Origin of the sequence: Pseudomonas farris (genome assembly GCF_019145235.1) — a bacterium.
In the GTDB taxonomy this organism is placed as follows: Bacteria; Pseudomonadota; Gammaproteobacteria; order Pseudomonadales; family Pseudomonadaceae; genus Aquipseudomonas; species Aquipseudomonas farris.
In genome coordinates this window covers 1-57,671 of record NZ_JAHSTV010000014.1, presented here as the reverse complement: position 1 = coordinate 57,671, position 57,671 = coordinate 1, and the positions used below count along the sequence as shown (strand labels likewise).

The following is a 57,671-nucleotide window of genomic DNA, read 5'->3' as shown; positions in this document are numbered from 1 at the left end:
GGATGTCTTACAGAGGCCACATCGCCGTGCCGAACGGAACAACCGCGTCGGCTTGCATCATTTCGACGGCGGCATCATGGGTCGGTGCTTCAAACCAATCGTCCAGTTGCAGCTCAGTGTCCAAGTCTTTGTCCAGTGCTTGCATGGTGAATCTCCTAGATGACTTCTTCGGTAAGAACAGCGGCGTGCTTTTCACTCGTTGAAGAGCACATCAACATGCCGGTCGATGCGGCTCGGCAAGTCGCTGAAAACCTAGTTCACAGGGTTTTAGAATGCAAAAAAATAATTAAACAATTTTCATTTGAACTATTTATTCCATTTTTCGAAAGCCAATTTTCTTAATAAAAAACAGAAAACTAAACAGGACATTTACTTAGGAAGCTTCCTATCGTCAATTTACAGTCAGTGGGCTTCTGGATCTGATTTGGAAAATTTACGTTACGCCTTGTCAATAAAACCTTACGAAAAGCCCTCTTAAACCCCGTGGAATGCCGCGAGTGTAAGGTCTGTAAGGAAAACCTTCCGCCAACCGCCGGGTTTGTAGTCTTCAAGGGCTCTGGCACGCTTGTTTCGGCAGCGTATGAAGGGTGAGATGCGCCCCATGCCTGTCGTGCAGGTGCATAACAAGAAGGAGGCGCAATGTACGCCGTGACTCATCTCCATCTCTCCCCGAAGGGCGATTTTTCCGCTGCCCTTATCGATGACCTGCAAAGGTCTGACTCAATTTTTGCAGTCGCCCGAGACCCTCGAGGCGGACACAGGCAATCCCGGCAACCGACGCGCTGATCCAGCGGTGTCTGGCAGCAGGGGGTTACAGGTGTACAATGCGCCGCGTTTTAACTGTGACCCTCTGCGCAACAGCGCAAACCTCAAGGCTATCCGCCTTGTTCACTCCGCCGCGTCACGAGCGTGTCGGGTTCGATTTCGTCACAGATAAAAATAAACAGGTGACGCATGACTGTCGTAAAAACGCTGAACTCCTGGTGCCTGCGCTGGGGTTTGATCGGCGCTGCTTGAAATCGCAACCGAGCAGCAACGTCTACTGAACATCATCAAACCTTGCGTGAGACCCTTTTCATGAGTGGACAAAACTCGCATTCAGGCGAGCTGAAACGCGGCCTGAAAAATCGCCATATTCAACTGATCGCCCTCGGTGGCGCGATCGGTACCGGGTTGTTCCTCGGCTCGGCCGGCGTGCTCAAATCCGCCGGCCCGTCGATGATTCTCGGCTACGCCATTTGCGGCTTCATCGCTTTCATGATCATGCGCCAGCTGGGCGAAATGATCGTTGAAGAGCCGGTCGCCGGTTCCTTCAGTCACTTCGCCCACAAATACTGGGGCGGTTTCGCCGGCTTCCTGTCGGGCTGGAACTGCTGGATTCTGTACATCCTGGTGGGCATGTCCGAGCTGACTGCGGTCGGCAAATACATCCATTACTGGGCGCCGGACATCCCGACCTGGGTATCGGCAGCCGGATTCTTCGTATTGATCAACCTGATCAACCTGGCCAACGTCAAAGTCTTTGGCGAGGCCGAGTTCTGGTTCGCGATCATCAAGGTTGTGGCGATTGTCGGCATGATTGCCTTGGGCAGCTACTTGCTGGTCAGCGGCAACGGCGGCCCGCAAGCTTCTGTGACCAACCTGTGGGAACACGGCGGCTTCTTCCCGAACGGCGTCAGCGGCCTGGTGATGGCCATGGCGATTATCATGTTCTCCTTCGGTGGCCTGGAAATGCTCGGTTTCACCGCTGCTGAAGCCGACAAGCCGAAAACCGTGATCCCGAAAGCCATCAATCAGGTGATCTACCGGATTTTGATTTTCTACATCGGTGCGCTGGTTATCCTGCTTTCGCTGACGCCATGGGACAGCCTGTTGGCGACCCTGAACGCGTCGGGTGACTCCTACAGCGGCAGCCCGTTCGTGCAAGTGTTCTCGATGCTTGGCAGTGACACCGCCGCGCACATCCTCAACTTCGTGGTCCTGACCGCGGCGCTGTCGGTGTACAACAGCGGCACTTACTGCAACAGCCGCATGCTGCTGGGCATGGCCGAGCAGGGCGATGCGCCGAAGGCCTTGTCGAAGATCGACAAGCGTGGCGTGCCGGTGCGTTCGATCCTGGCGTCGGCTGCCGTGACCCTGGTCGCGGTGCTGCTGAACTACCTGGTTCCGCAACATGCACTGGAACTGTTGATGTCGTTGGTGGTGGCCACTCTGGTGATCAACTGGGCGATGATCAGCTTCTCGCACTTCAAGTTCCGTCAGCACATGAACAAGACCAAACAGACGCCGTTGTTCAAGGCTCTGTGGTACCCGTACGGCAACTATGTTTGCCTGGCGTTCGTGGTGTTCATCCTCGGCGTGATGCTGCTGATCCCGGGCATCCAGATCTCGGTGTACGCGATTCCGGTGTGGGTCGCGTTCATGTGGGTCTGCTACGGCATCAAGAACAAGCGTCGTGAGCGGCATGCTTTGCAGGCTGCAGGTTCCGCTGCCAAGTAAGTGCAAAACGCATAAACAACAAACCCGGCCCTGTGCCGGGTTTGTTGTTTATGGGTTCCATACACGCTCCCACAGGGGCCGCATTTCTTCTGTCTAATCGCGGTATTCTTGTTGTTCTGAATACGGACTTTTTTCCATGCTGGTGATTTCCAACAACGTGCATCTGCCGGATGCCGAGATCGAATTGACGGCCATTCGCGCCCAGGGCGCCGGTGGGCAGAACGTCAACAAGGTCTCCAGCGCCGTGCACCTGCGCTTCGACATTCCGGCCTCGTCCTTGCCCGAGTTCTACAAGGAACGGCTGCTGGCGCTGCGCGACAGCCGCATCACCAGCGACGGCGTGTTGATCATCAAGGCCCAGCAATACCGTACGCAGGAAGCCAATCGCGCTGATGCGCTGGAGCGGTTGACCGAGTTGATCCTCAGCGCCACCAAAGTGGAAAAGAAACGCCGCCCGACCAAGCCGACCCTCGGTTCGAAGAAGCGTCGGCTCGAATCCAAGACCAAACGCGGCAGCATCAAGGCTGGACGCGGCAAGGTGGATTTCTAGCGGGTGTTGCGTTCCTCCCTGTACTTTGGCGCCTGCCGGTACAAGTAAACGCTCAGTGCCAGGCCACTCAGAGCAGCCAATGCGGCAAACAGGAAGATTGAGGCAAACCCGAATCCAGCCGCAATCGCACCGGCTAGTGGCCCGGTAATCCCCAGCGACAAATCGATAAACAGCGAGTACGCCCCAACCGCCGCGCCACGGCTGGAGGCGGGTACCAGGTTGACCGCTTCCACGCCCAGCGCCGGGAACACCAACGAAAAGCCGAAACCGCTCAGCGCCGCACCGGCCAGTGCCCAGTGTGCATCGGGTGCCAGCCACAGCAGCAACAACCCAAGGGTTTCCACTGACAGGCAGGCAATCGCCACGCGAAAGCCGCCGAGGCGGTTGATCAGGTTACCGAACAGCAATCGCGCACCGATAAAACTGGCGCCGAACAGGCTCAGGCACAGCACCGCGTTGGACCAGTGCTGAGTGGCGTAATACAGGGTGATGAATGTGGCGATGGTGCCAAAGCCGATGGAGCCCAAGGCCAGACCACAACCGTGAGGAAACACCCGCCCCAGCACGTGCATGAACGGCAGGCGTTCGCCTACAACGATTGGTGCAGCGGTTTTTGGCCAGGCCAGCGCCAGGCCCAGAACGGCCAGCAGCACGATGCTCACGCCCATGCTCCATAAACCCAACTGACTCACCAGCAGCACCCCCAGCGGCGCGCCGACCGCCAGCGCGCCGTAACTGGCGATGCCGTTCCAGGAGATGACTTTGGCGGTATTCGCCGCGCCGACCCGGCCGATGCCCCAGCCGATCGACCCGGAACCGACCAGGCTTTCTGCGCTGCCGAGCACCAGTCGGCCGATCAACAGGCTGATCAGGCTCAACATCGGCAGGCTTTGCGTCCAGGCCGAAATCAACATGAACACACCGCTCAAACCACAGCCGGCGAGGCCGTACATCACCGCCAGCTTGCTGCCCTTGTTATCGATGATGCGCCCGGCGTAAGGGCGGCTGAGCAGGGTGGCCAGGTATTGCACGCTGATCACCAGCCCTGCGATCACGGCGCCGAAACCGAGGTCGCTGTGGACATAGCCCGGCAATACGGCCAGGGGAATGCCGATATTCAGGTAACCGATGAACGTGAACAGGACGATGGAAACGACTTGCAGCGTGACCGCCATGGGGCGCTGGGTTTCTGGCATGGGTAAAGATCCACGGGGCAGCAGGATAGATAGGCTGCTTATGATAGCGGCGCGGACGGTCGCGGGTCGTGAAAAAGTAAAACTATTTGCCGGATGGGGATAATCAGGATTTTGCGGGGGCAACCAATTGCGTCGTGACCAAGGCGGCCAAGGCGTTTTCTTCGCTGCCGAAGCGGGCCAGCAGAGCGGCTTGTTTCTCGGGGGAAAGGCGGTTCCAGATCTCGATCATCTTCTCGGCGGTGCCGATCAGGACGCTGGCCTGAGCTTCGTTGAAGGTGACGCTGGATTCATCGGTCATGGGAAAGCTCAAGGTTCAGGCGGTGTGGAAAGCGCATATTAGCGCTTTCCACACGGTCTGGTCGTGCGGGTGTATCAGTCTTCGCTGTCGGCCTGGCGGCGTTCAGGTGCTTCTTTCGTCTCGGGCTGTTGGGCACCGGCTTGTTGCGTGGTTGTCTGCTCAGTTTCGTGCAGGCTTGGGAAGGGGAGATTAGGGATCTCGTGCATGTCGCGCTCCTCGCTAAGTCTGTTGATAGATCTGGTAGATCCGCGCTTTTAAAAAAGCCTGCGCAGGATACAGCAGGAGAAATGACAAATAGACTTTTATATCCAATTGTTGCGACGGATGGGATTGTCTAGACAGGTCAGCAAGAGGGGGCGACACCGTGCAAATGTGGGAGCGGGCTTGCTCGCGAAAGCGGAGTGTCAGGCAACGATGATGTCGACTGACCCTCCGCCTTCGCGAGCAAGCCCGCTCCCACAAAGTGACTTGCAGTGCTTGATGGTTACTTGCAGACGTCAGCGATAGCTTCGGCCAGCAAGTCCAGGCGCGTTGCATCAATCCCCGCCACGTTAGCCCGGCCCGAGCTCACCATGTACACGCTGTGATGCTCGCGCAGCTGTTTGACCTGTTCCGGCGACAAACCGGTGTAGGAAAACATCCCGCGTTGCACACCAATGTGCGCAAATTGCTCGCGCAAACCATGGGGTTCAAGTGCTTCGACCAGACCGCTGCGCAACTGCGCGATACGCAAACGCATGGCTTCCACTTCGTCGGCCCAGCGGCTTTTCAGCTCTGGATCGCCGAGGATGGTCGCGACCACGGCGGCGCCATGATCCGGTGGCGTCGACCACAGGTTACGGGCGATGTTGGCCAGTTGGCTGCGGATATCCACCAGTTTGTCGGCGGTTTTCGCGCAGACAATCAATGCGCCGGTGCGGTCGCGGTACAGGCCGAAGTTCTTCGAGCAGGAACTGGTGATCAGCACTTCCGGCAACTCGGCGGCGAACAGCCGGGTCGACCAGGCATCTTGCTCCAGGCCGTCGCCAAAGCCCTGATAGGCGAAGTCGATCAGTGGCAGCAAATCGCGACTGCGCACCACGTCCAGCACCCGACGCCAATCGTCATGGGACAGGTCGAAACCGGTCGGGTTGTGGCAGCAGGCATGCAGCAGCACCACATCGCCCTTGGGGGCTTCATTGAGCACCGCCAGCATCGCTTCCACATCGAGACGATTGTCGCTGCCCACGTATGGGTAATGACTGACCCTGACCCCGGCCGCCGCGAAAATGGTTTCGTGGATCGGCCAGGTCGGGTTACTCAACCACACGCCACGGCCCGGCAGGCATTGGGCGATGAAGTCAGCGCTCAAGCGCAATGCACCAGTGCCGCCCGGCGTTTGAGTGGCGCCGGCCCGTTGTTCGGTGATCAGCGCCGAATCAGCGCCAAGCACCAACTCATTGATGACCTTGCCGAACGCTACATTGCCGTGACCGCCGATGTAGGTCTTGGTGGATTGACGCTCCACCAGGTGCTGCTCGGCGAGCTTCACCGCTTCGAGGATTGGCGTCAGGCCCTGGGCGTCTTTATAGACACCCACGCCGAGGTCGAATTTGCGCGGGTTAGGGTCCAGCGCATAGGCCTCCATCAGGCCGAGAATCGGGTCGCCAGGTACTCGACCGATGGCGTCGAAATGCATTATTTGCGGCCCTCGGCGTTCTTGGCCACTTCGTCAGTGCGCGCGGCCATGATGAAGTCGTTGCGGTGCAGGCCTTTGATGGAGTGGCTCCACCAGGTCACGGTGACTTTGCCCCACTCGGTCAACAGGCCTGGGTGATGACCTTCGGCCTCGGAGATTTCACCGACGGCGTTGGTGAACGCCAGCGCGTGTTTGAAGTTCTTGAACAGGAAAACTTTTTCCAGCTGCATCACGCTGTCGCGGACTTCGATGTTCCAGTCAGGGATTTGCTTGATCAGGATCGGCAATTCTTCGTCGCTGACTTGAGGGGCGTCGGCGCGGCAGGCTTCACAATGGGCTTGGTTTAATGTGGACATGATGGGTTCCTGAAATCGAATTATTGGAAATCGGCCGTCAGTGTCACCACGCTAAACCAAAGCGGTGGTTCCTGACAGACTCACTTGATTCTAAAAGCTGCGGATCACGCAGCCTTTGGCGGAAATTTCGGTGCGCGCAACCCCAACTGCATACCTTGCTTGACCATACCCATGATGTCTTCGTGGGCCAGATCGAACAGGCGCTTGAGGTTGGGCAGGACAAAGTACAGCGGTTGCAGAATGTCGATGCGGTACGGCGTGCGCATACATTCCAGCGGGTCGAACGCCTGATGCTCAGGCTCGTTTGACAGGCAATAAACGGTTTCTTTCGGCGAGGACAAAATACCGCCACCGTAGATGCGCAGGCCTTGTGGGGTGTCGACCAGACCGAACTCGATAGTCATCCAGTACAGGCGCGCCAGATACACGCGTTCTTCCTTGGAAGCCTGTAGGCCAAGTTTGCCGTAGGTGTGGGTGAATTCGGCGAACCAGGGGTTGGTCAGCAGCGGACAGTGGCCAAAGATCTCGTGGAAAATGTCCGGCTCTTGCAGGTAATCCAGCTCTTCGCGGGTACGAATAAAGGTCGCCACCGGGAACTGCTTGTTTGCCAGCAATTCGAAAAAGGTCTGAAAGGGAATCAGCGCGGGGACTCGGGCAACCTGCCAACCGGTGGTTTCACCGAGGACCTTGTTGATTTCACCGAGTTGCGGAATGCGGTCGTGGGGCAGACCGAGTTTTTCGATACCGTCCAGGTATTCCTGGCACGCACGGCCCTCGACCACTTTCAATTGGCGAGTGATCAGCGTGTTCCACACCGCGTGTTCTTCGGCGGGGTAGTCGATAAAACCTTGCGCATCGGGCTCGCGAGCCACGTATTGCGTCTGCTTCATGCTGCTCTCCTGCTAGGGGATTCGTTCTTGTTGTGTGTACAGCTATAGACCTAGAAATACCCCAAGGGGTGCGGTGTTGCAGCAGGTGACCCGCGGTGAGAGTAGGAAAAATCTCGGCTTTTCGTAAAGTATTCGTTACGGATTGATCGCTAAGGCGCAAGTATTGATATTTGCGGGTTTGAAATGGCTCACAGGTGTCACATAATCTTGACGACTAACTTGGTGCCCACGCAGAAAATTTCTTGCGCCGGGCCTCGATCACCGCTGTTACGGGCCTTTATATGCGTATCAAAGTCCACTGCCAGAACCGCATCGGTATCCTGCGCGATATTCTCAACCTGCTGGTCGAGTACGGGATCAACGTTGCTCGCGGCGAAGTGGGTGGTGAGCACGGCAATGCGATCTATCTGCACTGCCCGAACCTGATCAACATTCAGTTCCAGGCGTTGCGTCCGAAGTTTGAGGCGATTGGCGGGGTATTCGGCGTCAAGCGCGTAGGGCTGATGCCCAGCGAGCGTCGGCACATGGAGCTCAATGCCTTGCTCGGGGCCCTGGAGTTTCCGGTGCTGTCGATCGACATGGGCGGCTCCATCGTCGCGGCCAACCGTGCAGCAGCGCAGTTGCTCGGGGTGCGGGTGGACGAGGTGCCGGGGATTCCGCTGTCGCGGTACGCCGAGGATTTCGATTTGCCGGAGTTGGTGCGCGCCAACAAGTCGCGGATCAACGGCTTGCGGGTCAAGGTCAAGGGTGACGTGTTTCTCGCCGACATCGCGCCGCTGCAATCGGAGCATGACGAAAGCGAGGCCATGGCCGGTGCGGTGTTGACGTTGCACCGGGCGGATCGGGTGGGCGAGCGCATCTATAACGTGCGCAAGCAGGAATTGCGCGGCTTCGACAGCATTTTCCAGAGTTCGAAAGTGATGGCGGCGGTGGTGCGCGAAGCGCGGCGCATGGCACCGCTGGATGCGCCGCTATTGATAGAAGGCGAAACCGGCACCGGCAAAGAGTTGTTGGCGCGGGCCTGTCACCTGGCGAGCCCGCGTGGGCAATCACCGCTGATGGCGCTCAACTGCGCCGGTCTGCCGGAGTCCATGGCCGAGACCGAACTGTTCGGCTACGGCCCCGGTGCCTTCGAAGGGGCGCGGGCCGAAGGCAAGCTCGGGCTGTTGGAGCTGACAGCGGGCGGCACGTTGTTCCTCGACGGCGTCGGCGAAATGAGCCCGCGCTTACAGGTGAAATTGCTGCGCTTTCTGCAGGACGGTTGCTTCCGTCGTGTCGGCAGTGATGAAGAGGTCTATCTGGATGTGCGGGTGATCTGCGCAACGCAAGTGGACTTGTCCGAGCTGTGTGCTCGCGGTGAATTTCGCCAGGATTTGTACCACCGCTTGAACGTGCTCTCGCTACACATCCCGCCGCTGCGAGAATGCCTCGACGGCTTGGCGCCGCTGGTGGAGCACTTCCTCGATCAGGCCAGTCGGCAGATCGGTTGTCCGTTGCCGAAACTGGCGCCGGCGGCGATGGAACGGCTCAGCCATTATCATTGGCCGGGCAACGTGCGGCAATTGGAAAACGTACTGTTCCAGGCGGTTTCCCTGTGCGACGGCGGGACCGTCAAAGCCGAGCACATTCGTCTGCCTGACTACGGCGTGCGTCAGCCGCTTGGCGATTTTTCCCTTGAGGGCGGCTTGGACGAGATTGTCGGGCGCTTTGAAAAGGCGGTGCTGGAACGTTTGTATTCCGAGCATCCGAGCAGTCGGCAACTGGGCAAGCGGTTGGGGGTTTCGCATACGACCATTGCCAATAAGTTGCGTGAGTATGAGGTCGGTAAAGAGCCGGGCTAGACAGCTTTTGTGGCGAGGGGGCCGTGTTGGCTGCCAAGGTCGACGCTTGCCGCAAGCGGCATAACACCGCCGGTTTTTCGTCTTCGACACATTCCCCCAATCCCCTCTGAATCCCTCAAGTCCTTTGTTTGCCGGGCCCGGCGCCGCCAGAAAAAAGTTGGTCTGCAAATTGCTTATGGCTCAGCAGTACAGCGGTGGGCGGCAAACGTCCGGCATGCAGAGGAAAGAGTGTGGACAAGTACCTTTATGTGGCAATGACCGGCGCCAGCCAGAATGCACTGGCGCAGAAGGCTCATGCGAACAACCTGGCGAACATCTCTACCAACGGTTTTCAGAAGGACCTGGAACAGGCCCGTTCGATGCCGGTGTTTGGTGACAGCTTTCCGGCGCGTGCGTTTGCCATGAGCGAGCGTCCGGCCACCGACTTCTCCCCGGGTGCGCTGGTGCAAACCGGTCGCGACCTCGATGTCGCGGTGCAGGGCAATGGCTGGATCGCCGTGCAGAACCCCGATGGCGGTGAAAGCTACGTGCGCACCGGCAGCCTGAACGTTGACGCGCTGGGCGTGCTGCGCGCCGGCAACGGTATGCCAGTGGTAGGCAATGGCGGGCCGATTGCCGTGCCGCCCGAGCAACAAATCGAAGTCGGCGAAGACGGCACCATCAGCATCCGTGCGATGGGCGAAGGCCCTCGCGTGATGGCCGAAGTCGACCGTATCAAACTGGTCAACCCAGACTTCAAGAACATGACCAAAGGCCTGGACGGTTCGATCCACACCAAGGATGGCAAGCCGGCGCAGGCCGATGCCAACGTCAAGCTGGTGTCCGGGTTCCTTGAGTCGAGCAACGTCAATGCCGTGGAAGAAATGACCTCGGTGCTGGCGCTGGCCAAGCAGTTCGAGCTGCACATCAAGATGATGAACACCGCCAAAGACGATGACCAGGCCATGGCTCGGGTCTTGCAGATCAGCTAATTATCAGAACGTCGCGCCGTAAAACAGGCGCACGAGGAGAATCGAATGCTTCCGGCTCTATGGGTTGCCAAAACAGGTCTGTCCGCCCAGGACACCAACCTCACCACCATTTCCAACAACCTGGCGAACGTATCGACCACGGGTTTCAAACGTGACCGCGCCGAGTTCCAGGACTTGCTGTATCAGATCAAACGCCAGCCAGGCGCCCAGTCGACCCAGGACAGCGAACTGCCGTCGGGTCTGCAAGTGGGTACTGGTGTGCGCATCGTCGGCACCCAGAAAAACTTCACTGCCGGTAGCCTGCAAACCACTGAGCAGCCGTTGGACATGGCCATCGACGGTCGCGGTTTCTTCCAGATTCTGCAGCCGGACGGCACCACGTCCTACACCCGTGACGGTACGTTCCACCTGGATTCCAACGGCCAGATCGTCAACGCCAGCGGCTTCGCCCTGGAGCCGGCCATTGTTATTCCGAACGATGCTCAGACCTTCACTGTCGGCCGTGACGGCACCGTGTCCATCACCGTTGCCGGCAACCCGGCCTCCCAAGTGATCGGCAACCTGCAAACCGCCGACTTCATCAACCCGGCCGGTCTGCAAGCGGTGGGTAACAACCTGTTCCTGGAAACCGCTGCCAGTGGCGCGCCGCAAGTCGGCACCCCGGGCCTCGCCGGTTTCGGTACCACGCTGCAGAACACCCTGGAAACGTCCAACGTCAGCACCGTTGAAGAGATGGTCAACATGATCACCACTCAGCGCGCCTACGAGATGAACTCCAAAGTGATCTCCACTGCCGATCAGATGCTCTCGTTCGTAACGCAGAATCTGTAATCAAGTCTATGAGGCGGCCATGAGGTCGCCTGCAACACCGTGAGGTAGGGTCATGAATCGCTTTGTATCTGTTCTGGCACTGAGTGGGGTCGTCGTGCTCGCGGGCTGCGTCGCTCCGCCGCCCAAGCCCAATGACCCTTACTACGCCCCGGTGTTGCCGCGCACGCCGCTGCCGGCTGCCGCCAATAACGGCTCGATCTACCAGGCCGGTTTCGAGCAGAACCTGTACAGCGACCGCAAGGCGTTCCGGGTCGGTGACATCATCACCATCACCCTGAACGAGCGCACCCAGGCGAGCAAGAACGCCAACTCGCAGATCGACAAGAACAGCGACACCAGTGTCGGACTGACCTCGTTGTTCGGCTCCAGCCTGACCACCAACAACCCTATCGGTGGCAATGACCTGAGTCTGAACGCCGGCTATAGCGCCGACCGCGCGACCAAGGGCGACAGTAAGTCCGGCCAGAGCAACAGCCTGACCGGTTCGATTACCGTGACCGTCGCCGACGTGTTGCCCAACGGCATCATCGCCGTGCGCGGCGAGAAGTGGCTGACCCTCAACACTGGCGATGAGCTGGTGCGCATTGCCGGCCTCGTTCGCGCCGATGACATCGCCACCGACAACACCGTGTCGTCGACCCGCGTCGCCGATGCACGCATCACCTATTCGGGCACCGGTGCGTTTGCCGATGCGAGTCAGCCAGGCTGGTTCGACCGTTTCTTCCTCAGCCCGCTGTTCCCTTTCTAGGTGGCTATGTTGAATCTTAAACACCTGATGGTGGGCGCTCTGTTGCTGACCGCAGCCTTCGATGCTCAAGCCGAGCGGCTGAAGGACATCGCCAGTATTTCCGGCGTGCGTTCCAACCAATTGATCGGCTACGGCCTGGTGGTCGGGCTTAACGGCACCGGCGACCAGACGACCCAGACCCCGTTCACCCTGCAGACGTTCAACAACATGCTTTCGCAGTTCGGCATCAAGGTGCCGGCAGGTTCGGGCAACGTGCAGTTGAAGAACGTTGCAGCGGTATCGATCAGTGCCGACTTGCCAGCGTTCGCCAAGCCGGGTCAGCAGGTGGATATCACCGTTGCGTCCATCGGTAACTCCAAGAGCCTGCGCGGCGGCACCTTGCTGCTGACGCCGCTCAAAGGTATCGATGGCAACGTCTACGCCGTCGCTCAGGGCAACCTGGTGGTTGGCGGTTTCGATGCCGAAGGTCGTGACGGTTCGAAAATCACTGTCAACGTTCCGTCGGCCGGTCGCATCCCTGGCGGTGCATCGGTCGAGCGTGCGGTGCCAAGCGGTTTCAATCAGGGCAACAGCCTGACCTTGAACCTCAACCGTTCGGACTTCACCACCGCCAAACGCATCGTCGACAAGATCAACAACATGCTTGGCCCTGGCGTCGCTCAGGCCATCGACGGTGGTTCGATCCGCGTGACTGCGCCACTCGATCCGAGCCAGCGGGTCGACTATTTGTCGATCCTCGAAAACCTCGAAGTCGACCCGGGTCAGGCGGTGGCGAAAGTCATCATCAACTCGCGGACCGGCACCATCGTGATCGGCCAGAACGTCAAGGTTTCCCCGGCCGCCGTGACTCACGGCAGCCTGACCGTAACCATCACCGAAGACCCGATCGTCAGCCAGCCTGGCCCTCTGTCCAACGGGCAGACGGCGGTGGTGCCGCGCTCGCGGGTCAACGCCCAGCAAGAAGCCAAGCCGATGTTCAAGTTCGGCCCGGGCACCACCCTCGACGAAATCGTCCGGGCGGTGAACCAGGTCGGCGCGGCACCGGGTGACTTGATGGCGATCCTCGAAGCGCTGAAGCAGGCCGGCGCGTTGCAAGCCGACCTGATCGTGATCTGAGGACGGCGGCCATGGATATGCGTAAAAGCGGTCTGGTCAGCAGCAGCGACTCGGGTTCCTACTCGGACCTGAATCGCCTGAACCAGCTCAAGGTCGGCGACAAGAACAGCGATGCGAACATGCGCAAAGTGGCGCAGGAATTCGAATCGCTGTTCCTTGGTGAAATGCTCAAGTCGATGCGCTCGGCTACCGAAGCGCTGGGCCAGGACAACCCGCTCAACACACCTGCAGCCAAGCAATACCAGGAAATGTACGACCAGCAGTTGGCTGTTTCCATGTCCCGCGAAGGCGGCGGTATTGGCCTGGCAGACGTACTGATGCGCCAGATGTCGAAGAACAAACCGATGGCGCCGGGGGAGGCCGCAGCGGCGTCCGCCGCCAAACAGGCTGCCGCGAAAGCCGCCGTGGAAACACCGATTGCCGCCGGTACGGTCGCCACCAACGGGCCGCTGTCGCGTCTCAATGGTGAGCGCCCGTTGTGGGCTTCGCGTTCGGTGAAGACGCCGACAAGCGCGGGGGAGGGCGCTCATCGCAATGACATGGCGCTGATCAATCAGCGGCGTCTGGCGTTGCCGCCGAAACTGGCTGATCGTTTGCTCGCCGGGCTGGTGCCGTCGGCATCGACGGCTGCAACAACCGCCACAACACCGCAGAACAACATCCAGGTGCCGCAAAGCACCAAGGCAGGTTCCGGCCCTCTGTACAACGGCGATTGGCTGGCTTCGCAAACGGATACGACATCCAGCGGGCGCCTGCAGATTTATGGCCGTGCCATGGCTCAAATACCCTTGGCACCGCCGAAGAAAGCCTTCAGTTCCGCCGACGAATTCGTCAACACCATGTTGCCGATGGCCAAAGAAGCTGCCGACCGTATCGGTGTCGATCCGCGTTATCTGGTGGCTCAGGCTGCCCTGGAAACCGGTTGGGGCAAATCGGTCATGCGCGCCCAGGATGGCAGCAGCAGCCACAACCTGTTTGGCATCAAGGCCAGCAGTAACTGGAAGGGCGATTCGGCGCGCGCGATCACCAGCGAATTCAGAAATGGCGAGAGGGTCAAGGAGACGGCCGAGTTCCGTTCCTACGGCTCTTACAAAGACAGCTTCCATGACCTCGTGACGCTGCTGCAAAGCAATAATCGCTATCAAGATGTGCTGAAGTCGGCCGATAACCCAGAACAGTTTGTACGCGAGTTGCAAAAAGCCGGGTATGCAACCGACCCGGATTACGCAAGCAAGATTTCGCAGATAGCCAAGCAGATGACGAGTTACCAAAACTACGCTGCGGCGGGCGCTTCCACCACGCCTTTATAGGCATAAGGTATAAGGTTTGAACCATGAGTTTGCTCAATATCGGGATGTCGGGTTTATCCGCTAGCCAAACCGCGCTGATGACTACCGGCAATAACATTGCCAACGCCGACACCTCCGGGTACTCACGCCAGCAAACCGTGCAGGGCACCAAGGCCTCGAATCAGTTCGGCAATGTCTACATCGGCACCGGTACGACCCTTGCCGATGTGCGTCGGGTGTATAACAGCTACCTCGATGCGCAGCTGCAGACCACCACTTCGCTCAACAGCGACTCGGCGGCCTACGCCGGGCAGATCAGCCCGCTCGATGCGTTGCTGTCGGACAGCGGCACCGGTCTCAATGGCGCCCTGACCAAATTCTTCGCCTCGGTACAGAACGTCAACGCCAAACCGGGCGACGATGCTTCCCGCCAACTGCTGCTCAGCGATGCGCAAGCCCTGAGCAACCGATTCAACTCGATCTCCAGCCAGTTGACGCAGCAGAACGCCAACGTCAATGGCAACCTGGCGGACATGGCCGATCAGGTCAATAAACTGGCCGCTACCGTGGCTCAGTTGAACCAGAAAATTTCCGAAGTTTCCAACGCAGGCGGCATGCCCAACGACCTGCTCGACGCGCGCAACGAGACCGTACGCCAGTTGTCCACCTTCACCGGTGCGCAAGTGATCGAGCGTGATGGCAACCTTGATGTTTACCTGGGCAGCGGTCAGCCGCTGGTCATGGGCAGCACCGTCAGCAAGCTGGAAGTGGTGCCGAGCAAAGCCGACCCGTCGCGTTCGGCCATTCAGCTCAATCGCGGTTCGAGCACCATCGATGTCACCTCGGTGATGACCGGTGGCGAGATGGGCGGTTTGCTGCGCTATCGCAGCACCGTGCTGGACCCGGCCATGAACGAGCTGGGGCGTGTGGCGCTGGTCGTTGCCGATCAGATGAATACCATTCAGGCCCAAGGCATCGACAAGAACGGTGACTTCGGCTCGAATCTGTTCAACAGCATCAACAGTGCCGCGCAAATGGCCCAGCGCAGTATTGCCACAGTCGGCAACAGTGCGGGCTCGGGCAATTTCGATGTGACCATCGAGGACAGCGGCAAGCTGACCATCAACGATTACAAGGTCACGTTCACCAGTGCCACCGACTACACCTTGCAGCGCCTGCCTGAAGGCACCGCCATGGGCGCGTTCAGCACGCTGACCACGCCGCCGCCAGTGATCGATGGTTTCTCCATGAAACTCACCGGTGGTACTGCAGCCGCCGGCGACACCTTCAAGATCACCCCGACCCGCAACGCGGCGACCAACATCAAGACCGAGATGACCGACTCCAAGCGTCTGGCCATCGCGGCACCGTTGGGTGCGGCAATTGCTGCTGGCGGCAGCGGCACATTGACGATTCCGGCCAGCGGTCAACCGACCCTGACTACGCAGTTCGATATTTATGACTCGGCCACCACTACAGCGATCCAGAACGGCCTGAAGACTTCGACGCCGGTCAAGATCGTGTTTGGTGCGGCCGGTGGTACGACTCAGACTTACCAAATGCTCGATGCCCAAGGTAACCCACTCAGCAGCGGCACCATTGTGCCGGGCCAGAACAATACGCTGAGCCTGACCATTCCACTGGTCGACGCCAGCGGTGCCGCGATCAATGATCCGGGACCGCCAGTCGTGCAGCGTACTGCATCATTCGACATGACCATCGCGGGCTCGCCGGGTACCTCGACGGCGATCAACGTGTCGCTCAGTCAGCCAGGTTCTCTGGACAACCGTAACGGCACCGTACTGGCCGGTCTTCAGACCAAGCAGACTGTGGACACCGGTTCGGCCAGCAACGGTATTTCCCTGAACGATGCCTACGGCAAACTGGTCTCGGGTGTTGGTGCCAAGGCGGCCCAGGGAAAACTCGATAGCGCTGCCACCGAAGCGATTCTGGCCAATGCCAAAGGCGCTCGCGATTCGCTATCGGGTGTCGACCTCGATGAGGAAACCGGCAATCTGGTCAAGTATCAGCAGTACTACACCGCGTCTTCGCAGATCATCAAGGCTGCGCAGGAAATCTTCAGCACACTGATCAACAGTCTTTAAGGAGTCGTAGCCCATGCGCATTTCTACCGCCCAGTTTTACGAGTCCTCTGCTGCCAACTATCAGAAGAATTTCTCCAACGTGGTCAAGAGCAGCGAAGAGGCCAGCAGCCTCGTTCGCGTCAACACCGCGGCCGATGATCCGGTCGGCGCTGCGCGCTTGCTGCAATTGGGCCAACAGGCTTCGATGCTCGACCAATTCTCAGCCAACATGACCACCATCAAGGGCACGCTCGGGCAGACCGAAGCGGTGATGACCAGTATCGGCAACGTGCTACAACGCGCCAAGGAGCTGGCGTTGGGCGCTGGCAACGCCGGCTATACCGATGCCGACCGCCAGGCGAACGCTTCCGAATTGGGTCAGATTGAAGAGCAATTGCTCAGCCTGATGAACACCAAGGATGAAAACGGCAAGTACATCTTTGCCGGATCCAAGGGCGATGTCGTGCCGTTCAGCCGCAACACCGATGGCAGCTACACCTACAACGGTGATCAGGTCACACTGGATCTGCCAATTGGCGATACCCAGTCGATGGCCACCAACAGCACGGGTTGGGAGGTGTTCCAGCAGGCGATCAACACCACCCGGACGCAGACCACGCTCACCGCGCCTGCGGTCGATGATGGTCGTGTGGTGTTGTCCAACGGTCAGGTGGGCTCCGATGTCACTTACAACGCCAAGTTCCGCAGCGGCGAGCCTTACACCGTGTCGTTCCTGAGCAGCACACAGTTACAAATCACCGATGCGCTGGGTAATGACGTAACGGCAGAAGCCAGTCAGGGCGGTGTGTTCTCTTCCAGTAACGCAGCCACTCAAACCGTGAGTTTTCGTGGTCTTGACCTGAAACTCAATATCAACCTCAAGTCGGGTGATACCACCCCAGACACGGTCATCGCCGGGCACAGCTTCACGCTGGCAGCCAAGCCGGACAGCTTCAACACATCGCGCAGTCCGGGCAATCCGTCGACTGCATTGGTGACTGACGCTTCTGTAACCAACAGCACCGACTACCATGCCAGCTTCCCGGGCGGCGGGGCGATTCTCAAGTTCACCAGTGCGACGAACTTCGAACTTTATGCCGCGCCAGTGACCGCCAACAGTAAGCCGGTGTCCACCGGTACCATGGCCGGTACGACCGCGACAGCATCGGGTGTCTCGTTCACCTTGGCCGGTACGCCGGGGGCAGGTGATCAGTTCTCGGTGGCGGTCAATACGCATCAGACCCAGAACATTCTGGATACCGTCAGCCAACTGAAAACAGCGCTGTCGACGCCAACCAACAATGATCCGATTATCACTCAGAAAATGAACGCTGCAGTCACTGCCGGTATCGGCAACCTGTCCAGCGGCATGGATCAACTTGCTTCGAGTATCAGTTCTGTAGGTGGTCGCGGTGCGTCATTGGTGACTCAGACCGATATCAACCAGAGCCTGGCACTCGCCAACACCCAGACCCAATCGGCCATTCGCGATTCCGATCCGGCTGAAGTGATGACCCGCCTGACTCTGCAGCAGACCATGCTGCAAGCTTCGCAACTGGCGTTCAGCAAGATCGCTCAGTTGGGGCTGTTCAACAAAGTCTGAGTCAAGGCCTTCGCGATGATCTCGCGAAGGCTTGCGACTGCCGAGTGCAAACCGTCTTTATTCAGCGGTTCGGGGAGTTTCACTTCGTTGAAGTAAGCTCCCGCCGCTCGCGAGTTCTCCCGCCGTGAAACCAGCACCTCTTGTCACCATTGCCATTCCCGCCTTCAACCCGCAGTTCTTCCAGACAGCGCTGCAAAGTGCGCTGAGTCAGACCTACGCCAATCTTGAAGTGATCGTCTGCGATGACAGTGGAGGTGACGAGATCCGCGAGATTGTCGATGCCTGTGAGGTGCCTGTCTCGATTCGCCTGCGCTATGTGCGCAATCCGCAGTGCTTGGGTTTTCAGGCCAACCTCATGGCCTGTACGCAAGAGGCCAGCGGTGACTATCTGAAGTTGCTGTGCGACGACGACCAACTGCTCCCTGAATGCATCACTCAGCAGATCATCGGCTTCATCGACCACGAAGACGTCAACCTGGTGATCGGCCAGCGGCAGTTTTACGACGGTGATTACATCCTGCTTTCCGACCGTGTGGAAAACTGCTGCTTTTCCACAGGTGTCACCTTGTTCAAGGGCGAGGATCTGCTGGGCATTCTGGAAAGCACCCCGATCAACTTTCTCAGTGGTCTTAGTGGGGCATTGTTGCGAACCCGGCATGCGCTGGAATATTTGCCGGCCCTGACCCAGATTGGCGAAGGTTTTGTCGCCCGTCTGGACTTCGCCTTGTTCGCCTGTCTGCTACGGCGTGGCAATCTGGTGGTGGTGAGTCAGGTATTGAGTCTTGAGCGCTTGCATCCGGCGCGGCTGAGCAATCAGGCGCCAATCAAGGCTGCGGTAATGACAGAGCTCGATTGGCTCAAGCAAATGCTTGCCTTGCGCAGTGGCGAGCCGGCGCCTGCACCGGGCTGGGTGCGTTATCTGGCACTGGCCGATGCGATTGAGGGTCAAGCGTATGCCTGGGAAGAAACCAGTCTTGGCCGGCAACTGGGCTTCATTCAAACGGTGGTGCGCACTCGGGTAGGTGACGACTGCGACAGCTTTACCGATATGTATGGGCAATGGCTGTCCTGCCGTCATTTGAACCCGGCTCAGCAACGTTTGCTCGAGGCTCGTTTGCAGAGTTGGAGCTGGCGTCCGCGCATCGTGCCGATTGTTCTCGACAGCGAAGGCGATGTTCCGGCGCTCGAGGAGACGCTCAAGAGCATTCGTCAGCAAACCTATGCCGCCGAGCAAGTGGTGGTGCTGTCCGATTCGCAGCGCGCCTCGTGCGACGGCGTGCGTCATGTGCGTCTGGAAGATGATTCGGTTGCCCAGTTCAATCGCCTGCTGGCCCAGTTGGACAACGCAGACTGGATCTATCTGGTTCGCGCGGGCGATCGCTTGAATGAACTGGCTTTACTGTTACTGGCAGAGCGCATAGTTGAAACGCCTGACGTGCGCTGCCTTTACAGTGACGAAGGCGGATTGCGCGATGAGGTATCGATCGAGCCGGTGTTTAAGCCGGATTTCAACCTGGATCTGATGCGCAGCTACCCCTATGTCGGCCGGGTGCTGGCCCTGCAGCGGCAACGGGTTATCGAGCTGGGCGGCATGGCAGACGGTTTTGGCGAGCTGGGTGTGCATGATCTGGTCTGGCGTGTGGTGGAGAGTAACGGGCCGCACGCTATCGGTCATATTGCCGAAGTCCTTGTGGAGTCCACCTTGCGTCTGTCCCAGTGGCTGGCGCAACCGCAGGTCATCCAACAGAACCCGTGTGTGCTGGCTGCGCATCTGGAGCGGCTCGGCGCACCCCACCGCATCCGCTCCGGCAGCCAGCCTATGATCAACCGTGTGGATTATCTGCACGATCAGCCGGCCATGGTTTCGATCATCATTGCGACCCGCAATGAGCTCGGCTCTCTGGAGCGTTGTGTCGAAAGTCTGTTGGATAAAACCGCTTGCACGCGATATGAGATTCTCATTGTCGACAACGCCAGCACGGCTGTGGATGCCTGCAATTGGCTGTCGGCGATGGAGCAGGTGGGCAGTGACAAACTTCGGGTGTTGCGCTGCGATCATGGCGACAATCTGGCGGCAGTGCAGAACTTCGCTGCCGGCCACGCCCGCGGCGACTATCTGCTGTTTCTCAGCCCCTACAGTGTCGTTGTCAACCCGGATTGGCTCGACGAGTTGCTCAATCACGCTCAGCGTCCGGAAGTCGGCGTGGTCGGTGGTCGGCTGCTGAGCCCGCAAGGACGTATCGAGGGGACGGCCCTGGTGCTGGGATTGCGGGGTGCCGTGGGTGTTCCCAATCGTGGTGAGCCGCTCAACACGTCGGGTTACATGCAGCGCCAGCAGACAGTGCAGAATTTCAGTGCCGTGGGCATCGATTGCCTGCTTGTGCGCAAGAAGGTTTTTGATGATCTTCATGGCCTGGACGAGAAAAATCTGGCGCAAGCACTCAATGGCGCTGACTTCTGTCTGCGTGTGAAGCAAAGCGGATACCTGGTGGTGTGGACGCCCTACGCCGAGTTGATGCGAGTGGTTCCGTCCTCTGCCTTCAATCCCGCTCCCAAGGTGTTGCAGGCCGAGCAAAAAAGTTTTTACCAGCGATGGTTGCCAGTGGTGGCCAGGGATCCGGCCTACAACCCCAATCTGAGTCTGGGCACCAGTAATTTCAGTTTGGAGCCGGGACTCAAGGATGGCTGGAACCCGTTCTCGCGTCAGCTTTTGCCCAATGTTCTGGCGATTCCAATCAATACGACTGCCGTGGGTCATTACCGGGTCACTCAGCCGTTCCTTGAGTTGGAGGCGGCCGGGCGTGTGGTGGGGCACCTGACTTATCAGGCGCCGACGGATATTGAGCTCGAGCGGCGTTCTCCCGACGTGATCGTGTTGCAGGGGCGCTATAGCCAGGGCGCGGTCAATGAGGTCGAACGAATCAAAAACTGCTCTCGCGCTTTCCGGATCTACGAACTTGACGATTATGTGATTGATGTTCCGAAAAAGAACGCACACCTGCGCAAGGCCGAGGTCGGGGTCGATAAAATAGTGCGTCGTGGCGTAGGGTTGTGTGATCGCGTCGTGGTCTCGACCCAGCCTTTGGCTGATGCATTGCGTGACATGCATCACGATATCCGGGTCGTCCCGAACATGCTCGCGCCGCACCTCTGGGTCGGGCTCACCAGTCAGCGCCGCACTTCTCGCAAACCTCGCGTGGGTTGGGGTGGCGGGACGAGCCATGATGGAGATCTGGCCATCATTGCGGACGTGGTGCGTCTGCTGGCCAACGAAGTCGAATGGGTGTTCTTCGGCATGTGTCCGCCGGCTTTGCGTCCTTTTGTCCATGAGTTTCATCCCAGCGTCGGCCTGGAAGCCTATCCGGCCAAACTGGCCAGCCTGAACCTCGACCTGGCGCTGGCTCCCCTGGAGTTCCACATCTTCAACGACTGCAAGAGCAACCTGCGCTTGTTGGAGTACGGCGCCTGCGGTTATCCGGTGATCTGCACCGACACCGAAGCCTATCGCGGCTATCTACCCTGCACCAAGGTTGTGAGCAACAGTACCGAAGAATGGCTTGAGGCAATCCGCATGCACCTGTCCGACCCTGATGCGAGCTATCGCATGGGTGATGCACTGAGAGAAGAGGTGCTGCGCGATTACATGCTCAAGGGCAACAACCTCAATTACTGGGCCGAGGGCTGGTTGCCAAACTGATCCAGTATTAAAGGCCATACGCTTGGGGACGCACCCGGTCTACATGATCCGGGTTCGTCCCTTTTTTGTGCCTTCTATTTGGATTTATGAGCTGGCGCGTTTCCTGCAAGTCCCCCTCATATCGCCATAAAACGAGCGCTGCGGCCGGTACGCCAGCGCCTGACCACGGCAGAGCGTTTTAGCCAGACAGCCCGCAAAAGCCTGAAATAGCTTGGCCGAGCTCTGTGAAGAACAAGAGGGGAGACGATGAAGGCAGTAATTCTGGCGGGTGGCCTGGGCACGCGCATCAGCGAAGAGTCGCACCTCAAGCCCAAGCCGATGATCGAGATCGGCGGCAAGCCAATTCTTTGGCACATCATGAAACAGTACTCCGCCCACGGGATTCATGACTTCGTGATTTGCCTTGGCTACAAGGGCTATGCGATCAAGGATTTCTTCGCCAACTACTTCCTGCACACCTCCGACGTCACCTTCGACATGCGCAACAACCGCATGGACGTGCACCAGAACTACAGCGAGCCGTGGAGCGTCACCCTCATCGACACTGGCGAGGAAACCATGACCGGTGGCCGCTTGCTCCGCGCCGGCCGCTACCTCAAGGATGAAGAGGCCTTCTGCTTTACCTACGGCGACGGCGTCTCCGATATCAATATCCGTCAACTGGTGGACTACCACACCGCCCACGGTCGTCTGGCGACCGTCACTGCCGTACAACCGCCGGGCCGTTACGGTGCCCTGGAGCGTCACGGCGATCAGGTGCTCGGTTTCACCGAGAAGCCCCGTGGTGACGGCGGCTGGATTAATGGCGGTTTCTTTGTGCTTTCGCCCAAAGTGCTGCCGTACATCGGCGGTGATGACACCACTTGGGAAGCCGAGCCTTTGGCCCGTCTGGCCCAGGATGAACAGTTGAAGGCCTTCGAGCACGAAGGCTTCTGGCATCCGATGGACACCTTGCGTGACAAGAACCACCTCGAAGCGTTGTGGCAGAGCGGGGAGGCCCCATGGAAGCAATGGGCCTGAGTCCGGAATTCTGGCGCGGTAAAAGGGTTCTGCTGACCGGCCACACCGGTTTCAAGGGCAGCTGGCTGACGTTGTGGCTGCAAAGCCTCGGTGCCGAGGTCAGCGGGTTTTCGCTCGATCCGTCCACCGAACCGAGCCTGTTCGAACTGGTCCGGGTGCATGAGGGCATCAACGATCAGCGCGGCGACCTGCGTGACCTCGGCGCCTTGCTGGAGCTGATCGCCGAAGTGCAGCCGGAAATCGTCCTGCACCTGGCGGCCCAGCCGCTGGTGCGCGAAGGCTATCGCGATCCGCTCGGCACCTATTCCAGCAACGTGATGGGAACCCTCAATCTGCTCGAAGCGATCCGCCAGGTCGGTGGCGTGCGCGCCTGCGTGCTGGTGACCACCGACAAGGTCTACGCCAACAAGGAATGGCTGTGGCCTTACCGCGAAGACGAAGCCCTCGGCGGTCACGATCCTTACAGCAGCAGCAAGGCTTGCTGTGAATTGTTGGCGCAGTCTTACGCCGCGTCGTTCTTCCCGGCTGACAAGTACGCGGAACACGGTCTGGCGTTGGCCACCGCGCGCGCCGGTAATGTACTGGGCGGCGGGGACTTCGCGCCTGAGCGCCTGATTCCCGACGTGCTCAAGGCTTGGTCGGCGAATGAGCCCGTGACCCTGCGCTACCCGCAGGCCGTGCGCCCGTGGCAGCACGCCCTGGAACCGTTGGCCGGTTATCTGCAATTGGCCGCCGGCCTCTACGAGCAAGGCCCGGCGTTTGCCGGCGCGTGGAACTTTGGCCCGAGCGAAGCGGACATGTGCAGCGTCGGCGAAGTGGTCGAGCTGCTCGCCAGCCGCTGGCCGCAAGCGCGCGGCTTGCGCATCGAACCGAGTGATTTGCATGAGGCCGGCCTGTTGCGCCTGGACAGCAGCCGTGCCCGTCAACTGTTGGCCTGGCAACCGCGCTGGTCGTTGCAGCAGTGCCTGACCCAGACCCTCGATTGGCACTTGGCGTGGCAGAACGGCGATGACATGCGTGAAGTCACCCTGGGCCAGTTGAACCTGTACCGAGGCGCACTATGAGTGAATTTCTGTTGAAAGCCTTGCCGCTGGCCGGTTTGTTCAGCGTGCAGCACAAACGTTTTGAAGATGACCGCGGGCAATTTGCCCGGCTGTTCTGCGAAGGCAGCTTGAGCGCCTTCGGCGAGCCGTTTCATATCCGCCAGATCAACCATTCCTGCACACGTTTACGAGGCAGTGTACGGGGGCTTCATTATCAAAATTCCAATGCGCCGGAAGCCAAGCTGGTCACTTGCCTGCGGGGCGAAGTCTGGGATGTGGCGGTGGACTTGCGTCCCGACTCAGAAACCTTTCTGCATTGGCACGCCGAGCACCTGAAGGCGGGTGACGGCCGCAGCCTGTTGATCCCGGCCGGGTTTGCCCACGGTTTCCAGACCCTGACCGATGATGCCGAATTGCTCTATCTGCACAGCGCCGATTACGCACCGGAGCACGAGGGCGGTTTGTCGGTGAACGATCCACGGCTGGCCATCGCTTGGCCGTTGCCTGTCAATAATCTGGCGGTCCGGGACGCCAGCCATTCCTTGCTCGATGAACACTTCTCTGGAGTGCGTCTATGAACAACTGCCGTGGTTGCGGTACTTCTTTGGTCTTGCCACTGATCGATCTCGGCACATCGCCGCCGTCCAATGCCTACCTGCGCGCCGATCAACTGGAGCAGGCCGAGCAATGGATGCCGCTGAAGGCTGCGGTGTGTCAGCACTGCTGGTTGGTGCAAATCGAGGATTACTTCCGCGCCGATAGCCTGTTCGACGCCGAGTATGCGTATTTCAGTTCGTTCTCCAGCACCTGGCTGGCCCATGCCGAGCGCTATGTGGCCGAGATGGTCGAGCGCTTCGGCTTGAGCGCCGACAGCCGCGTGGTGGAAATCGCCGCCAATGACGGTTACCTGTTGCAGTATGTGGCGGGGCGCGGCATTCCCTGTCTGGGCGTCGAACCGACCCGCGGCACCGCGCAAGCGGCGCGGGAAAAAGGTCTGCAGATTCGCGAACTGTTCTTCGGTCGCGACACCGCTGCGCAACTGAACAGCGAAGGCTGGGCCGCCGACCTGATGGTCGCCAACAACGTGTTGGCCCACGTCCCGGACATCAATGATTTCCTCGGTGGTTTTGCCTGCTTGCTCAAGCCGACCGGTGTGGCGACGTTCGAGTTTCCGCAACTGCTGACGCTGATGGCCGGCCAGCAGTTCGACACGCTCTATCACGAGCACTATTCCTACCTGTCCCTGACTGCCGTGCAGACCTTGTGCGAGCGCAATGGCCTGAAGGTGTTCGACGTCAGTCAGCTGTCGACCCACGGCGGGTCGTTGCGGGTGTTCGTCCAGCGTGCCGACGGTGTTCGCCGAGAGGTGCAGACAAGTGTTCAGCAGCAGCTGCAGGCCGAATGTGCAGCGGGGGTGAAAAACCCCGAATACTACGCAACCCTGGCGCCAGCGGCCGAGGGCATCAAGCACGAACTGCTACGGTTCCTGTTGCAAGCCAAGGCCGACGGCAAGCGTGTAGCCGGTTATGGTGCCGCGGCCAAGGGCAACACGTTGCTCAACTACGCCGGGGTCAAAACGGACCTGTTGGCTTGGGTGGCCGATGTCAATCCGCACAAGCAGGGCAAGTACATGCCGGGTAGTCGTATTCCGATCGTTTCGCCGGCGCAGATCGATCTGGAAAAGCCGGATTACATCCTGGTGTTGCCGTGGAACCTGTTGCGCGAGGTAAGTCAACAGTTGGCTCAGGTGCGGCAGTGGGACGGCCGATTCGTGATCGCCGTGCCTGAGTTGACCGTGCTGTGAAAGTGCTCGTGACCGGAGCCACCGGGTTCGTCGGCCGTCATTTGGTCGAATCCTTGCTCGCCCGTGGCTGCGAAGTCCGGGCCGTGGCACGTAACGCCGAGACCGCTGCGCAGTTGCCGTGGATCAACGCCGTGGAGTTCGTGGCGGCGGATATTCATACCGCCGACCTGGACCTCGGCGCACTGACCGATGGCGTCGATGCCTTGGCGCATCTCGCCTGGCCAGGGTTGCCGAACTATCAGGCGCTATTTCACTTCGAGCACAACCTGATGGCCGATTACTGCTTTATCAAAAGCGTGGTGGCAGCGGGCGTGAAGCAAATTCTCGTGACCGGTACCTGCTTCGAGTACGGCATGCAGAGCGGGCCACTCAGCGAACAGACCGAGGCGCGGCCGAGTAACCCTTACGGGCTGGCCAAGAACACTTTGCGTCTGTTCCTCGAAAACCTGCAGCGTCAACAGCCGTTCACCCTGCAATGGGCGCGGTTGTTTTACCTGCACGGGGAAGGGCAGAACCCCAACAGTTTGCTGGCGGCACTGGATCGGGCAATCGAGGCCGGGGACGACAGTTTCAATATGTCGGCCGGCGAGCAGTTGCGTGATTACCTGGCGATCAACACGGTCGCCGGTTACCTCGCCGCGATCCTGCAACAGCGCGAATTTGACGGCGTGATCAATTGTTCCAGCGGCCAGCCGATATCGGTCAGAGCGCTGGTCGAACAACGGTTGCGTGAGCGCGGCGCATCGATCGATTTGAGTCTGGGTCATTACCCATACCCGACCCACGAGCCGATGGCGTTCTGGGGCGTGGCGGACCGCTTGCAACAGCTACTGGGAGCAGAGCATGAGGCATGAGTTGTATCGGGTCGCCGACCTGCCGGTGTTGCAGAACCGGACCTTTGCCGATGCGCAATCAGCGAAAGCTTCGGCCTGCGCCGACATGGTGTTGGTGCAAGACGAGGCGAGCGGGCTGATCTTCAATCAGGCCTTCGACGCCGACAAGCTCAGCTACGACGCTGACTATCAGAACGAGCAGGCGCATTCCGGCCAGTTCCAGAAGCACCTGAGTGATGTCGAAGGGATCATCGCCCGCCACTTCAAGGGTCAGGCGCTGATCGAAGTCGGCTGCGGCAAAGGCTATTTTCTTGAGCTGCTAAAAGGCCTGGGCTACGCCATCACCGGCATCGACCCGGCCTACGAAGGCGACAACTGCGATGTGATCAGGGCGCCGTTCACTCGCGGCCTGGGGCTGTCGGCGGATGCCATCGTATTGCGCCATGTGCTGGAGCATATTCAGGAACCGTTGAGCTTTCTGGCGGTCATCGCCGAGGCCAATCAGGGCGGGCAGATCTACATCGAAGTGCCGTGTTTCGACTGGATTCTCGAGCACCGTGCCTGGTTCGATCTGTTCTACGAACACGTCAATTATTTCCGCCTCGATGACCTGCGCCGGATGTTCGGCACCGTGCACGAAGCCGGTCACCTGTTCGGTGGTCAATACCTGTACATCGTCGCCGACCTGGCCACGTTGCGTCTGACCCCGGAGCAACCGGTGCCGCGCCTGACGCTGCCCGAAGGTTTCACCGCCAGCCTCGACAGCGCCGTGCAGATCATTCAGGCCGCGCCCGAACAGGGTTCGGCGATCTGGGGCGCCTCGTCCAAAGGCGTGATTTATTCGCTGTTCCTGCAACGTGCGGGTGTGGCGGTGGATCGCGTGGTGGATATCAACCCGGCGAAACAGGGCCGATATCTGCCCCTGAGCGGCGCGCGGGTGTCCTCGCCGCAAGAGGCCATGGACGCTCTGCCCGAAGGCGCCAACCTGTTTGTGATGAACTCCAATTACCTCGAAGAAATCAAGCGGATGACCGGTGGACGCTACGTCTACCACGCCGTCGACAGCGCTTCGTTCCAGTGACTATTGAGATTCCAAAAATGACCGACAACACCATCAATAAAGCCTTCGAAGCCGAATGCCAGGCAGAAATCGCGCGTCAGGGTGACGACCAGAAACTCACCGGTCTGGCCCAGGAGTTCTTCAACGAATCGGCCAAGCACAAATACAGCTATCACTTCTCGTGGATGGGCCGTCCGATCATTCAGTTGCCGCAAGACATGATGGCGGTGCAGGAAATCATCTGGCAGGTCAAACCGGATCTGGTCATCGAGTGCGGCATCGCCCACGGCGGTTCGATCATTTACTACGCCTCCTTGCTGGAGCTGCAAGGCCACGGCGAAGTGCTGGGCATCGACCTCGACATTCGTCCGCACAACCGTGAAGCCATCGAAAGCCACCCGATGAGCAAGCGCATCAAGATGATCGAAGGTTCGAGCATTGATCCTGCGATCGCCGCACAAGTGCGCGCCGCCGCCGAAGGCAAGAAAGTCATTCTGGTGCTGGACTCCAACCATACCCACGATCACGTGCTCGAAGAGCTGCGCCTGTATGCACCGCTGGTGTCGGTGGACAGCTACTGCGTGGTGATGGACACCGTCGTTGAAGACATGCCGGCCGACTTCTTCCCGGATCGTCCATGGGGCCCGGGCGACAACCCGAAAACTGCCGTATGGAAGTACCTGGAAGAGAACAAGGACTTCGAAATTGACCGGCAGCTGCAAAACAAATTGCTGATCACCGTGGCGCCGGACGGCTATCTGCGTCGCGTTCGTTAATCAAAAAACAGCTTCAGGTACTTGGCGATCGGCCGGTTGTGGGGATAGGAAAATGCAGGTTCAAAGCAGCACTCAAACCAACGTGACACCGCTGAACGAGCTGTTCACGGTGGTTTTAATCACCCACAACCGCAGTGCGTTCCTGCGACGCGCCTTGCAGTACTACAGCAGTTACTCCGCCAAGGTGCTGGTGTTGGATTCGTCCGTGCAGGGCGACGAACGCATCGCGGACGATTTTCCGTCGGTCGACTATCGCCATTTGCCGCAGTTCACCTATACGGGGTTTCAGCAAAAGCTTGCGTACGGCGCAAGCCAGGTCACCACGCCCTACATGGTACTGGCCGCTGACGATGATTTCCTGCTGCACGATGCATTGACCGAGTCGGTGAACTTCCTCGAGGCCAACCCCGATTACGGTATGTGCCACGGCTACTGCCTGATGTACCTGACGCACTCCAACTATGTGCAGTACTACCGTCGCGACAAGAAGGTGAAAGAGGATTACAACGCCGAGCGCGGTCAGGATCGTGTACTGGACTACATGAGCCAGTACATTCCGCCGTTCTATGCGGTGCACCGCACTTCGTTGTTGCAGGACTGGTACGCGGCCATGCCGCAAGGCACGATTTTCGAGTGGCAGGAAATCGGCCATGTGTATTACATGCTCGCGCGGGCCAAGGCGCGGATTTTGCCAACGCCTTATGTGGTGCGTGAGGTCAACTATGGCCGTTCGGATCACAATACCGAAATCATTCACGTCCTGAGTTTCAAAGACGCACGCTCCGTCGCCGAGCGTGAGCGCTTTGCCGGTTTCCTCGCCACGCTGCCGACCGGCATCAGTGACCTGAACCAGACGCAGACCGCCGAGTTTGCCCTGCAAAGTTTCCAGGCCCTGGCCGACAGCCTGGCGGCGCGCAATGCATTGACGATCGAACCGATCTTCGAGTCCTACTGGAAGGACCCCACCATCGGCCCGAAACGCGCATTCGGGCCTCAGCAGTATGTCGAGATGCCGTTCTACAACCAGGCGTTTTTTGATCAACTGACCGAGTGCGAATTCCTGCTCCATGCGATGCCCGCTGGACGCTTGCAGCTGGAAGAAATGGAAGGTGCATTACTTCAACAGCACACATTGCAGCGCCTCTATTCCAATGACACGTCCGAGACCATTCAGAACCGTTTGCTGCATGCCGTACAGTTGGGCGCCTTCAACCGTCGGGTCGTGCAAAAGCTGGTGCAGCAACTGCTGGACATGGGGGAGAGCGCCGATGCGGAAATATTGATGGACTGGATTGCACGTTTGGACAGCGTACCGACCTACGACAGTCGTCAGTTGCTGGACAGTATGCCCTCGGGTCGACTGTTGAACTGGCTACAGGCCCGCGAGCCGAACGACACCGCGGTACGGAAAATCAATCAACATCTGGCGGCCAACGAGGGCGGGCCTCAGTTCGGCATTCTGTTGCTGGACCTTGAAGCCGACATGGACAAGTTGCAGGTCACCTTCGACAGTCTGATGGAAAGCGCTTTCCGCGCTTTCAAGGTGGTGGTCTTCACCACCGGTGATTTGCCCGAGGTCACCACCGAACAAAATACCGTGCATTTTGTAAAGGTCAGCGCAAGCAACTACGTCGATAGACTGAACCAGCTTGCCCAGCGCTCGACCTCGGACTGGCTGCTGTTGGCCGAGGCCGGTGATGAGTTCACCGCTGCCGGCTTGCTGCGCGCCAGCCTTGAGTTGCAGAACGCCGAAGGTTGCCGTGCGGTGGCGATGGATGAGATTCAGCGTCGTAGTAACGGCACATTGACCGAAGTTTTCCGCCCGGCCTTCAACCTCGACCTGCTGCAAAGTCTGCCGGCGTTGACCGCCCGGCACTGGCTGATCCGACGTGAGGTGCTAGTGGATGTCGGTGGTTACGACCGCGAGTTCAGCGATGCACTGGAATTCGACCTGCTGCTGCGCCTGATCGAAACTGGCGGGCTGGCGGGTCTGGCGCATTTGGCCGAGCCATTGCTTATCACCCCGGCGGTGGAGCTGGCACCGAACGAGCACCAACGTCAGACCCTGGTGCGCCACTTGGCAACCCGTGGCTATCAGGCTCAGGTGAGTGCCGAGGCGTTTGGTGGCTTGCGGATCGACTACCGCCATGCCGCGCGTCCGAAGGTATCGATCATCGTGCGCAGCGAAGGCGGTCAGGAGCAATTGCAGCGCTGCCTGGTGAGCGTATTGCAGCGCACGCGCTATCAGAACAACGAAATTATCATCGCCGACAATCACAGTCAGTCAACCGACCTGCTGACGTGGCTCGACAGTCTGGAGCAAAACGGCCGCGGGCGGATTCGCCTGATCAAGAACGAGCAGCGCGTGAGCCCGTCAGCACTGCTCAACCAGGCCGCTGCTCAGGCCCAAGGTGAGTATCTGATACTGCTCGCGGCGGACGCCGAGGTGGTCAATGCCAATTGGATCGAAGCCTTGCTCAACCAGGCTCAGCGTCCTGAAGTGGGTGTGGTGGGTGCCAAACTGGTTGATCGCGAAGGCAGCGTGACCGGTGCCGGTCTGATTCTGGGTCTCAATGATGGCGTGGCTTCTGCGTTCATCGGGGAGAAAAAAGATGCACCGGGGCACATGCATCGTCTGCTGGTCGAGCAGAACTATTCGGCCGTTTCCGATGCTTGTCTGATGGTGCGCAAGGAGGTGTTCGACGCACTGGGCGGGCTGGATGAAGAACATTTCGAGCAAGCGTATGCCGATGTCGACTTTTGCCTGAAAGTCGCTGATGCCGGGTTGCTGACCGTATGGACCCCGCAAGTGCAAATCACCCATCCCGGCACTTTGCCGGATCACCCGCAGGCGGCAGCCGCTCTGCGCGACAAGTGGCAATCGCGCTTCGAACAGGATTCAGCCTACAACCAGAACCTGGCCTTGACCGGCAAGGGCTTTACTCTCAGCGAACCGACCCGTGTGAACTGGGCGCAGTTGCTCGCATAAGCCTGGCTGACAGGTAAAAGGACTCAAGGCATGTTCAACGGTAAATCGATTTTCATCTCTGGCGGCACCGGCTCGTTCGGGCGCAATTTCATCCGCCGGCTGCTGGAGCAATATCAACCCAAACGGGTGGTGGTATTTTCCCGCGATGAGCTGAAGCAGTACGAGATGCAGCAGACGTTCAACGCGCCGTGCATGCGTTACTTCATCGGTGATGTGCGCGATGCCGAGCGTTTGCGTCAGGCCATGCGCGGCATCGATTACGTGGTGCATGCCGCGGCCCTGAAACAAGTGCCTGCGGCGGAATACAACCCCACCGAATGCATCCGTACCAACGTCAACGGCGCGGAAAACATCATCGCCGCTGCCATCGACAACGGCGTGAAAAAAGTCGTCGCGCTGTCAACCGACAAGGCCGCCAGCCCGATCAACCTGTACGGCGCGACCAAGCTGCTGTCGGACAAACTGTTCGTGGCCGCCAACAACATTGCCGGTGAACAGCAGACCCGCTTTGCCGTCGTGCGCTACGGCAACGTCGCCGGTTCGCGGGGGTCGGTGGTGCCGTTCTTCAGCAAACTGATTGCCGAGGGCGCCAAAGAGCTGCCGATCACCGATGAGCGCATGACGCGTTTCTGGATCACCCTCGATCACGGTGTGAAGTTTGTGCTCGACAGTTTCGCCCGCATGCACGGCGGCGAAGTGTTTGTGCCGAAGATCCCGTCGATTCGCATCGTCGATCTGGCGCGGGGCATGGCTGAACATTTGCCGCACAAAAACGTCGGCATTCGTCCGGGGGAAAAACTCCATGAGCTGATGGTGCCGCTGGACGACGCGCGCATGACCCTGGAATTCGATGATCACTACACCATTCAGCCGTCGATTCGTTTCACCAGCGTTGACGTGGATTTTGCCGTCGACAAACTGGGCGAGCAGGGCCGGCCGGTGAGCGAGGATTTCGAGTACCGCTCCGACACCAACCCGCACTTCCTGTCGGTCGGCCAGATCGCTGACCTGCACGCGGAGCTGTCGGCATGATTCCCTACGGTCGGCAAAGCCTCGATCAGGCGGACATCGATGCGGTGGTTGCCGTGTTGCAGTCCGACTGGCTGACGCAAGGGCCGACCATCGAGCGTTTCGAACAGGCCATGGCCGAGCGTTGCCAGGCCGATTTCGCGGTGGCGGTGTGCAACGCCACGGCGGCGCTGCACATTGCCTGTCTCGCCGCCGGCCTCGGGCCGGGTGATCGCTTGTGGACCACGCCGAACACTTTTCTGGCCTCGGCCAACTGCGGTCGCTACTGCGGCGCCGAGGTCGATTTTGTCGATATCGATCCGCTGACCTGGAACCTCGACGCCTACACTTTGGCGTCGAAGCTTGAGATCGCCGAGCGCGACGGCAAACTACCGAAAGTGCTGGTGGCGGTGGCGTTCTCCGGGCAGAGCTGCGATATGCGCATGATCGCCGAACTGGCCGAGCGCTATGGTTTCACCGTGATCGAGGATGCCTCCCACGCGGTCGGTGCGTCTTATGCCGGGCGTCCGGTGGGTTGCGGCGAATTCGCGGCGATGACGGTGTTCAGTTTTCACCCGGTGAAGATCATCACCAGCGCCGAAGGCGGCATGGTGCTGACCAATCGCCCGGAGCTGGCCGAGCGCTTGCAGCGCCTGCGCAGCCACGGCATGACCCGTGACCCTGCGCAGATGACCGAACTCAGCCATGGTCCCTGGTACTACCAGCAAGTGGAACTGGGCTTTAATTACCGCATCACCGACCTGCAAGCGGCCCTCGGTCTGTCGCAGCTGAACAAGCTCGATGGTTTCATCGAGCGTCGGCGTGAACTGGCGGCGCGTTATGACCGGTTGCTGGCGTACTTGCCGCTGACTTTGCCCAGCGCGCAGCCTGAGGCCGAATCGGCGTGGCATTTGTACGTGGTGCGCTTGCAGCCGGAGCGGATCAGCCTCAGCCATCGACAGGTGTTTGAAGGCTTGCGAGCGGCCGGGGTGGGTGTGAACCTGCACTATATTCCGCTGCACTTGCAGCCGTACTATCGCGACCTGGGTTTTGCCGAGGGTGATTTCCCTCAGGCCGAATGTTATTACGCCGAGGCCATCAGCCTGCCGCTGTTTCCTCTGCTGAGCGATGAACAACAGGATTATGTGGTCGAGCAATTGCGACGACTGATCCTTGAGGCGTAGTGACTTGAGGAGTAGTGAATCTTGAGCAGTGTTGCGATCATCCCGGCCCGCGGTGGCAGCAAGCGAATCCCGCGCAAGAACCTCAAGCCGTTCGACGGTGTGCCAATGATCGTCCGTTCGATTCGCACGGCGCTGGAATCGGATCTGTTCGACCAGGTGATCGTCAGCACCGACGATGAAGAGATCGCCGAGGTCGCACGGGCCCATGGGGCTCAAGTGCCGTTCATGCGGCCCGTAGCGCTTGCCGACGATTTCACCGGGACCGCAGCGGTGATCGTGCATGCTTTGAAGCAATTGCCAGCGTTCGACTATGCGTGCTGCGTCTACGCGACGGCGCCCCTGTTGCAGGCGCGTTATTTGCGTCAGGGGCATGAGTTGTTGGTGCAGCATCCGGACAAGTCTTTCGCGTTTTCAGTCGCCGGTTTTGGCTTCCCGGTACAACGGGCCTTGACCCTGGACGAGCAGGGCGCCTTGACCTCGCTCTACCCGGAATTTCGCGAGACCCGTTCCCAGGACTTGCCCGAAGCTTTTCAAGATGCCGGCCAGTTCTACTGGGGGCGCAGCGAGGCCTGGTTGCGTGGCGATGTGCTGTTCTCGCCGGCAAGCCTGCCGGTGATTCTGCCGCGGCATCTGGTGCAGGATATCGACACGCTTGAAGACTGGACGCGTGCCGAATATCTCTATTCCGCCTTGAAGGCTGGGGGTGAGCTGCAATGAGGGTACTGATCCGCGCTGATGCATCGCCGACCATCGGCACTGGCCATATCGCCCGCTGCCTGACCCTGGCCAGGGTGTTGCGCAAGCAGGGCGCGCATGTTTCCTTCGCTTGTCGTCAGTTGCCGGGGCATCGGTTGGACAGTCTGCAGTCTGAGGATTTCGAGACTTTCGCGCTGCCGGAGCGCTATCCCGATGAAGACCCACAGCAGGCCATCGAGTCGATGCTGCCGTGGCAGGCGGACATCGCTGCGCTGGGGCAAGCATTGGAAAGTCATCCGGCTTTCGACTGGATCATCGTCGACCACTATGGTCTCGATCACCATTGGCAGACCGCGGCCCGCCGCTGGGCTCCGCGAATCGCGGCGGTGGACGATTTGGCCACTCGGCGATACAGCGTCGATCTGCTGCTCAATCAAAATCTGTCGGGCACGCCAGAGGCTTATGCCTCACTGCTGACGCCCGATTGCCAGACCCTGCTGGGCCCACGGTTTGCCCTGCTGCGCGATGAGTTCTGTTGCCCGGCAATCGAGATCAAACCTCGAGCCAGGCGAGTGCTGGTGAACTTCGGCGGTTTCGATGCGGCCATGCAGACCCACCACGCGATGTTGGCGCTGGCGGACCTCCATGAGCTGGAAGTCGATTTCGTGGCGGGTGCCGATAACCCGGCCTGGGAGCAGATGCAGAGTCTGGTGGACTATCGCCCGAACTGGCGCCTGCACAGTTTTGTCAGCGACTTTTACCGGCTGATGACCGAGGTCGATCTGTTCATCGGTGCCGGTGGCGGTACCAGCTGGGAGCGGGCGGCCATGGGGCTGCCGACGATCTGCATTGCGGTCTCGAATAATCAGCAGGCCAACGGCGAGGTGATGGCGACCTCGGGGGCTCATGTGTTCCTGGGCAACCGCGAGCAGGTCGGCGTCGAGCAATTGCGCCAGACCATCGGTTTTGTCGTGGGCAATCAGGGAATTCGTCAAAGTCTGGCCGAACGTTCGCGGCAGTTGGTCGATGGCCGTGGGGCGCAGCGGGTCGCAGCAGCGCTGGCGGGGGCGGTGTTGCCGGTTCGTCAGGCCACTCAGGACGATGCGCAATTGTTATTCGACGGGCGCAATGCCGAGGCGGTACGGCGCTGGTCGCTGGACACGCACATCATCGACTGGCAACGGCATCAGGCCTGGCTGGCCGCGAGCCTGAGCAACCCGCGGCGGTTGCTGTTGATCGCCGAGGCGAATGACGGTCCGGTCGGTGTGCTGCGTTATGACCTCGACGATGCTCATGCCGAAGTCTCGATTTATTTGTTCGAAAGCCGAATCGGCCTGGGTTGGGGGAGGGCGTTGCTGGCGCGGGGCGAAGCCTTTGTGACCGCTTACTGGCCGTCACTGCAAGCCATCACCGCTCAGGTGCTGCCGGCCAACCAGGCGTCGCTGAAAGTTTTCCGCGAGGCAGGTTTCACTCAGAGTGCTTGTGCGTTCACACGCGTTTTAAAGGATCACCCATGACCCGTTTCAAGATCGGCAACCGCTCGATCGGTGCCGATGCGCCGCCGTTCATCATTGCCGAGATGAGCGGCAACCATAATCAGTCGCTGGACGTGGCGCTGCAAATCGTCGAAGCCGCGGCCAAGGCCGGTGCGCATGCCTTGAAGCTGCAAACCTATACCGCCGAGACCATGACGCTGGACCTGTCCGAAGGCGCGTTCTTCATCAAGGACCCCAACAGCCTGTGGGCCGGTTCTTCGCTGTACGCGCTGTACGAGAAGGCCCATACGCCGTGGGAATGGCACGCGCCGATTTTCGCCCGGGCCAAAGCGCTGGGCATGCTGGCGTTCTCTACACCGTTCGATGACACGGCGGTGGACTTTCTCGAAAGCCTGGACGTGCCGGCCTACAAGATTGCCAGTTTCGAGAACACCGATCTGCCATTGATCCGGCGGGTCGCTGCCACCGGCAAGCCGCTGATCATCTCCACCGGCATGGCCAGCATCGCCGAGCTCGATGAAACCGTGCGCGCCGCCCGTGAGGCCGGTTGTAAGGATCTGGTGTTGCTCAAGTGCACCAGCACGTACCCGGCGACGCCAGCCAACAGTAATGTGCGCACCATTCCTCATCTGCGTGAGTTATTTGGCTGTGAAGTCGGTTTGTCCGATCATTCGATGGGCGTCGGAGTGTCCGTCGCTGCAGTAGCGCTGGGGGCAACGGTGGTGGAGAAACACTTCACCCTTGACCGTGCCGCCGGTGGCGTGGACGCCAGTTTTTCCCTGGAGCCTGCTGAACTCGCGAGCCTGGTGATTGAAACCGAACGCGCTTGGCAGGCGATGGGCCAGGTGCATTACGGCGTAACCGAGGCCGAGCGCAAGTCTCTGGTATACCGCCGTTCGCTGTACATCACTCAGGACATGGTCGCCGGAGAACCTTTCACCGCCGCCAATCTGCGGGCCATCCGGCCTGGCCTGGGGCTCGCCCCCAAACACGCTGAAGCCCTTCTGGGCCGCCGCGCCCGACAAGCCATCAAACGCGGAACGCCGTTGGACTGGTCGCTGGTCGAATAACCTGTTGTGGGTCTGATTCGGCAAAATAGCGTGACCTGCGAGTCATAACGCGCATCTTCACTGTATTGTATAAAAAGGGGAGATGGCGCCTGGACTGTTTTTAGCCCAGTGATGGCCTTTTATTCTTCCTGCTGTCGCCCCCTTGAGGGCGACGTTATTCGTTGTTTGTCGGCGCCCCTCGATTCCTTGCGAGCGGTGGTATTGGGCTGTTTATTATTGGGAAGCCGTAATGATTGGCATAAAGAGCATTGCGAGCTACGTTCCTGTAGCCGGCGTGGACAATTACGCACAAGGTGCAAAATTCGAAAAGGATGAAGAATTCATCCTGGGCAAGATCGGTTCGGCCTTCCTGCCGCGCAAAGATGCCGGTCAGGAAACCTCGGATCTGTGTGTCGAAGCAGTCAACGCGCTATTCGCCAACAATCCCGAATTGAAGCGTGAAGCCATCGACGTGTTGATCGTCGTTACCCAGAATGGTGACGAAGAAGGTCTGCCGCACACCGCCGCCATCGTTCAGGACAAACTGGGCCTGCCGACGACCGTGGCTGCGTTCGATATTTCCCTGGGCTGCTCCGGTTACGTCTACGGCATCTACGCCATCAAGGGTTTCATGGAAGCTGCTGGCCTGAAGAATGGCTTGCTGGTGACCGCTGATCCGTACTCCAAGATCGTCGACCCGGAAGACCGCAACACCACCATGCTCTTCGGCGATGCCGCCACTGCCACCTGGATGGGCGAAGATGCACCATGGCAGCTGGGCAAGGCCAAGTTCGGCACTGACGGTTCCGGCGCGCCGCACCTGAAGGTTTCCGACGGGGTGTTCTTCATGAACGGCCGTCAGGTCTTCAACTTCGCGCTGCTCAAAGTGCCGGCGCATTTGCACGAGCTGCTGGGCGACTCCGGCCTGACGGCTGACGATATCGACGCCTTCTGCATTCACCAGGGCAGCGCGGCAATTGTCGACGCCGTGGCGCGGCGTTTCGAGGGCGAGCCTGAGAAGTTCATCAAGGACATGGTCGAGACCGGTAATACCGTGTCGTCGAGCATTCCGCTGCTGCTGGAAAAACACGTGCTGGACTCGAAGTGGAAGCGCGTGGCGCTGAGTGGTTTCGGGGTAGGACTGTCCTGGGGTTCGGCGATCATCTATCGCCCTTGAACATCTAAAAGCCAGGCACAAAAATAGCGTTCAAGGTGTAACCTTGAACGCTATTTTTTTGCCCGAATGAAAAGCGAGGCTCCATGAGCGAGTTCTTTGAGCGCAACGCCGAGGTCATCCAGCGCCGCTGGCCGGCCGTGGCTGAGCGTCTGCTGACTGAAGATCCGGGCCCGTTGCAGGCCGATCTGGTGGAAGGGCTCGGCTCGACCCTGAGCATCAACGGCATTCAATTGACCAGTCGCCATGACCGCATCCGCGAAGCGCAGCTTCAGGCCGAAAGCCTGCCGGTCGACAGTCCGGTGTTGCATGTTTACGGCACGGGGCTGGGTGATCTGCAACTGGAACTGCTGCAGCGTTCAGGGCCGATTCAACTACATGTACATATCCTCAACGGCGCAGTGTTTGCGCTGGTCTTGCAATTGCTCGATCAGCAGTCGTGGCTCAGCGATTCGCGTGTCCAGCTGCACTATGCCGGTGATCTGGCTGAGATTTGTTTGCCGTTCTTTGCCCTGCCATCAGAGCTGGTGCTGGCCGATGACTACAACGCCAGGATCCGAGACCGCTTGATCAGCGAAACCCATCTGACATTCAACAACCGTGAGTTCGATCCGGACACTCCGGAAATAGCGGCACGCCTGCTGGAAAGTGTCGAACAGATCCGCATTGATAGCGACGCCGCACAATTGTTCGCAACACACGCTGGCCAGCCAATGTTCGTCATCGCCACCGGGCCGAGCCTGGAACAGCACTTCGTGACCTTGCGATCCATTCGCGGCCAGACCCCGCGACCACTGTTCGTTTGTGTCGATACCGCTTACCGGCCGTTGATCGAGCACGGCATCAAGCCGGATGTGGTCGTCACGATTGATCAGCGTATCTCGCAGCGTCACCTGCCACCCGAGGACAGCGCAAATACCACACTGGTCTACATGCCGCTGGTGGACCCTGTCGTGTTGCAGGCCTGGCAAGGCAAACGCTATGTCGCCTACTCGGCAAGCCCGGTTTTTCGTGATTTGCGTGAGCAGTTGCCTCGCGCCGGGCTGGTTGCAGGCGGCAGCGTGATTCATCCGGCGGTGGATCTGGCGGTGAAAATGGGGGCCAGTCAGATCACGCTGTTCGGGGCTGACTTCGCGTTCCCCAACAATAAGACTCATGCCGGCTGGAATGATGGCGATCTTGGCCCGCAATTGGGCGCGGCTCGCCATTGGGTGTTGGACGGGAATGGGCAGCGGGTCAAGACACAGCTCAACTTCCGCAGCTACTTGTGTGAGCTGGAGCGCTATATCGCTGCGCAGCCACAAGTAGCCTTCTACAACAGTAGTCGAGCCGGAGCCATGATTGCCGGCACGACATTTCATCCGGAGTTCAGTCGATGAGCGAAGTGTTACTCGTTGATCAGGCCCGGCAATGTTCAGCGTTGTTTCGCTTGGGAAGGGATGTCGAGGCTGCGCTGGTCATGGTTGAGGTAGCGGAGCGGGTGCAGTCGCGGGTCGGCGGGGCAGACAGCCAGATCGCGGCCCGGTGGATGGCATTGCTGACAGGCATGCTGGATAGCCAGGAACGACAGGATTGGCTGGCGCTGGCGGACTACCTTGAATACGAACTGATCGATTTGCTGATGGCTGTCAATTCCGCGTAATGCCGTGGCAGATCAGCGGGAGCGGGGCTGTAAGAAAGGGTTGTGGCAGTTCTCTGGCGTCATTTTTTGGTGGTTGGATCGTCGCTAAGCCTTGGTTTTACAGGGGGTGGCAGGGTGATGGCAAAAAATTTTAAAAATCCCCTCAAGCAACCTGCGTTGGCGACGATAACTATTACGAAGGTTCTCTAGGCCATACCGGGCGGTTGCCAGGGCCGGAAGCCGCAGTACCCAACCAACGAGGAATTCGTCATGGCTTTAACAGTAAATACCAACACTACTTCCCTGAGTGTTCAGAAGAACCTGAACCGTGCGTCGGACGCACTGTCGACCTCGATGACCCGCCTGTCCTCCGGCCTGAAAATCAACAGCGCCAAAGACGACGCCGCCGGCCTGCAGATCGCTACCCGTATGACTTCGCAAATCCGTGGCCAGACCATGGCTATCAAAAACGCCAACGACGGTGTTTCGATCGCTCAGACCGCTGAAGGCGCTCTGCAAGAGTCGACCAACATTCTGCAGCGTATGCGTGAAATCGCACTGCAAGCGCGAAACGACTCCAACGGCACCGCTGACCGTACCGCTCTGGACAAAGAATACCAACAGTCGATCGCTGAACTGACCCGTATCGCTCAGTCGACCAACCTGAACGGCAAAGCGCTGATCGACGGTACTGCTGGTGCGATGGAGTTCCAGGTAGGTTCGAACACTACTTCCGACAACCAGATCACTCTGACCCTGTCGACCAGCTTCGACGCCAGCGCCCTGGGCATGACCGGTACTGTCATTTCCGGCGTTGATAATACAACTAACCATACTAACGTTGATGCCTCTATCTCGGCTATCGACGCTGCTCTGGCAAACATCAACGCCACTCGCGCTGACTTGGGTGCTGCTCAAAACCGTTTCTCGACTACCATTTCCAACCTGCAGAACATCAACGAAAACGCCAGTGCTGCACTGAGCCGCGTACAAGATACCGACTTCGCTGCAGAAACTGCACAGCTGACCAAGCAACAAACTCTGCAACAAGCTTCCACCGCAGTTCTGGCCCAGGCCAACCAACTGCCATCCGCTGTACTGAAACTGCTTCAGTAATAGCTGATGTGTTTTGGCGGGGGAGTGCGTATGCGCGCTCTCTCGCTTTTTCAGTTTAAGAGGTGATGGACATGGATATGAGCGTTAAGCTGAACTTGTCTTATCCAGCTGCGAAGCCGGCGACGACTGTTGCTGACAAGCCGGTGGAGAAGCCTCGAACCGATGCCTTGGTGGGGGCGCCGGTCAATGATGAACAAAAGAACGACGCGGTATCCGAGCGGGACAAACTCAAGATGGCCGTTCAGGAAATTGAAAAGTTCGTTCAGTCGGTCAAACGCAATCTGGAGTTCTCGATCGACGAGCCTTCAGGAAAAGTAGTCGTCAAGGTTATTGCCAGTGACTCGGGTGAGGTGGTTCGCCAAATCCCCAATGAAGAAGTCCTGAAACTGGCTAATAGTTTGAATGATGCAAGCAGCTTGTTGTTCAGCGCGAAAGCCTGACAGCTGGCATGAATATTGTTGCTATGTTCTTTTGGACGTTGTAGTGGTCAAAAGACCGGCGACACACTGAAGGGAGATATGCATGGCAAGTCCAATTCTACCGGGCACAGGTTTAGGCTCTGGCCTTGATACCGGTGCTATTGTCAAAGCCTTGGTCAACGCCGACAAAGCAGCCAAACAGAACCAGATCGACCGTCAGACGACCACCAACACCGCGCAGATTTCCGGTATTGGTTCCCTCAAAAGTGTCCTGGCGAACTTCCAGACTGCAATCAAGAATCTGGGCAATACGCAGACTCCGCAATTCCTGGGCTTTAACGCCACCTCCGCCGACGCGAAAGTATTGACCGCTGTAGCGAGTAACACGGCTGTCAACGGTACTTACGTGGTCAAGGTCACTAATCTGGCGACCTCATCCAAAGTGGCCACCGCAGCATTTGCCGGCGGTACCAGCAGTGCTATCCCAAGCGGCACGCTCAATATCACGCAAAATGGCGTTTCCAGTTCTGTAACCATTCCGGCGGGCGCGACGTTGCAGTCGGTTCGGGATGCGATTAACACCCAGCAAGGCGCCAATGGCTTCAGTGCCAACATCGTGACTGACTCGTTTGGTTCGCGTCTGGTGTTGGGTTCCACGGTGACCGGTGCCGGTTCCGATATCACCCTCAGCGGTATTGCGGGTCTGGAGATCAATGCCGGCCAGCAAATGGGTGCAACACCGACCGCTACTTCGGCGGGTGCCATCGGCGAATTCGCGGTGGACGCCAAGTTCACCGTGGACGGGCTTGCGCTGACCAGTAAAAGTAACAAGGTTGACGCAGCTATTTCCGGCTTGACCCTGAATCTGGTCGCCGGTGGTGGTGAGACGACAGTGACGGTCGGCCCGAACAGTGATGGCCTGAAAAAATCCATTCAAGCTTTCGTTGACGCATATAACCAGGTTGTGACCAGTGTTAATGCGTTGACCAAACCTTCTCTGGATGACGATGGCAATCCGACCATCGCCGCTGCACTCACCGGTGACCCATTGGCGCGCGGCATTCTGGCATCCATTCGTCAGCCGTTGGTCACTACCGGCGCAGGTGACAAGCTCACTGTTCTGTCGCAACTGGGCATCACCACCAATCAGAAAACCGGTGCGCTGGATTTCGATAGCACCAAGTTCACGACCGCGATGGATACCCAAAAGCTCGGTGGTGAGGTTCAGAAGCTGTTCCTGGGTGATCCGACGGCGACTGGCGATGCCGCCAAGGGCTTGCTGACGCGCATGAACGATGCAATCACCCCTTACACGGTCACGGGCAGCGAGGGTATCCTCGATGCCCGTTCGACCAGCCTGGCCAAGACCAAGTCGAATCTGGCCAACCAGCAGGCAGCCCTGGATCGCCGTATCGAGACGCTGACTGCTGTGCTGACCAAAAAATACAACGACATGGATTCTCTGGTCGGCAAACTCAAGGCAACTGCCAGTAACATCACCTCAATGTTCGAGGCGATGAACGCGCAGAAAAACGCCTCGTAGTGCATAAACGCCAAAAGCCCGGCAGCGGATTCCGCTTGTCGGGCTTTTTTTGGTTTGGTCTAAAGATTTTTGACGCCGTGTCGATAGAGTGAATATACGAATCACAGAGTTTGAATGAGGTACAGCATGAACCCGATGTTAGCCCTTCGGCAGTATCAGAAGATTGGCGCGCAAGCCCAGACTTCCGAGGCCAGTCCTCATCGTCTGGTGCAAATGCTTATGGAAGGTGGTCTGGATCGCATCGCTCAGGCCAAAGGTGCCATGGAGCGCAAGGATGTCGCCAACAAAGGCGTTCTGATCGGCAAGGCCATCGGCATCATCGGAGGTCTGCGTGAAGGTCTGGATCTGGAAAACCAGGCTGACTCGGTGACTGAGCTGGATAACCTCTACACCTACATGATGAAGCGTCTGGCTGAAGCCAATCTCAAGACCGATCCAAAAATTCTCGACGAAGTCGCCGACCTGCTTCGCACGGTCAAAGACGGTTGGGATGCCATTGCCGCGCCGGGTCCGCAGTTTTAAGGAGATCACCATGAGTCTTGTCTTGCAGCGAATCGAACAAACCCGCGATGCCCTCGTCGGGGCATTGGCCGAGCGCAATTGGGAAGCCATTGGTGAATTGGACCTGGCTTGCCGTTCCTGCATGGAAGACGTCTTGAGTGAAGCTTCGGTGGACGAGGCCGCGTTGCGCGACAACCTTGAGGAGTTGCTGGGAGTGTATAAACAGCTTCTGGAGGCGGCGACGGGGGAGCGCCAAGCGATAGTCGATGAGATGTCGCAGATCCACCAAGCGCAGAACGCGGCAAAGGTTTACCATCTGTTTGGGTAGTTAACCCTCAGTTAATCCAAACATAGTGCGCCATAAATTTGACTGTGCACGGTTTTTTGACTTAACTAGTGGCTGGTTCCAGATTTCAGGCGTCTACAGGCATAACGTGTCTGCAAGCGTCTAGCTTGCCCCTCATTTTGGGCATTGAGTTGACTAGGGAAGTTGCTATTGCATGTGGCGTGAAACCAAAATTCTGCTGATTGATGACGATAGCGTCCGCCGCCGCGACTTGGCGGTGATTTTAAATTTTCTTGGCGAAGAAAATTTACCCTGTGGCAGCCATGACTGGCAGCAGGCGGTCGGCTCTTTGTCATCAAGTCGTGAAGTAATCTGTGTCCTCATCGGGACGGTAAATGCTCCTGGTGCACTTTTGGGCCTGTTAAAGACACTCTCAACCTGGGATGAGTTCCTTCCAGTTTTGTTAATGGGTGATAATTCTTCCATTGACTTACCAGAAGACCAGCGTCGCCGAGTGCTTTCGACTCTCGAAATGCCGCCCAGCTACAGCAAATTGCTCGATTCGTTGCACCGTGCCCAGGTCTATCGCGAGATGTATGACCAGGCCCGTGAGCGCGGTCGTCACCGTGAACCCAATCTTTTCCGCAGCCTTGTCGGCACCAGTCGGGCGATTCAGCACGTCCGTCAGATGATGCAGCAAGTCGCCGACACCGACGCCAGCGTGCTGATCCTCGGCGAGTCCGGGACCGGCAAGGAAGTGGTCGCGCGTAACCTGCACTACCACTCCAAGCGTCGTGACGCGCCGTTCGTTCCGGTCAACTGCGGGGCGATCCCGGCCGAGTTGCTGGAAAGCGAATTGTTCGGTCACGAGAAGGGCGCCTTCACCGGAGCGATCACCAGTCGCGCCGGGCGTTTCGAGCTGGCCAACGGCGGTACCTTGTTCCTCGACGAAATCGGTGACATGCCGCTGCCGATGCAGGTCAAGCTGCTGCGTGTCTTGCAGGAGCGCACCTTTGAGCGTGTGGGTAGCAACAAGACCCAAAGCGTCGATGTGCGGATCATTGCGGCGACCCACAAGAATCTCGAAAGCATGATCGAGATCGGCACTTTCCGCGAAGACCTCTACTATCGCTTGAACGTGTTCCCGATCGAGATGGCGCCATTGCGCGAACGCGTCGAAGACATCCCGTTGCTAATGAACGAGTTGATCTCTCGCATGGAGCACGAGAAGCGCGGTTCGATCCGTTTCAACTCGGCAGCGATCATGTCGCTGTGCCGTCACGGCTGGCCGGGCAACGTTCGCGAGCTCGCCAACCTGGTGGAGCGTATGGCGATCATGCATCCGTACGGGGTGATCGGTGTGGTCGAGTTGCCGAAGAAATTCCGCTACGTCGATGACGAAGACGAGCAACTGGTCGACAGCCTGCGCAGCGATCTTGAAGAGCGAGTGGCCATCAACGGTCATACCCCCGACTTCACCGCCAATGCCCTGCTGCCGCCGGAAGGCCTGGACCTGAAGGACTACCTCGGCGGTTTGGAACAAGGGCTGATTCAGCAGGCGCTGGATGATGCCAATGGCATCGTGGCACGGGCGGCAGAACGGCTGCGTATTCGTCGTACCACGCTGGTGGAGAAGATGCGCAAGTACGGCATGAGCCGTCGTGACGGAGATGAACAGGCGGATGATTGACGCCTGTTTTTCAACTCCTTCATTTATAAGCGGTTTTTTTTAGGCACGGGTATTGCTACATCCCTCGCAACGTTCCGTTTAACTGACGGTCAACCACGCGAGAGAGCACGATGCCCCCAGCCGCCCAGATGTCTCCTGTCCCAGATGCTTCGGGGCAACCGTCGTCCGTAGAGCAGGCAAGCCGGCTTGGCCTTGAGCAGGCGTTTGCGCTGTTCAACCAGATGTCGAGCCAATTGACCGATTCCTACAGCATGCTCGAAGCCCGGGTCACCGAGCTCAAGGGCGAGCTGGCGGTGGTCAGTGCTCAACGCATGCAGGAGCTGGCGGAAAAGGAACGCCTGGCCAACCGTCTGCAAAATCTCCTCGATCTGTTGCCCGGCGGCGTCATCGTCATCGACGCCCAAGGCATCGTGCGCGAAGCCAATCCCGCTGCAAGTGAACTGCTCGGCCTGCCGCTCGAAGGCGAGCTGTGGCGTCATGTGATCGCTCGATGCTTTGCTCCGCGCGAGGATGACGGTCACGAAATCTCTCTCAAGGACGGTCGGCGTTTGTCGATCGCCACGCGCTCGCTGGATGCCGAGCCCGGCCAGTTGGTGCTGCTCAACGACCTGACTGAAACCCGTCATCTGCAAGATCAACTGGCTCGTCATGAGCGCCTGTCGTCTCTCGGTCGCATGGTCGCATCGTTGGCTCATCAGATTCGCACACCATTGTCCGCTGCGTTGCTCTATGCCAGTCATTTGACTGAGCAGGAGTTGCCGGTCGAGACCCAGCAACGTTTTGCCGGGCGCCTGAAAGAGCGCCTGCATGAGCTGGAACACCAGGTTCGCGACATGCTGGTATTCGCTCGCGGCGAGCTGCCGCTGACTGACCGCGTCACCCCCAAGATGCTGATGCAGTCGCTTCAAGCGGCAGCGCTGACCCATGTTCAGGACCTGCCGATTCGCTGGCAGTGCGACAGTCATGCCGGTGAGTTGCTGTGCAATCGCGACACCTTGGTCGGGGCGATCCTCAATCTGATCGAGAACGCCATTCAGGCAAGTGCCGGCGATGTCCGTTTGAAAGTTCACCTGTATACCCGCGGCAACAACCTGCGGCTGTGCGTCAGCGACAGCGGCAGTGGTATCGACACGAAGGTGCTGGCGCGACTGGGCGAGCCATTTTTTACCACCAAAACCACCGGCACCGGCCTGGGCCTGACCGTGGTTAAGGCAGTGGCCCGCGCCCATCAGGGAGAATTGCAGCTGCGCTCGCGCCTGGGTCGCGGCACTTGCGCACAAGTGATCTTGCCGCTTTTTTCTGCGGAACAATCCAGTGCTCAGGGAGCGACGTGAAGGACATGGCCATCAAGGTTTTACTGGTCGAGGATGACCGCGCGCTACGGGAAGCATTGGCTGATACGCTGTTGCTTGCCGGGCACGATTACACGGCGGTCGGTTCGGCGGAAGAGGCGCTAGAGGCTGTCGGCGCCGAGGCGTTTAACCTGGTGCTCAGCGACGTCAACATGCCGGGCATGGACGGTCATCAACTGCTGGGATTGCTACGGGCTCGTCAGCCGCAGCTGCCGGTGCTGCTGATGACTGCTCACGGTGCGGTCGAGCGCGCAGTCGACGCCATGCGTCAGGGCGCAGCCGATTACCTGGTCAAGCCGTTCGAACCCAAAGCCTTGCTCGATCTGGTGGCGCGTCACGCCTTGGGCAATCTCGGCGTAACCGAGAGCGAGGGACCTGTGGCGTTCGAGCCGGCCAGTGCGCAATTGCTGGAATTGGCCGCACGGGTGGCGCGCAGTGACTCCACGGTGTTGATCTCTGGTGAGTCCGGAACCGGCAAGGAAGTGCTGGCGCGATACATCCATCAGCACTCTCACCGCGTCAGTCAGCCGTTCATTGCGATCAACTGTGCAGCGATCCCGGACAACATGCTCGAAGCCACCTTGTTCGGTCACGAAAAGGGTTCCTTCACTGGCGCCATCGCGGCGCAGGCCGGCAAGTTCGAGCAGGCCGATGGCGGAACGATCCTGCTCGATGAAATCTCTGAAATGCCCCTCGGCCTGCAGGCCAAGTTGCTGCGGGTATTGCAGGAGCGTGAAGTCGAGCGAGTCGGCGCACGCAAGCCGATCACGCTGGACATCCGAGTGGTCGCCACCACCAACCGTGACCTGGCCGCTGAAGTGGCGGCGGGGCGTTTTCGTGAAGACCTTTACTATCGCCTGTCGGTGTTTCCGCTGGCCTGGCGTCCGTTGCGCGAGCGCACCGCCGACATCCTGCCGCTGGCCGAGCGACTGCTGGCCAAACACGTCAATAAAATGAAGCATGCTGCGGCGAAGCTCTCGCCTGAGGCGCAGGCGTGCCTGATCGGTTATCCATGGCCGGGCAACGTGCGTGAGCTGGATAACGCGATCCAGCGTGCTTTGATTCTGCAGCAGGGCGGCTTGATCCAGCCGCAGGATTTCTGCCTGGTCGGACCTGTGGCGTGCGCGCCGTTGCCGGCATTGGCGCCGACACCCGTGCGCGCAGTAGAAGTCGAAGCCGAATCGGCGGGCGCCCTCGGCGATGACCTGCGGCGCCGTGAATTCCAAATGATCATCGACACCTTGCGCTCTGAGCGCGGCCGTCGCAAAGAAGCCGCGGAGCGACTGGGCATCAGCCCGCGCACCTTGCGTTACAAGCTGGCGCAGATGCGCGACGCCGGAATGGACGTGGAAGGCTACTTGTTCGCCACCTGAAAGTTGACGCAAGCAACACCGCTCCCACATTTGTTTTGCGGTGATTCATGGTTAAAGCAAAGCCCGGAAGGCTTTTGTTTAGAGCGGCCACCGAGCTGGCACCCTTGTTGCTAACACCTCACTACCCGCCGAGTGAGTGTCAAAAAATTGCGGGTAGCCAAAGACGTAGCTTCGTCAAAGAGAGAAACCATGAGCCAAGGTATTGAATTCAATCGATTGATGCTGGACATGCGCTCCATGCAAATGGATGCCATGTCTGCGCCGAAATCGACTGCCGCAGTCCCTGAATTGGGTGGCAGCAGCTTTTCCGACATGCTCGGTCAGGCCGTCAATAAAGTGAACGACACCCAGCAGGCGTCCAGTCAGTTGGCCAGTGCCTTCGAGATCGGCAAAAGCGGCGTCGACCTGACGGACGTGATGATTTCCTCACAGAAGGCCAGCGTGTCTTTTCAGGCACTGACCCAAGTGCGTAACAAGCTGGTTCAGGCTTACCAAGACATCATGCAGATGCCGGTTTAAGGACGAGATTGAGTCATGGCAGAAGCAATCGCCGATAATGTTCCGGCCAAGGCCACCCCAATAGACGGCAAACCGCCGCTGTTCGGGTTGTCCTTCCTGGAAAACCTCTCCGAGATGACCATGTTGCGTCAGGTGGGCCTGTTGGTCGGCCTGGCTGCGAGCGTGGCGATTGGTTTTGCCGTGGTGTTGTGGTCCCAGCAGCCAGACTACCGGCCTCTGTACGGCAGCCTTGCCGGCATGGATGCCAAGCAGGTCATGGAAACCCTGGCCGCCGCAGATATTCCCTATACCGTTGAACCGAACTCCGGTGCCTTGCTGGTCAAGGCCGATGACCTGTCCCGTGCGCGGCTCAAGCTCGCGGCCGCTGGTGTCACTCCCAGCGACGGCAACATCGGTTTCGAGATCCTCGACAAGGAGCAGGGGCTGGGTACCAGCCAGTTCATGGAAGCAACCCGTTATCGTCGCGGCCTCGAAGGCGAACTGGCCCGGACCATTTCCAGCCTGAACAACGTCAAGGGTGCCCGCGTGCACCTGGCGATTCCGAAAAGCTCGGTGTTCGTGCGTGATGAACGCAAGCCCAGCGCTTCGGTTCTGGTTGAACTCTATTCCGGTCGCTCATTGGAGCCAGGCCAGGTCATCGCCATCATCAATCTGGTGGCGACCAGCGTTCCTGAACTGAGCAAGTCGCAGATCACCGTGGTCGACCAGAAGGGCAACCTGCTGTCGGATCAGGCGGAAAACTCCGAACTGACCATGGCCGGCAAGCAATTCGATTACAGCCGCCGCATGGAAAGCATGCTGACCCAGCGTGTGCACAACATCCTGCAACCGGTGTTGGGCAATGACCGCTATAAAGCCGAAGTCTCGGCCGATGTGGATTTCAGTGCCGTCGAGTCGACTTCCGAGCAGTTCAATCCGGATCAGCCAGCGTTGCGCAGCGAGCAATCGGTCAACGAACAACGTACCGCCAGCAATGGCCCGCAAGGTGTGCCGGGTGCCCTGAGCAACCAGCCGCCGTCGCCAGCCTCGGCGCCGCAAACCACCGGTGGCGCCACCGCGTCGGCCGGTATGGTGCAGCCAGGCCAGCCATTGCTCGATGCTAACGGTCAGCAAATCATGGACCCGGCCACCGGCCAGCCGATGCTGGCGCCGTACCCGGCCGACAAGCGTCAACAATCCACCAAGAACTTCGAACTCGACCGTTCCATCAGCCATACCAAACAACAACAGGGTCGTTTGAATCGCCTGTCGGTGTCGGTGGTGGTGGATGATCAGGTCAAGGTCAATGCGGCCAACGGCGAAACGACTCGTGCGCCGTGGAGCGCCGATGAACTGGCGCGCTTCACCCGTCTGGTACAGGATGCGGTCGGTTTCGACGCCAGCCGTGGCGACAGCGTCAGCGTGATCAACATGCCGTTCTCCGCCGAGCGCGGTGAAGTGATCGCCGAAATTCCGTTCTATTCCCAGCCGTGGTTCTGGGACATCGTCAAGCAAGTGCTGGGTGTGTTGTTCATCCTGGTGCTGGTGTTCGGCGTGCTGCGTCCGGTGCTCAACAACATCACTGGTGGCGGCAAAGACAAGCAACTCGCAGGCCTGGGCAGTGACGTCGAGCTCGGTGGCATGGGCGGCCTGGACGGCGAACTGGCCAACGACCGCGTCAGCCTCGGTGGCCCGACCAGCATCCTGCTGCCGAGCCCGAGCGAGGGCTATGACGCACAATTGAACGCAATCAAGAGTCTGGTGGCAGAAGATCCGGGTCGCGTGGCCCAGGTCGTAAAAGAGTGGATTAACGCAGATGAGTGATAACCGAGCCGTTGCCGCCAAACTGACCAAGGTCGACAAAGCCGCGATTCTGCTGCTGTCCCTGGGTTCTACCGACGCCGCGCAAGTGCTGCGCCACATGGGGCCCAAAGAGGTCCAGCGTGTGGGTGTGGCGATGGCCCAGATGGGCAACGTGCACCGCGAGCAGGTCGAACAGGTCATGAGCGAGTTCGTCGACATCGTCGGCGACCAGACCAGCCTGGGCGTCGGCTCCGATGACTACGTGCGAAAAATGCTCACCCAGGCCCTGGGCGAAGACAAGGCCAACGGCCTGATCGACCGGATCCTGCTGGGCGGCAACACCAGTGGCCTCGACAGCCTGAAGTGGATGGAACCGCGCGCCGTCGCCGACGTGATCCGTTACGAGCACCCGCAGATCCAGGCAATCGTGGTGGCGTACCTCGACCCGGATCAGGCCGGTGAAGTACTGGGTAACTTCGACCACAAGGTCCGGTTAGACATTATCCTGCGAGTGTCTTCGCTGAACACTGTGCAGCCCGCGGCCCTGAAAGAACTCAACCAGATTCTCGAGAAGCAGTTCTCCGGCAACTCGAATGCCTCGCGCACCACCCTGGGTGGCATCAAGCGTGCGGCCGACATCATGAACTTCCTCGACAGCTCGATCGAAGGTCAGTTGATGGATTCGATCCGCGAAGTCGACGAAGACCTGTCCGGTCAGATCGAAGACCTCATGTTCGTGTTCAACAACTTGTCCGATGTCGACGACCGCGGCATTCAGGCGCTGTTGCGCGAAGTGTCCTCGGACGTCCTGGTGCTGGCCCTCAAGGGTTCGGACGAAGGCGTCAAGGAGAAGATTTTCAAGAACATGTCCAAACGGGCGGCCGAACTGTTGCGCGACGACCTCGAGGCCAAAGGCCCGGTGCGCGTCAGCGATGTGGAAACCGCGCAGAAAGAAATCCTCACCATTGCCCGCCGTATGGCCGAAGCCGGAGAAATCGTTCTCGGCGGGAAGGGCGGCGAAGAGATGATTTAAGGTCACTATGTCGTCCAAACATGATGAGTCCAATACCGACCTGATCCGTGCCAAGGACGTCGGTGGTTTCGATATCTGGTCACTGCCCAGCTTCGATCCGTTTGTGCCGGAACCCGAGCCGGAGCCAGAGCCCGAACCGCCGGAAATGGAAGAAGTGCCGCTGGAAGAAGTCCAGCCACTGACCCTCGAAGAGCTCGAAAGCATTCGCCAGGAGGCCTACAACGAAGGCTTCGCTGTTGGCGAGAAAGAAGGTTTTCACAGCACCACGCTCAAAGTCCGTCAGGAAGCCGAAGTGGCCCTGACGGCCAAGATCGCTGGCCTGGAACAACTGATGGTCAATCTGTTCGAGCCGATTGCCGAGCAGGACACCCAGATCGAAAAGTCGCTGGTCGACCTTGTGCGGCACATCACCAAACAAGTGATTCAGCGCGAACTGGCCATCGACTCGACGCAGATCGAACACGTCATGCGCGAAGCGCTCAAACTCTTGCCGCTGGGTGTGGGCAACGTGCGGCTGTACGTCAATCCGCAGGATTTCGAACAGGTCAAAGCCCTGCGCGAGCGACATGAAGAAACCTGGCGCATCGTTGAGGACGAGTCCTTGTTGCCGGGCGGTTGCCGGGTTGAGACTGAACACAGTCGCATCGACGCCACCATCGAAACCCGTGTTACCCAAGTCATGGCCAAGCTGTTCGATCAATTGCACGATCAGGCGCTGCACCCGGCCGCGCCGGATTTGAGCCTGGAACTGCCGGTTGACGAAAAGCCTGCGGTTGCCCCGGTCGAGCCGGAACTGGACGACCCCGATGCGCCTTGATCGCACCAGTTTCGCCAAGCGCCTCGGTAGCTATGCCGAGGCCACGGAGCTTGCCGGTGCGCCAATCCTCGAAGGTCGTCTGTTGCGCATGGTCGGCTTAACCCTCGAAGCCGAAGGCTTGCGCGCCGCCATGGGCAGCCGCTGCATGGTCATCAACGACGACAGCTATCACCCGGTGCAGGTCGAAGCTGAAGTCATGGGCTTCTCTGGCAGCAAAGTTTTTCTGATGCCGGTCGGCAGCGTCGCCGGCATCGCCCCTGGTGCCCGTGTGGTGCCCTTGGCCGATACCGGTCGCTTGCCGATGGGCATGAGCATGCTCGGGCGGGTGCTCGATGGCGCCGGTCGCGCGCTGGATGGCAAGGGCGGGATGAAGGCTGAAGATTGGGTGCCGATGGACGGCCCGACCATCAACCCGCTCAAGCGTGACCCGATCAGCCAGCCGCTGGACGTGGGCATTCGCTGCATCAACGGTTTGTTGACGGTCGGTCGTGGTCAGCGGCTCGGGCTGTTCGCCGGTACCGGCGTGGGCAAGAGTGTGCTGTTGGGCATGATGACCCGCTTCACCGAGGCCGACATTATCGTCGTCGGGCTGATCGGTGAGCGCGGTCGAGAAGTTAAGGAATTCATCGAGCACATCCTTGGTGAAGAAGGGCTCAAGCGTTCGGTGGTGGTGGCGTCGCCGGCGGACGATGCGCCACTGATGCGTCTGCGCGCGGCCATGTACTGCACGCGAATCGCCGAATATTTCCGCGACAAGGGCAAGAACGTCCTGTTGCTCATGGATTCCCTGACCCGTTTCGCTCAGGCCCAGCGGGAAATCGCCCTGGCCATCGGCGAACCACCGGCGACCAAGGGCTATCCGCCGTCGGTGTTCGCCAAGTTGCCGAAACTGGTGGAGCGGGCCGGTAATGCCGAAAAGGGCGGTGGTTCGATCACTGCGTTTTACACCGTATTGTCCGAAGGCGACGATCAGCAAGACCCGATCGCCGACTCGGCGCGGGGCGTGCTCGACGGGCACATCGTGCTGTCCCGACGTCTGGCCGAGGAAGGGCATTACCCGGCTATCGATATCGAAGCGTCCATCAGTCGGGTCATGCCGTCGGTGGTGGGCATCAAGCACTTGAACCACGCGCAGATGTTCAAGCAATACTGGTCACGCTATCAGCAGAGCCGCGACCTGATCAGCGTCGGCGCCTATGTGCCCGGCGGTGACCGGGAAACTGACGCCGCGATCAATCTGCAACCAGCCATGACCATGTACCTGCGCCAGGGCTTGAACGACAACATCGGCATGGGCGCCAGCGAAAACCATCTCGCCTCGATCTTCGCCCCGGCAGCGGGCGGCTAACCAGCCATGGCCCAGAGCCGCGCGGCACGCCTTGCACCTGTGGTGGAAATGGCCGAAAAGGCCGAAAAAACCGCGGTCATGCGCCTCGGGCACTTCCAGGGCCAGGTTCGTCTGGCGGAAAGCAAACTCGCCGACCTGGAAAACTTCCGCCTCGAATACCAGGAACAATGGATCGTGCGCGGCAGTAGCGGCGTGTCGGGCCAATGGTTGCTGGGTTATCAGGGCTTTCTCGCACAACTGGGCACGGCCATCGACCAGCAGCGTCAGAGCCTGAACTGGCACCAAAACAATCTGGACAAGTCCCGGGAAGCCTGGCAGCAGGCGTTTGCCCGGGTCGAAGGCTTGCGCAAACTGGTTCAGCGCTACAGGGATGAGGCGCGGCAACTGGAAGACAAGCGCGAGCAGAAGTTGCTGGATGAACTGTCCCAGCGGTTGCCGCGTCATGATCCGTATTGAGTGCCGGTTTTAAAAGATCGCAGCCTTCGGCAGCTCCTACAGGATCGGGTTTGCATTCGGTCAATGTAGGAGCTGCCGAAGGCTGCGATCTTTTGACCTTGCTCCAGCCCCTATCAAGTGCTAAACCTTGTACACGTACGTTCGCCAATGACAAGGAAGCCGTGAAATGTCAGTCGTTACAGAAGTATCTCAGGATGGGAAAAAGCTGACGATTTCGATCGAGGGACGATTCGATTTCGGTCGGCATCAGGAGTTTCGCGAGTCCTACGAGCGACTCAACAGTAAACCCGAGTCCATTGTGGTGGACCTGAAGAAAGCCACTTATCTCGATAGCTCGGCACTGGGCATGCTGCTCTTGCTGCGTGATCACGCCGGTGGCGACAGTTCCGATATTCGCGTCGTCAACAGCAGTTCCGATGTGAAGAAAATCCTCGCCATTTCCAACTTCGACAAGTTGTTCGACATCAGTTGATCATGCAGCCGCTCGAACCGCTGACGATACTGATCGCTGAAGACAGCGCGGCTGATCGCCTGCTGCTGTCGACTATCGTCCGGCGCCAGGGCCATGAAGTGCTGACGGCAGCCAATGGCGCCGAGGCGGTCGAAGCGTTCCGCTCGCAACGACCGCACCTGGTGCTGATGGACGCCATGATGCCGGTGATGGACGGTTTCGAGGCTGCGCAGCAGATCAAGGCGCTGGCCGGCGAAACCCTGGTGCCGATCATCTTTTTGACGTCGCTGACCGAAAGCGAGGCGCTGGCCCGTTGTCTGGAGGCCGGGGGCGACGATTTTCTGGCAAAGCCTTACAACCAGGTGATCCTCGCCGCCAAAATCAAGGCCATGGATCGCTTGCGACGTTTGCAAGCTACGGTGCTGGAGCAGCGCGACCTGATCGCCAGGCACCACGATTACTTGCTCAACGAACAACGGGTAGCCAAAGCCGTGTTCGACAAGGTCGCCCACTCCGGTTGTCTGAACGCACCGAATATTCGTTACCTGCAATCGCCCTATGCGCTGTTCAATGGCGATCTGTTGTTGGCCGCGTTCACCCCTGCTGGCGACATGAATGTGTTGCTCGGCGATTTCACCGGTCATGGTTTGCCGGCCGCCGTCGGCGCGATGCCCTTGGCTGAAGTCTTCTATGGCATGACGGCCAAGGGCTACGGTTTGTCCGAAACCCTGCGCGAGATGAACGCCAAGCTCAAACGTATTCTGCCGGTGGACATGTTCTGCTGTGCGACTTTGCTGTGCCTGAGTTTTCAGCGAGGATCGGTGGAGGTCTGGAACGGCGGGATGCCCGACGGTTACTTGCACAGCACCGCCAGCGGCGAACGTATCGCTCTGACGGCAAGGCACTTGCCGCTGGGCGTGCTGAGTCCGCAAACCTTCGATGACCGCACTGAGGTGTTCCCGATGGCCGTCGGGGATCGGGTGTTTCTGCTATCTGACGGGGTGATCGATACCTGCGATGCCAATGAACAATTGTTTGGCGTAGAACGATTGGAGCAGGTGTTTGCGGCCAATCGTCAGCCTGATGCGCTGTTCGAAGAGATCGAACAGGCCCTGCGGGACTTTCGCGGGGAGGCCCGCGATGACGTGAGCATGGTCGAGGTCAGTCTGCTGGAGGCTGCGCAACTGAGTCCGCCAGCGCCGGTGTACTCCGACAGCGGCCAATCCAGTCCGCTGGACTGGTCGGTGAGTTTCGAGTTCCGCGCCGCCACGCTCAAGCGATTCAATCCGCTGCCGTACTTGTTGCAGTTGCTGCTTGAGGTGCATGGCCTGCGGGCTCAGAGTGGCGCACTCTACAGTGTGCTGGCAGAGCTTTATTCCAATGCCCTGGAGCATGGCGTGCTGGGCCTGGATTCGAGTCTGAAGCGCGATGCTTCGGGTTTTGCGCGTTATTATCAGCAGCGCAATGCGCGCCTGGACGAATTGCGCGACGGTTATGTGCGGGTGCATTTGCAGGTGATGCCAAAAGGTGAGGGCGGTTGTTTGTCGATTCGGGTCGAAGACAGTGGCAAGGGCTTCGATGTGGCCCGGGTGATGGAGCGTCCCGTCGATGGTGTCCGTCTGTCGGGACGTGGCGTCAGTTTGATCCGTCAATTGAGCCATCATGCACGCTGGACCGATAATGGTCGAAGTGCTCACGTGGAGTTCTTCTGGGAGGCTCTGGCATAATCCCAGGCATTCTTGATCAAGGAGTGAACAAGTGGCTGATACACATCTGGACCGTGACGTGCTGAGCGCGTTGCAGGAAGTTATGGAAGACGGGTATCCAGAATTGCTCGATACCTTTCTCGCCGATTCCGAAGAGCGCCTGACTCTGCTACGTCAGGCTGACGATGCCGATAAACTGGGCGCCGCTGCGCACAGTTTCAAAGGCAGCAGCAGCAATATGGGCGCTACCCGGCTGGCCGAGCTGTGCCATGAGCTGGAGCAGCGAGCCAAGCAGAAAAGCCTCGAAGGCATTGAGGCGCTGGTCGGAGAAATTGACGGCGAATTTGCCATTGTCCGGCCACTCTACGAAGCGGAACGTCAGCGTTCCCTTGCTGAATAAAACTACCGTCCGACGCTTTTAGCGGTCAGCGAACAAAGCTGGCTCGACCCTTGCTAATAAGTTTCTCAACTGTACCTACGATCCCAGTGCAGCGGAGACCGTTTTATGCCCGTTACCCCAAACATTCTTCTTCAGGCCGCCACGACGGCCAAGGCTCAAGCCGCGTCCGCCAATGCTCCGGCGCTGACAGCTGAGCCCGGGGACAAGGCCACCAGCTTCGCTCAGGTCTATGCCAATCAGGCCCAGAATAAACCCTCCGCCCTGGCGGATGGCTCGGCTAAACCCGCACGCGACAAAGTCTCGGACAGCGTCGGCAAAAAAGACGTGATCAACGACAAGTCTGCCGCCCCAGAACCGACTGTTGCCGATAGCGGCAAATCCTTGCCCGCCGATAAACCGGCGCAGGCTGACGACAAGACGGCCAGCAATGACACGTCGGATCCGTCCGAGGCGTCGACGCCGGTGGCCAATACCGCGCCTGTCGATCCGGCCCTCGATCCTGCGTTGATGCAGCCGGTGGTGCCAGCCGCTGTGCCGGAAACCCCAGCCGTTGTGGCCACTGTGCAACCCGTTGAGGCACCTGTCGCCGCCGTCGTTACCACGGCAGCGGCACAGACTGTTGCGACCATCGATCCAGATTTCGACCCCGAAGCCGACCCTCTCGATGCGCTGCCAGTCGTGCGCATGGCCATGGAGCAGGGCGGGCACGTTTCGGCCGCCAGCCAGGCCCAGCCAAAAGCGGCACCAGCCTCGGCTCAAGTCGACGGCGAGCCGACTTCGGCGCAAAACTTTACCGCGGGCATGGCGAGCATGCTCGATGTGCAGGCCGATCAGGACAGCACCAGCCAGGGTGGCGAAAAGGCTTTCAGTGGCCTGATCGATGACGGCCTCAAGGACCTCAAGTCCGCCAGCAGCGATACTCGTGTCGATGATTTCGCCAACCGTCTGGCGGCACTGACTCAGGCGGCAACGCCGAAGACTGCCAATGCATTGCCGGTGAATCAGCCAATCGCCATGCATCAGAGCGGTTGGACCGAAGAAGTGGTCAACCGGGTCATGTACCTGTCCAGCGCCAATCTCAAGGCGGCCGATATCCAGTTGCAACCGGCCGAACTGGGGCGCCTCGATATTCGGGTGAACATGGTTCCGGATCAGCAGACCCAGGTGACTTTCATGAGCGCCCACCCCAGCGTTCGCGAAGCGCTCGACGGGCAAATGCATCGCTTGCGTGACATGTTCGCGCAGCAGGGCATGGGACAGGTCGACGTCAACGTTTCCGATCAGTCTCGTGGCTGGCAGGGACAGGGTCAGGAGCAGGCTCAACAGGGGCAAGGTGGACGTACCAACGCTAGTGGCGGTCGCCTCGATTCTGTCGATGAAGAACTCCCTGCTACTGTCGCTGAAGTAGCCGCCAACACTGCCAGCGTGATTGGCACCAGCGCCGTCGACTACTACGCCTGATCAAACGCAGAAAGCCTT

The 57,671-nt window shown here is 59.2% G+C and carries 52 protein-coding genes; 45 read left to right on the top strand and 7 right to left on the bottom strand.

The features are described from left to right. Positions 1-7: 7 nt before the first annotated feature. Positions 8-145: a hypothetical protein gene (locus KVG95_RS25590; protein ID WP_038979531.1), complete on the bottom strand. Its 138-nt coding sequence runs from the start codon at positions 143-145 to the stop codon at positions 8-10. A 932-nt stretch (positions 146-1,077) separates the two neighbouring features. Here KVG95_RS25590 and KVG95_RS25585 point away from each other — a divergent pair. Together KVG95_RS25585 and arfB are read left to right on the top strand one after the other, a co-directional pair. Beyond that, a complete protein-coding gene (locus KVG95_RS25585) occupies positions 1,078-2,499 on the top strand; it encodes an amino acid permease (protein WP_217858387.1) in 1,422 nt (473 codons plus the stop codon). A gap of 136 nt (positions 2,500-2,635) precedes the next feature. Then, a complete protein-coding gene (gene arfB / locus KVG95_RS25580) occupies positions 2,636-3,049 on the top strand; it encodes an alternative ribosome rescue aminoacyl-tRNA hydrolase ArfB (RefSeq protein ID WP_003222786.1) in 414 nt (137 codons plus the stop codon). Here the strand turns inward: arfB and KVG95_RS25575 are convergent. From KVG95_RS25575 to phhA, 6 genes are all read right to left on the bottom strand, one after another. Further along, complete coding sequence (locus KVG95_RS25575; RefSeq protein ID WP_123720664.1) at positions 3,046-4,245, bottom strand: MFS transporter; 1,200 nt, start codon at positions 4,243-4,245, stop codon at positions 3,046-3,048. The two genes, arfB and KVG95_RS25575, sit on opposite strands and share 4 nt — an antisense overlap. Before the next feature lie 103 nt (positions 4,246-4,348). Beyond that, entirely contained in the window at positions 4,349-4,543 is a 195-nt protein-coding gene (locus KVG95_RS25570) for a hypothetical protein (RefSeq protein ID WP_217858386.1), read from the bottom strand. Positions 4,544-4,617: 74 nt separating this feature from the next. Further along, on the bottom strand, positions 4,618-4,749 hold the full coding sequence (locus KVG95_RS30055; protein ID WP_007902501.1) for a hypothetical protein: 132 nt from the start codon (positions 4,747-4,749) through the stop codon (positions 4,618-4,620). A 278-nt stretch (positions 4,750-5,027) separates the two neighbouring features. Continuing rightward, on the bottom strand, positions 5,028-6,221 hold the full coding sequence (locus tag KVG95_RS25565) for an amino acid aminotransferase (RefSeq protein ID WP_225923308.1): 1,194 nt from the start codon (positions 6,219-6,221) through the stop codon (positions 5,028-5,030). After that, entirely contained in the window at positions 6,221-6,577 is a 357-nt protein-coding gene (locus tag KVG95_RS25560; protein WP_010457024.1) for a 4a-hydroxytetrahydrobiopterin dehydratase, read from the bottom strand. The genes KVG95_RS25565 and KVG95_RS25560 overlap by 1 nt, the downstream gene beginning before the upstream one ends. A 104-nt stretch (positions 6,578-6,681) precedes the next feature. After that, positions 6,682-7,467 (bottom strand): phenylalanine 4-monooxygenase, encoded by a 786-nt coding sequence (gene phhA / locus KVG95_RS25555; RefSeq protein ID WP_008074887.1) that lies wholly within the window; start codon positions 7,465-7,467, stop codon positions 6,682-6,684. Between the two features lie 281 nt (positions 7,468-7,748). Here phhA and KVG95_RS25550 point away from each other — a divergent pair, with 281 nt between their 5' ends. From KVG95_RS25550 to KVG95_RS25340, 43 genes are all read left to right on the top strand, one after another. Continuing rightward, positions 7,749-9,308, top strand: coding sequence for a sigma-54-dependent transcriptional regulator (locus KVG95_RS25550; protein ID WP_123720667.1), 1,560 nt, complete (start codon positions 7,749-7,751; stop codon positions 9,306-9,308). 230 nt (positions 9,309-9,538) lie between these two features. Further along, positions 9,539-10,279 (top strand): flagellar basal body rod protein FlgF, encoded by a 741-nt coding sequence (locus KVG95_RS25545; RefSeq protein ID WP_063342887.1) that lies wholly within the window; start codon positions 9,539-9,541, stop codon positions 10,277-10,279. Positions 10,280-10,324: 45 nt separating this feature from the next. Next, entirely contained in the window at positions 10,325-11,110 is a 786-nt protein-coding gene (gene flgG, locus KVG95_RS25540) for a flagellar basal-body rod protein FlgG (protein ID WP_008011001.1), read from the top strand. Between the two features lie 52 nt (positions 11,111-11,162). Then, complete coding sequence (gene flgH / locus KVG95_RS25535; RefSeq protein WP_123720668.1) at positions 11,163-11,858, top strand: flagellar basal body L-ring protein FlgH; 696 nt, start codon at positions 11,163-11,165, stop codon at positions 11,856-11,858. Positions 11,859-11,864: 6 nt separating this feature from the next. After that, positions 11,865-12,974 (top strand): flagellar basal body P-ring protein FlgI, encoded by a 1,110-nt coding sequence (locus KVG95_RS25530; protein WP_008014241.1) that lies wholly within the window; start codon positions 11,865-11,867, stop codon positions 12,972-12,974. 11 nt (positions 12,975-12,985) lie between these two features. Next, complete coding sequence (gene flgJ, locus KVG95_RS25525) at positions 12,986-14,284, top strand: flagellar assembly peptidoglycan hydrolase FlgJ (protein WP_217858385.1); 1,299 nt, start codon at positions 12,986-12,988, stop codon at positions 14,282-14,284. A gap of 23 nt (positions 14,285-14,307) precedes the next feature. Then, on the top strand, positions 14,308-16,368 hold the full coding sequence (gene flgK, locus KVG95_RS25520) for a flagellar hook-associated protein FlgK (protein WP_217858384.1): 2,061 nt from the start codon (positions 14,308-14,310) through the stop codon (positions 16,366-16,368). Positions 16,369-16,381: 13 nt separating this feature from the next. Next, the gene (locus tag KVG95_RS25515) at positions 16,382-17,950 is read left to right on the top strand and encodes a flagellar hook-associated protein 3 (protein WP_217858383.1); all 1,569 of its coding nucleotides are present in this window, start codon (positions 16,382-16,384) and stop codon (positions 17,948-17,950) included. 124 nt (positions 17,951-18,074) lie between these two features. Then, complete coding sequence (locus KVG95_RS25510) at positions 18,075-21,647, top strand: glycosyltransferase (protein ID WP_217858382.1); 3,573 nt, start codon at positions 18,075-18,077, stop codon at positions 21,645-21,647. 246 nt (positions 21,648-21,893) lie between these two features. Continuing rightward, entirely contained in the window at positions 21,894-22,667 is a 774-nt protein-coding gene (gene rfbF, locus KVG95_RS25505) for a glucose-1-phosphate cytidylyltransferase (protein WP_217858381.1), read from the top strand. Next, positions 22,649-23,731 carry a CDP-glucose 4,6-dehydratase gene (gene rfbG / locus KVG95_RS25500; RefSeq protein WP_217858380.1) on the top strand — a complete coding sequence of 361 codons (1,083 nt, stop codon included), beginning with the start codon at positions 22,649-22,651 and terminating at the stop codon, positions 23,729-23,731. The genes rfbF and rfbG overlap by 19 nt, the downstream gene beginning before the upstream one ends. Then, positions 23,728-24,288, top strand: a complete 561-nt coding sequence (locus KVG95_RS25495; RefSeq protein ID WP_217858379.1) for a dTDP-4-dehydrorhamnose 3,5-epimerase family protein — start codon at positions 23,728-23,730, stop codon at positions 24,286-24,288. Before rfbG ends, KVG95_RS25495 begins: the two co-directional genes overlap by 4 nt. Continuing rightward, on the top strand, positions 24,285-25,514 hold the full coding sequence (locus KVG95_RS25490; protein ID WP_217858378.1) for a class I SAM-dependent methyltransferase: 1,230 nt from the start codon (positions 24,285-24,287) through the stop codon (positions 25,512-25,514). The genes KVG95_RS25495 and KVG95_RS25490 overlap by 4 nt, the downstream gene beginning before the upstream one ends. Further along, positions 25,511-26,368, top strand: coding sequence for an NAD-dependent epimerase/dehydratase family protein (locus KVG95_RS25485; protein WP_217858377.1), 858 nt, complete (start codon positions 25,511-25,513; stop codon positions 26,366-26,368). Before KVG95_RS25490 ends, KVG95_RS25485 begins: the two co-directional genes overlap by 4 nt. Next, positions 26,358-27,428, top strand: a complete 1,071-nt coding sequence (locus tag KVG95_RS25480) for a class I SAM-dependent methyltransferase (RefSeq protein WP_217858376.1) — start codon at positions 26,358-26,360, stop codon at positions 27,426-27,428. The genes KVG95_RS25485 and KVG95_RS25480 overlap by 11 nt, the downstream gene beginning before the upstream one ends. Before the next feature lie 17 nt (positions 27,429-27,445). After that, positions 27,446-28,183, top strand: coding sequence for a cephalosporin hydroxylase family protein (locus KVG95_RS25475; RefSeq protein ID WP_217858375.1), 738 nt, complete (start codon positions 27,446-27,448; stop codon positions 28,181-28,183). 52 nt (positions 28,184-28,235) lie between these two features. After that, positions 28,236-31,172, top strand: a complete 2,937-nt coding sequence (locus tag KVG95_RS25470; protein ID WP_217858374.1) for a TIGR00180 family glycosyltransferase — start codon at positions 28,236-28,238, stop codon at positions 31,170-31,172. Positions 31,173-31,202: 30 nt separating this feature from the next. Further along, positions 31,203-32,204 (top strand): UDP-N-acetylglucosamine 4,6-dehydratase (inverting), encoded by a 1,002-nt coding sequence (pseB, locus tag KVG95_RS25465; RefSeq protein ID WP_030130522.1) that lies wholly within the window; start codon positions 31,203-31,205, stop codon positions 32,202-32,204. Beyond that, positions 32,201-33,364 (top strand): UDP-4-amino-4,6-dideoxy-N-acetyl-beta-L-altrosamine transaminase, encoded by a 1,164-nt coding sequence (pseC, locus tag KVG95_RS25460; protein ID WP_217858373.1) that lies wholly within the window; start codon positions 32,201-32,203, stop codon positions 33,362-33,364. Before pseB ends, pseC begins: the two co-directional genes overlap by 4 nt. 21 nt (positions 33,365-33,385) lie before the next feature. Next, positions 33,386-34,081: a pseudaminic acid cytidylyltransferase gene (pseF, locus tag KVG95_RS25455; RefSeq protein ID WP_217858372.1), complete on the top strand. Its 696-nt coding sequence runs from the start codon at positions 33,386-33,388 to the stop codon at positions 34,079-34,081. Next, positions 34,078-35,577 carry a UDP-2,4-diacetamido-2,4,6-trideoxy-beta-L-altropyranose hydrolase gene (pseG, locus tag KVG95_RS25450; protein ID WP_217858371.1) on the top strand — a complete coding sequence of 500 codons (1,500 nt, stop codon included), beginning with the start codon at positions 34,078-34,080 and terminating at the stop codon, positions 35,575-35,577. Before pseF ends, pseG begins: the two co-directional genes overlap by 4 nt. After that, positions 35,574-36,626, top strand: coding sequence for a pseudaminic acid synthase (pseI, locus tag KVG95_RS25445; protein ID WP_217858370.1), 1,053 nt, complete (start codon positions 35,574-35,576; stop codon positions 36,624-36,626). The genes pseG and pseI overlap by 4 nt, the downstream gene beginning before the upstream one ends. Positions 36,627-36,855: 229 nt before the next feature. Next, entirely contained in the window at positions 36,856-37,782 is a 927-nt protein-coding gene (locus KVG95_RS25440; protein WP_038979567.1) for a ketoacyl-ACP synthase III, read from the top strand. 83 nt (positions 37,783-37,865) lie between these two features. Then, positions 37,866-39,158: a motility associated factor glycosyltransferase family protein gene (locus KVG95_RS25435; protein WP_217858369.1), complete on the top strand. Its 1,293-nt coding sequence runs from the start codon at positions 37,866-37,868 to the stop codon at positions 39,156-39,158. After that, positions 39,155-39,421: a hypothetical protein gene (locus KVG95_RS25430; RefSeq protein WP_217858368.1), complete on the top strand. Its 267-nt coding sequence runs from the start codon at positions 39,155-39,157 to the stop codon at positions 39,419-39,421. Before KVG95_RS25435 ends, KVG95_RS25430 begins: the two co-directional genes overlap by 4 nt. Before the next feature lie 249 nt (positions 39,422-39,670). Continuing rightward, a complete protein-coding gene (locus KVG95_RS25425) occupies positions 39,671-40,516 on the top strand; it encodes a flagellin domain-containing protein (RefSeq protein ID WP_217858367.1) in 846 nt (281 codons plus the stop codon). A gap of 71 nt (positions 40,517-40,587) precedes the next feature. After that, a complete protein-coding gene (locus KVG95_RS25420) occupies positions 40,588-40,956 on the top strand; it encodes a flagellar protein FlaG (protein WP_217858366.1) in 369 nt (122 codons plus the stop codon). Between the two features lie 82 nt (positions 40,957-41,038). Next, positions 41,039-42,478, top strand: a complete 1,440-nt coding sequence (fliD, locus tag KVG95_RS25415) for a flagellar filament capping protein FliD (protein ID WP_217858365.1) — start codon at positions 41,039-41,041, stop codon at positions 42,476-42,478. Between the two features lie 126 nt (positions 42,479-42,604). Continuing rightward, on the top strand, positions 42,605-43,000 hold the full coding sequence (fliS, locus tag KVG95_RS25410) for a flagellar export chaperone FliS (protein ID WP_217858364.1): 396 nt from the start codon (positions 42,605-42,607) through the stop codon (positions 42,998-43,000). 10 nt (positions 43,001-43,010) lie between these two features. After that, positions 43,011-43,307, top strand: a complete 297-nt coding sequence (fliT, locus tag KVG95_RS25405; protein WP_052966715.1) for a flagellar protein FliT — start codon at positions 43,011-43,013, stop codon at positions 43,305-43,307. Between the two features lie 172 nt (positions 43,308-43,479). Beyond that, on the top strand, positions 43,480-44,955 hold the full coding sequence (locus tag KVG95_RS25400; protein ID WP_007894189.1) for a sigma-54 dependent transcriptional regulator: 1,476 nt from the start codon (positions 43,480-43,482) through the stop codon (positions 44,953-44,955). Between the two features lie 128 nt (positions 44,956-45,083). Next, a complete protein-coding gene (locus KVG95_RS25395) occupies positions 45,084-46,289 on the top strand; it encodes a sensor histidine kinase (RefSeq protein ID WP_217858363.1) in 1,206 nt (401 codons plus the stop codon). A gap of 5 nt (positions 46,290-46,294) precedes the next feature. After that, positions 46,295-47,680 (top strand): sigma-54-dependent transcriptional regulator, encoded by a 1,386-nt coding sequence (locus tag KVG95_RS25390; protein ID WP_217858362.1) that lies wholly within the window; start codon positions 46,295-46,297, stop codon positions 47,678-47,680. A 189-nt stretch (positions 47,681-47,869) separates the two neighbouring features. Beyond that, positions 47,870-48,199: a flagellar hook-basal body complex protein FliE gene (gene fliE / locus KVG95_RS25385; protein WP_010456962.1), complete on the top strand. Its 330-nt coding sequence runs from the start codon at positions 47,870-47,872 to the stop codon at positions 48,197-48,199. A 15-nt stretch (positions 48,200-48,214) separates the two neighbouring features. Continuing rightward, complete coding sequence (fliF, locus tag KVG95_RS25380; protein WP_052966713.1) at positions 48,215-50,002, top strand: flagellar basal-body MS-ring/collar protein FliF; 1,788 nt, start codon at positions 48,215-48,217, stop codon at positions 50,000-50,002. Further along, complete coding sequence (fliG, locus tag KVG95_RS25375; RefSeq protein ID WP_007894195.1) at positions 49,995-51,014, top strand: flagellar motor switch protein FliG; 1,020 nt, start codon at positions 49,995-49,997, stop codon at positions 51,012-51,014. The genes fliF and fliG overlap by 8 nt, the downstream gene beginning before the upstream one ends. A gap of 7 nt (positions 51,015-51,021) precedes the next feature. Further along, a complete protein-coding gene (gene fliH / locus KVG95_RS25370; protein WP_217858361.1) occupies positions 51,022-51,831 on the top strand; it encodes a flagellar assembly protein FliH in 810 nt (269 codons plus the stop codon). Further along, positions 51,821-53,179 carry a flagellar protein export ATPase FliI gene (fliI, locus tag KVG95_RS25365; RefSeq protein WP_217858360.1) on the top strand — a complete coding sequence of 453 codons (1,359 nt, stop codon included), beginning with the start codon at positions 51,821-51,823 and terminating at the stop codon, positions 53,177-53,179. Before fliH ends, fliI begins: the two co-directional genes overlap by 11 nt. 6 nt (positions 53,180-53,185) lie before the next feature. Then, a complete protein-coding gene (gene fliJ, locus KVG95_RS25360) occupies positions 53,186-53,635 on the top strand; it encodes a flagellar export protein FliJ (protein WP_217858359.1) in 450 nt (149 codons plus the stop codon). Between the two features lie 166 nt (positions 53,636-53,801). Further along, entirely contained in the window at positions 53,802-54,107 is a 306-nt protein-coding gene (locus tag KVG95_RS25355) for an STAS domain-containing protein (protein ID WP_217858358.1), read from the top strand. 2 nt (positions 54,108-54,109) lie between these two features. Continuing rightward, complete coding sequence (locus KVG95_RS25350; protein ID WP_217858357.1) at positions 54,110-55,813, top strand: ATP-binding SpoIIE family protein phosphatase; 1,704 nt, start codon at positions 54,110-54,112, stop codon at positions 55,811-55,813. A gap of 31 nt (positions 55,814-55,844) precedes the next feature. After that, a complete protein-coding gene (locus KVG95_RS25345; RefSeq protein WP_217858356.1) occupies positions 55,845-56,192 on the top strand; it encodes an Hpt domain-containing protein in 348 nt (115 codons plus the stop codon). A gap of 105 nt (positions 56,193-56,297) precedes the next feature. Next, the gene (locus tag KVG95_RS25340; protein ID WP_217858355.1) at positions 56,298-57,653 is read left to right on the top strand and encodes a flagellar hook-length control protein FliK; all 1,356 of its coding nucleotides are present in this window, start codon (positions 56,298-56,300) and stop codon (positions 57,651-57,653) included. Positions 57,654-57,671: the final 18 nt, after the last annotated feature.

Bases quoted from the DNA above. Each gene is read 5' to 3' on its own strand.
- KVG95_RS25495 (WP_217858379.1), top strand. From the start codon at position 23,728: ATGAGTGAATTTCTGTTGAAAGCCTTGCCGCTGGCCGGTTTGTTCAGC.
- KVG95_RS25470 (WP_217858374.1), top strand. From the start codon at position 28,236: ATGCAGGTTCAAAGCAGCACTCAAACCAACGTGACACCGCTGAACGAG.
- fliH (WP_217858361.1), top strand. From the start codon at position 51,022: ATGTCGTCCAAACATGATGAGTCCAATACCGACCTGATCCGTGCCAAG.
- KVG95_RS25550 (WP_123720667.1), top strand. From the start codon at position 7,749: ATGCGTATCAAAGTCCACTGCCAGAACCGCATCGGTATCCTGCGCGAT.
- fliI (WP_217858360.1), top strand. From the start codon at position 51,821: ATGCGCCTTGATCGCACCAGTTTCGCCAAGCGCCTCGGTAGCTATGCC.
- KVG95_RS25570 (WP_217858386.1), bottom strand. From the start codon at position 4,543: ATGACCGATGAATCCAGCGTCACCTTCAACGAAGCTCAGGCCAGCGTC.
- fliD (WP_217858365.1), top strand. From the start codon at position 41,039: ATGGCAAGTCCAATTCTACCGGGCACAGGTTTAGGCTCTGGCCTTGAT.
- fliS (WP_217858364.1), top strand. From the start codon at position 42,605: ATGAACCCGATGTTAGCCCTTCGGCAGTATCAGAAGATTGGCGCGCAA.
- pseB (WP_030130522.1), top strand. From the start codon at position 31,203: ATGTTCAACGGTAAATCGATTTTCATCTCTGGCGGCACCGGCTCGTTC.
- flgJ (WP_217858385.1), top strand. From the start codon at position 12,986: ATGGATATGCGTAAAAGCGGTCTGGTCAGCAGCAGCGACTCGGGTTCC.
- KVG95_RS25575 (WP_123720664.1), bottom strand. From the start codon at position 4,245: ATGCCAGAAACCCAGCGCCCCATGGCGGTCACGCTGCAAGTCGTTTCC.
- arfB (WP_003222786.1), top strand. From the start codon at position 2,636: ATGCTGGTGATTTCCAACAACGTGCATCTGCCGGATGCCGAGATCGAA.
- KVG95_RS25435 (WP_217858369.1), top strand. From the start codon at position 37,866: ATGAGCGAGTTCTTTGAGCGCAACGCCGAGGTCATCCAGCGCCGCTGG.
- KVG95_RS25390 (WP_217858362.1), top strand. From the start codon at position 46,295: ATGGCCATCAAGGTTTTACTGGTCGAGGATGACCGCGCGCTACGGGAA.
- KVG95_RS25425 (WP_217858367.1), top strand. From the start codon at position 39,671: ATGGCTTTAACAGTAAATACCAACACTACTTCCCTGAGTGTTCAGAAG.
- pseG (WP_217858371.1), top strand. From the start codon at position 34,078: ATGAGGGTACTGATCCGCGCTGATGCATCGCCGACCATCGGCACTGGC.
- fliT (WP_052966715.1), top strand. From the start codon at position 43,011: ATGAGTCTTGTCTTGCAGCGAATCGAACAAACCCGCGATGCCCTCGTC.
- KVG95_RS25480 (WP_217858376.1), top strand. From the start codon at position 26,358: ATGAGGCATGAGTTGTATCGGGTCGCCGACCTGCCGGTGTTGCAGAAC.
- KVG95_RS25440 (WP_038979567.1), top strand. From the start codon at position 36,856: ATGATTGGCATAAAGAGCATTGCGAGCTACGTTCCTGTAGCCGGCGTG.
- flgK (WP_217858384.1), top strand. From the start codon at position 14,308: ATGAGTTTGCTCAATATCGGGATGTCGGGTTTATCCGCTAGCCAAACC.
- KVG95_RS30055 (WP_007902501.1), bottom strand. From the start codon at position 4,749: ATGCACGAGATCCCTAATCTCCCCTTCCCAAGCCTGCACGAAACTGAG.
- rfbF (WP_217858381.1), top strand. From the start codon at position 21,894: ATGAAGGCAGTAATTCTGGCGGGTGGCCTGGGCACGCGCATCAGCGAA.
- fliF (WP_052966713.1), top strand. From the start codon at position 48,215: ATGGCAGAAGCAATCGCCGATAATGTTCCGGCCAAGGCCACCCCAATA.
- fliJ (WP_217858359.1), top strand. From the start codon at position 53,186: ATGGCCCAGAGCCGCGCGGCACGCCTTGCACCTGTGGTGGAAATGGCC.
- KVG95_RS25395 (WP_217858363.1), top strand. From the start codon at position 45,084: ATGTCTCCTGTCCCAGATGCTTCGGGGCAACCGTCGTCCGTAGAGCAG.
- KVG95_RS25565 (WP_225923308.1), bottom strand. From the start codon at position 6,221: ATGCATTTCGACGCCATCGGTCGAGTACCTGGCGACCCGATTCTCGGC.
- KVG95_RS25355 (WP_217858358.1), top strand. From the start codon at position 53,802: ATGTCAGTCGTTACAGAAGTATCTCAGGATGGGAAAAAGCTGACGATT.
- KVG95_RS25560 (WP_010457024.1), bottom strand. From the start codon at position 6,577: ATGTCCACATTAAACCAAGCCCATTGTGAAGCCTGCCGCGCCGACGCC.
- rfbG (WP_217858380.1), top strand. From the start codon at position 22,649: ATGGAAGCAATGGGCCTGAGTCCGGAATTCTGGCGCGGTAAAAGGGTT.
- phhA (WP_008074887.1), bottom strand. From the start codon at position 7,467: ATGAAGCAGACGCAATACGTGGCTCGCGAGCCCGATGCGCAAGGTTTT.
- fliE (WP_010456962.1), top strand. From the start codon at position 47,870: ATGAGCCAAGGTATTGAATTCAATCGATTGATGCTGGACATGCGCTCC.
- KVG95_RS25490 (WP_217858378.1), top strand. From the start codon at position 24,285: ATGAACAACTGCCGTGGTTGCGGTACTTCTTTGGTCTTGCCACTGATC.
- KVG95_RS25400 (WP_007894189.1), top strand. From the start codon at position 43,480: ATGTGGCGTGAAACCAAAATTCTGCTGATTGATGACGATAGCGTCCGC.
- KVG95_RS25350 (WP_217858357.1), top strand. From the start codon at position 54,110: ATGCAGCCGCTCGAACCGCTGACGATACTGATCGCTGAAGACAGCGCG.
- KVG95_RS25530 (WP_008014241.1), top strand. From the start codon at position 11,865: ATGTTGAATCTTAAACACCTGATGGTGGGCGCTCTGTTGCTGACCGCA.
- KVG95_RS25475 (WP_217858375.1), top strand. From the start codon at position 27,446: ATGACCGACAACACCATCAATAAAGCCTTCGAAGCCGAATGCCAGGCA.
- KVG95_RS25515 (WP_217858383.1), top strand. From the start codon at position 16,382: ATGCGCATTTCTACCGCCCAGTTTTACGAGTCCTCTGCTGCCAACTAT.
- fliG (WP_007894195.1), top strand. From the start codon at position 49,995: ATGAGTGATAACCGAGCCGTTGCCGCCAAACTGACCAAGGTCGACAAA.
- pseI (WP_217858370.1), top strand. From the start codon at position 35,574: ATGACCCGTTTCAAGATCGGCAACCGCTCGATCGGTGCCGATGCGCCG.
- KVG95_RS25430 (WP_217858368.1), top strand. From the start codon at position 39,155: ATGAGCGAAGTGTTACTCGTTGATCAGGCCCGGCAATGTTCAGCGTTG.
- KVG95_RS25420 (WP_217858366.1), top strand. From the start codon at position 40,588: ATGGATATGAGCGTTAAGCTGAACTTGTCTTATCCAGCTGCGAAGCCG.
- flgG (WP_008011001.1), top strand. From the start codon at position 10,325: ATGCTTCCGGCTCTATGGGTTGCCAAAACAGGTCTGTCCGCCCAGGAC.
- flgH (WP_123720668.1), top strand. From the start codon at position 11,163: ATGAATCGCTTTGTATCTGTTCTGGCACTGAGTGGGGTCGTCGTGCTC.
- KVG95_RS25585 (WP_217858387.1), top strand. From the start codon at position 1,078: ATGAGTGGACAAAACTCGCATTCAGGCGAGCTGAAACGCGGCCTGAAA.
- KVG95_RS25340 (WP_217858355.1), top strand. From the start codon at position 56,298: ATGCCCGTTACCCCAAACATTCTTCTTCAGGCCGCCACGACGGCCAAG.
- pseC (WP_217858373.1), top strand. From the start codon at position 32,201: ATGATTCCCTACGGTCGGCAAAGCCTCGATCAGGCGGACATCGATGCG.
- KVG95_RS25590 (WP_038979531.1), bottom strand. From the start codon at position 145: ATGCAAGCACTGGACAAAGACTTGGACACTGAGCTGCAACTGGACGAT.